The sequence below is a fragment of the Blastococcus sp. SYSU DS0533 genome (genome assembly GCF_054050775.1).
The window spans coordinates 55,946-113,616 of sequence record NZ_JBJGZZ010000011.1 but is presented as its reverse complement, the minus strand read 5'-3'; the positions used below and the strand labels follow the sequence as shown (position 1 = coordinate 113,616).

Below are 57,671 nucleotides of genomic sequence, written 5' to 3'. Positions count from 1 at the left end.
TCATCACGACGCTGGACAGCAGGGGCGCCAGGCCGCCGGGCACGTACAGCCCCACGCGCCGGACGGGGAGCCAGCGCTCGGTGACCGTCCCGCCGGCCACGACCTCCGTGGTGACGTCGGTGCGCCGCTGGTCGGCGTGCACCGTGCGCACCCGGGCGATGGACTCCTCGAGGGCGGCGCGCAGCGTCGGGTCGCACTCGGCGAGGGCCCGGGTCAGCGCCTCCTGCGGGACGGCGAAGTCCTCGGCGTCCACCCCGTCGAGGCGGGCGGTGATCTCGCGCACCGCCCGGGCGCCGCGCAGCCGCACGTCTTCGCAGAGCGGGCGCACCGTGGCGAGCACCGAGTCGATGTCGGTGGCCGCTCGCGGCAGCAGCCCGGCGAGCTCCCGGACGCCGGGCAGGGCGTTTCCACGCAGGTCGATGCGTGCCAGCACGGGGGCCTCCGGGGTCGGATCGGGTGGTGCGACGCGGATCCCAGGGTATCCAGCGCCCTCCGGCGTCCCTGGGGCGCCCGCACGGGCCGGCGGCCCGCGGCCCGTACGCTTGCCTCGATGGGCGAGCTGATCCCGCTGTTCCCGCTGGGACGGCCCCTGTTCCCCGGGGTCGTGCTACCGCTGCAGATCTTCGAGCCCCGCTACCGCCGCCTCATGCGCGATCTCCTGGACCTGCCCGAGCAGGGCGACCGCCGGTACTTCGGGGTGGTCGCGATCCGGCAGGGCTGGGAGGTGGAGCGGGTGGCCCCGGCGGCGGCGCTCTACGACATCGGCTGCACCGCGCGGCTGCAGCGGGTGCAGCCGCAGGCCGACGGCGGGTTCCGCATCGTCACCGTGGGCGGCGAGCGGTTCCGGCTGCTGGACGTCGTCGTCGGCGAGGATCCGCCCTACCTGCAGGCCGAGGTCGAGTGGCTGGCCGAGGAGGAGGCCGCGGAGGAGGCCGCCGGCGACGCCGAGGCGGTGACCGATGGCAGCGGCGCCGGCCTGGCACCGCCCGCCGACGCGGTGGCCAGCTCGGTCGCCCGCGCGTCCCTGGACCTCCTGGCCCGCGGGGTGGGCGACCTGTTCACCCAGTACGTCGCCGAGGTGTCGGCGCTGGGCGCCGGCGCCCAGGGGGACGGCGTGGAGGCGGCGGTGCGGCTCGCCGCGGCCGCCGACGACCCGTCCGCGCTCTCCTGGCTGGTCGCCTCTTCGGCGCTGCTGACCACCGAGGACCGGCAGGCGCTGCTGGCCGAGTCCGCGACCCGCCGGCGCCTGGCCGCGGAGTCCCGGCTGCTGCGCCGCGAGCTGACGCTGCTGCAGACGCTGGGCGCGGTGCCGGCACCGCTGCAGCAGTTCGCCAGCCCCATGACGGTGAACTGAGCGAGGACCGCGTCAGTAGCGCCCGAGGCCGTCGTCGGCGGCCACCAGCGCGCAGCCCAGGTAGACCAGCAGGGCGGCGAAGGGTGCGGCGGCCAGACCGGGCAGCGAACTGAGCACCAGCCCCGTGGTGACCTGCGCGCCCACCTCGGCCAGCTGCGCCTCCGACGGCCCCGGCGCGAGCAGCTCCCCGACCTGCCAGGCGAGCACACCGGCCGCCGAGGCCCCGACCGCGAGCGCGACGAGCATCCCCACCCCCCGGCCGCGGCGGACCCGCCACGCCGCCGCCCCGGCCAGCAGTCCCAGCCCGAGGAGCAGGAGCACCAGCACGGCGTCGTCGGCCACCCGGACCTCCACCGCCGGCGGGCCGATTGCCACCGGGCCGGTCTCGGTGAGCTGGAACTCGGCGCGCGGCGCCAGCAGCCACCAGAGCACCCCGGTGGGCAGCCCGGCGAGCACCAGCCCCGCCAGCAGGGGCCGGGCCGCGCGGAGGTCCTCGCGGACCTCCGCCCTCCCCCGCCAGTACGCGTGCACGGGCACCCCTGGAGCGGGCTGGACGGGCAGCGGTGAGGTGGTCACCTGACCAGTGAACAACGATCGATCGACCGAGACGGCAGGAGACCCCTCTACAGCAGCGCCACGCTCGTCGGCCCCAGCAGTGCCTTGATGTCCCCCATCAGCGCCGTGCTCGGCCGCACCCGCAACCCCTGGTCGAGCCGGAGCACCGTCTCGCGGCTGCCGTTGACCAGCTTCAGCTGGACCTCCGTCGTGCCGGGGTGGCTGCCCAGCACCTCGCGGAGGCGCTCGACGACCGGCGGGGTGCAGCGGGCGGCCGCCATCGAGACCAGCACCGGCCCGCGCGGCCCCTCGGTGAGCTCGGGGATGGTCACCTCGGAGCCGAACAGCGAGGGCTGGTCGTCCCGGCGGCTGATCCGGCCCTTGACCACGATGATCTGGTCGCGGACGACCTTCTCCGACACCTCGGCCCAGGTCTTGGGGAAGAACAGCACCTCGATGCCGGACTCGAGGTCCTCCAGCGTGGCGATCGCCCACGGCGCGCCCTGCTTGTTGGTGCGCGGGGAGACCGAGGTGAGGATGCCGGCGATGGTGACGTTCGCGCCGTCCTCGACCCCGCCGGCGTTGATCTCGGCGATCGGGGTGTCGGCGTTGGCCGCCAGCACGTGCTCCACCCCGTGCAGCGGGTGGTCGGAGACGTAGAGGCCGAGCATGTCGCGCTCGAACATCAGCCGCTCGCTCTTGGACCAGTCGGCGGTCGGGATCGTGATGTCCAGCGCGCTGCCGAACGGGTCCTCGGCGGCCCCGTCCCCGTCCAGGCCGTCGCCGAAGCTGCCGAACAGGTCGAACTGCCCCTCGGCCTCCTTGCGCTTGAGCCCCATGGCGGAGTCGACGGCCTGCGCGTGGATCGCGACGATGCCCTGGCGCGAGTGGCCCAGCGAGTCGAACGCCCCGGCCTTGGCCAGGGATTCGATCACCTTCTTGTTGCAGGCCACCGTGTCGATCTTGCGCATGAAGTCGGCGAAGTCCTTGAACGCGCCCTTCTCCTCGCGCGCCCGGACGATCGACTCCACGACGTTGGTGCCGACGTTGCGCACCGAGGCGAGGCCGAACCGGATGTCCTGGCCGACGGCGGTGAAGTCCCAGGAGGACTCGTTGACGTCCGGCGGGAGCACCTTGATGCCCATCCGCCGGCACTCGGCCAGGTAGATCGGCCGGCGGTCCTTGTCGTCGCCGACGCTGGTGAGCAGCCCGGCCATGTACTCGGCGGGGTAGTTGGCTTTGAGGTAGGCCGTCCAGTAGGAGACCAGGCCGTAGGCGGCGGAGTGGGCCTTGTTGAACGCGTAGTCGGCGAACGGGACGAGGATGTCCCAGAGCGTCTTGATCGCCGCGGCGGAGTAGCCGCGCTCCTTCATGCCGGCCTCGAAGCCGACGAACTCTGCGTCCAGGACCGACTTCTTCTTCTTGCCCATCGCGCGGCGCAGCAGGTCGGCCTTGCCGAGCGAGTACCCGGCGACCTTCTGCGCGATCGCCATGACCTGCTCCTGGTACACGATCAGGCCGTAGGTGCCGCCGAGGATCTCCTCGAGCGGCTCGGCCAGCTCGGGGTGGATCGGCGTGATCTCCTGCTGCCCGTTCTTGCGCAGCGCGTAGTTGGTGTGCGAGTTGGCGCCCATCGGGCCCGGCCGGTAGAGCGCGCCGACGGCGGAGATGTCCTCGAAGTTGTCCGGCCGCATGAGCCGCAGCAGCGACCGCATCGGGCCGCCGTCGAACTGGAAGACGCCGAGCGTGTCGCCACGGGACAGCAGCTCGTAGGTCTTCGCGTCGGTGAGGTCCTTGCTGATCTCGTCGAGGTCGACCGGTTCCTTGCCGTTGATCACGATGTTGCGCAGCGCATCGTCGATGACCGTGAGGTTGCGCAGGCCCAGGAAGTCCATCTTGAGCAGGCCGAGCGTCTCGCAGGTCGGGTAGTCGAACTGCGTGATGACGGCGCCGTCGGCCTCGCGCCGCATGATCGGGATGCTGTCGATCAGCGGGTAGCGGCCGATGATGACGCCGGCCGCGTGCACGCCCCACTGCCGCTTGAGGCCCTCGAGCTTGCGGGCCTGGTCGACGACCTCGGCCGCGCCGGGGTCGGACTCGTAGCGGGCGCGGAACTCCGCGGCCTCCTTGTAGCGCGGGTGGGCCGGGTCGAAGACGCCCGAGAGCGGGATGCCCTTGCCCATCACGTCCGGCGGCATGAGCTTGGTCAGCTCGTCGCCCACCGAGTACGGCCGGTCGAGCACCCGGGCCGCGTCCTTGATCGCGGCCTTGGCCTTGATCGTCCCGTAGGTGACGATCTGGCTGACCCGCTCCTCGCCGTACTTCTTCGAGACGTACTGGATGACCTCGCCGCGGCGGCGGTCGTCGAAGTCGATGTCGACGTCGGGCATCGAGACCCGCTCGGGGTTGAGGAACCGCTCGAAGATCAGGCCGTGCTGCAGGGGATCGAGGTCGGTGATGCCCATGGCGTAGGCGGCCAGCGAACCGGCAGCGGAGCCTCGGCCGGGCCCGACGCGGATGCCGTTGTCCTTGGCCCAGTTGATGAAGTCGGCGACCACGAGGAAGTACCCCGGGAAGCCCATCTGGGTGATGATCCCGACCTCGTAGTCGGCCTGCTTGCGCACGTGGTCGGGGATGCCGCCGGGGTAGCGCTTGTGCAGGCCCCGCTCGACCTCCTTGACGAACCAGGAGGTCTCGTCCTCCCCCGGCGGCAGCGGGAAGCGGGGCATCAGGTCGGCGCCCTCGGTGAACGACACCTCGCACTGCTCGGCGACCAGCAGGGTGTTGTCGCAGGCCTCGCGGAGGTCGCCGGTGAACAGCGCGCGCATCTCGGCGGCCGACTTCAGGTAGTAGCCGTCACCGTTGAACTTGAAGCGGTTGGGCTCGTTGAGCCGCGACCCGGTCTGGATGCAGAGCAGGGCGTCGTGCGCCTCGGCGTCCTCCTTGTGCGTGTAGTGGAGGTCGTTGGTGGCCAGCAGCGGGATGCCGAGGTCCTTGGCGATGGCCAGCAACGCCGGGCGGGTCTTCTTCTCGATGGACAGCCCGTGGTCCATCAGCTCCGCGTAGAAGTTCTCGCGCCCGAAGATGTCTTGGAAGTCCGCGGCCGCCTGGCGCGCCCTGTCCTCCTTGCCGGCGCGCAGCCACATGTTCACCTCGCCCGAGGGGCAGCCGGTGGTGGCGATCAGGCCCTTGCCGTAGCGCTCCAGCAGGTCGCGGTCGAAGCGCGGCTTGCGGTACTGCCCCTCGAGGCTGGCCAGCGAGGAGATGCGGAAGAGGTTGTGCATCCCCTCGGTGGTGCGGGCCAGCAGCGTCATGTGGGTGTAGGCCGCCTTGCCGCGGTTGGTGCCGCCGTCGCCCTCCTCGTCGATGAGGTTGTCGCCGAAGTCGAACGGCGCGCGATCGAAGCGGGACCCGGGCGTGTAATAGCCCTCCATGCCGATGATCGGCTTCACGCCGGCCGCGTTGGCCTGCTTGTAGAAGTCGTAGGCGCCGAAGACGTTGCCGTGGTCGGTCATCGCCAGCGCCGGCATCCCCTGCTCGGCTGCGGCCTTGGTCACCTCGGGCAGCTTCGCCGCGCCGTCGAGCATCGAGTACTCGGTGTGCACGTGCAGGTGCACGAACGAATCGGACGGGCTGCTCACAGCGGGTCTGGCTCCTCACGGGTCGTGCGTGCCCGGCCGGCGTCACGCGGCGGGCGACCGGCGGGGAAGACCGGCGGTGCATGCGGGGGGCGGCAGGCACCGGCGGGCCGGTGGGTCGATCCTCGCACTGGATGAGTTCTACGCCGAGGGTCCGACACGACTGATCTGCTCACACCGGACCGCTCCGTCACAGGGCCCGCTCAGGGCAGCGGTCGTCGCATCGTGATGTGCGCGATACCGGCCTCCTCGTACACCTCCCCGACGGCCGCGTACCCCTCCCGCTCGTAGAAGCGGCGGGCCGGCAGCTGGGCGTGCAGCACCACCTCGCGCGCCCCACGGGCGGCCGCCTGCCGGTGCAGCTCCGCGAGCACCGCGGCGCCGTGGCCGCGGCCCCGGACCTCGGCCTCGGCGGCCATCCGGCCGATCCGCGCCGTGTCGCCGTCGACGAGCAGCCGCCCGGTCGCCACCACGCGGCCCGCGTCGTCGCGGCTGAGCACGTGCACGGCGGTCGCGTCGGCGTCGTCCTGCTCGATCTCCGCAGGGACGCCCTGCTCCTCGACGAACACGCGGGTGCGCAGGGCGAGGACCTCGGCGCGGTCGGCGAGGGCGGCGACCTGCGCGGTGGGGCTCGGCACGGCACCCATTCTGGCGCGCGCCGCGCAGAGCCGGTCAGCGCCCCGGCGGACCGTCCGCCTCGTGCACCGACACCGGGAGCGCGCTGGCGGGCACCAGGAGGAACCGCAGGTCGATGAGCGCGTGCAGGAGCACCGGCAGCAGCAGCGAGCCGGTGTCCACGTAGACCAGAGCCATCACACCGCCCAGGACCCCGGTCAGGACGATCCCCGCGCGGCCTTGGTAGGCGTGCGCGAGCCCGAAGGCGACGGCGGCGACGACCACGAGCAGCCACGCGGGGGGCCCGCCGGTCACGGCGGCGGCGGCGGCGAGGAAGAACCCGCGGTACAGCCACTCCTCGCACACCCCGGCGGTGACCCCGACCAGCGTGAACAGCCGCCGCTCCCCCTGGGTGCGCGGCAGCAGCGCCAGCGTCGACTGCCCCGGCGGCTCGGCGTGCCGCCCTGCCCCGGGGCGCCGGCTCGGCCGGGCCGCCTCCAGCAGGGCGCCCGCCCGCAACTGGCGGGTGGAGGCGACGACGAGCAGCAGCACCACCACGACGACCACCGCGGTCACCGGCCCGGGCCGCTCCCGCGGCCAGACGAGCCCGACAGCCGCGGCGTCGACACCGGGCGAGGCGAGCCAGACGACGAAGGCGACCGCTGCCAGACCCCACTCGAGCACCAGCAGCCGGCGGTAGAACGAGCGGCGTGCCCCGGCGTCGCTGCGCAGCCGCCCCTCGAACCGGCGGTGCAGCACGTGGCCGACGACGGGCTCGCCCACCACCAGGTAGGCCGCGACGACCACCGCGGCGAGGGCCGCCGGGCCGAAGGCGTCGAGGGCGACCGGCAGGGTCGTCACCGCCGCTGCGGTCAGGCCTCGGCGCGCAGCACGGCCAGCGCGCCCGCGAGGTCGGTCGGGTACTCGCTGGTGAACTCGACCCACCGCCCGTCGGCCGGGTGCGGGAAGCCCAGCCGCACCGCGTGCAGCCACTGCCGCGACACCCCGAGGCGGGCGGCCAGCGTCGGGTCGGCGCCGTAGGTCGTGTCGCCCACGCACGGGTGGCGCAGGGCGGAGAAGTGCACCCGGATCTGGTGGGTGCGGCCGGTCTCCAGCCTGATGTCGACCAGGCTGGCGGCGGCGAACGCCTCGGTCACCTCGTAGTGGGTCACCGACGGCCGGCCGCCGCTGACGACGGCGAACTTCCAGTCGTGCCGCGGGTGCCGGTCGATGGGCGCGTCGATGGTGCCGCGCGAGGGGTCGGGGTGGCCCTGCACGAGCGCGTGGTAGCCCTTCTCGACCGTGCGCTCCTTGAAGGCCGCCTTGAGCGCGGTGTAGGCCCGTTCGCTCTTGGCGACCACCATGACGCCGGTCGTGGCGGCGTCCAGACGGTGCACCACGCCCTGCCGCTCGGCGGCGCCGGACGTGGAGATGCGGTACCCGGCGGCGGCCAGGCCCCCGATCACGGTGGGACCGTCCCAGCCGGGGCTGGGGTGTGCGGCGACCCCGACCGGCTTGTCGACGACCACCAGGTCGTCGTCGTCGTGCAGGACGGTCATGCCCTCGACCGGCTGCGGCGGCGGGGGCTCGCCGGGCGGCGGCGGCAGCTCGACCTCCAGCCAGCTGCCCCCGGTCAGCCGGTCGCCCTTGCCGCGCACCCGGCCGTCCACGACGACCTGGCCGGCGTCGGCCAACTCGGCCGCCGCCGTGCGGGTGAGGCCGAAGAGCCGGGAGAGGGCCTGGTCCACCCGCTGGCCCTCCAGGCCGTCGGGCACCGGGAGGGCCCGGTGCAGGCCGGGAGTGCTGGTCACGGCGTCCATTGTGCGGGTCGCGCCGGACGAGGTGGGGCAACGGCCCGGGTCCGCGAGCGGCGGAGGGCGGCCGGGTCCCGCTACTGGGCGGCGCCGGGCCGCTCGCCCGCGCCGCTGCGGCTGCCGTCGAACTCGATGCCCCGCAGCGCCAGGAGAACGCCGAGGACGCCCCCGCAGACGATCGCCGAGTCCGCGACGTTGAAGACGGGGAACACGCTCCCGTCGGGCCCGAAGACCGAGAGGAAGTCGACGACGCCGCCGCGCAGGAAACCGGGGTCGCGGAACACCCGGTCGATCAGGTTGCCCACGGCCCCGCCGAGGACCAGCCCCAGCGCCACGGCCCAGCCGGTCGAGCGCAGGTGCCGGGCGGTGCGCACGATGACGACCGAGACGGCGGCCGCGATCAGGCTGAACAGCACCGTCGCACCCTCCGCGAAGGAGAAGGCGGCTCCGGTGTTGCGCAGGTTGGTGAGGTAGAGGGCACCACCGAGGAGGCGGATGTCCTCCCCGGGCTCGATGGTCGCGACCACCACCAGCTTGGTGACCAGGTCCAGCACCAGGACGGTGGCGGCCAGGGACAGCAGCAGCCGGGTGCGCGGCCGGCCGGGCGGTGCGGCGGCGGAGGAGCCGCCGTCAGCACCGTCGGCCGGGTCGACGTGCTCGGACAGCTCGGGCTCCTCGGGTCGACGTGGTGGCGCGGCAGCCGCGCCACCGTCGCCGACGACGATAGCCGTGGGCCGTCCGCGCCCGTCCCTACGACCCGACCGCGGTGGCCCCGCCCGTCCGCACGTGCCCGTCGTCGGCCCGCGAGCCGGTCTGCGACTCCTCCATCTGCTCCATCCGGTCCTGGTTGGCCAGCCGGGTCAGCTCGGCGCCGGCCTCGGCGTCCCGCGTCAGGTTCTCGCCGGACTCGGGGTCGAAGACGTGGACCTTGCGGCTGTCCAGCCAGAACTCCGCCTCTCGGCCCTCGCGGATCCGGCTGGTCGCGTCGATGGAGACGATCGCCTGGGTGCGCAGCTCCTCGCTGTCGAGCTCCTTGGACAGGTCGCGCAGCTGCGCCTTGATCGAGTCGGGGGCGTCGTAGGGGATGTAGGCGTACTGGGAGTCGCCCAGCCACTCGGTGACGTCCACCCGCGCCCGGAAGGTGGAGCCGACCGGCCGCTTGGCCTCGTCGACCAGCGTGGCGTCCTCGAAGTACTCGGGCCGGATGCCCACCAGGAGCAGGTCGCGTCCGGCGACCGCCGCGGCCCGCTTCTCGTCCAGCTCGATGTCGCCGAACGGCGTCTTGAGCCGGTTGCCCTCCGGCGTCGCCGGCAGGAAGTTCATCGGCGGGGAGCCGATGAACCCGGCGACGAAGAGGTTGACCGGCTGCTCGTACAGCTCGCGCGGCGAGGCGACCTGCTGGATCTTGCCCTTGCGCAGCACGCAGACCCGGTCGCCCAGGGTCATGGCCTCGGTCTGGTCGTGGGTGACGTAGACGGTGGTGATGCCCAGCCGGCGCTGGAGGCGGGAGATCTCGGTGCGCATCTGCCCGCGCAGCTTGGCATCGAGGTTGGACAGCGGCTCGTCGAAGAGGAACGCCTCGGCGTCGCGGACGATGGCGCGCCCCATGGCGACGCGCTGGCGCTGGCCACCGGAGAGGTTGGCCGGCTTGCGCTCCAGGTGCTCCTTGAGCTCGAGCACTTCGGCGGCCTCGTTCACCTTCCGGCGGACCTCGTCGTCGGGGGTCTTGGACAGCCGCAGCGGGAACGCGATGTTCTCGTACACCGTCATGTGCGGGTACAGCGCGTAGTTCTGGAAGACCATCGACAGGTTGCGGTCGCGGGGCGCCAGGTCGTTGACCCGCTTGCCACCGATGAGCATGTCGCCGCTGGTGATGTCCTCCAGGCCGACGATCATCCGCAGCAGCGTCGACTTCCCGCAGCCGGAGGGGCCGACCAGGATCATGAACTCCCCGTCGGCGATGTCCAGGCTGACGTCGTTCACCGCCGGGAAGCCGTCGCCGTACTGCTTGACGATGTTCTTCATCTCGATGGAGGCCATCAGGATTCGTCCCCTCGCTGGGTCGATGTGCTGCAGCTGCGGTGGGTCACGGCGATCAGCCCTTGACCGCGCCGTTGGTGAGGCCGGCGACGATGCGCCGCTGGAAGAGCAGGACGAGGACCACCACGGGGATGGTGACGATCACCGCGGCCGCCGAGATGGCGCCGGTCGGTTCCTCGAACTGCGAGGCACCCGTGAACAGACCGAGCGCCGCGGGCACCGGGCGGGCCGCCTCCGTGGAGGTCAGCGAGATGCCGTAGATGAAGTCGTTCCAGGCGATGAAGAAGGCGATGATCGCCGTGGTGAAGACCCCGGGTGCGGCGAGCGGGACGATCACCTTCCGGAACGCCTGCCAGGTGGTGGCGCCGTCGACCTGCGCCGCCTGCTCCATCTCCCAGGGGATCTCCCGGAAGAATGCCGACATCGTCCAGATCGAGATCGGCAGGGTCAGCGACAGGTACGGGATGATCAGCCCCGGCCAGGTGTCGTACAGGCCGATGTTGCGCCAGAGGTTGAACAGCGGCGTGACGATCGAGATGACCGGGAAGATCGCCACGGCCAGGGCCGTGGACAGGATCAGCTTCTTGCCCGGGAAGTCCAGCCGGGCGATCGCGTAGGCGGCGAACATCGCCAGCAGGCAGGAGATCGCCGTGGCGATCAGGCAGATGCCGAAGGAGTTGCGCAGCGCCGGCAGGAACAGGTCGCTCGCACCGCCGGTGAGTATCAGCTCGTAGTTCTGCCAGGTCACCTCGCTCGGCAGGAAGCTCTCGTTGGCCAGGTCGCTGGGCGCCTTGAGCGACACGGAGACGATCCAGGCGATCGGGAAGAGGCAGTAGACGACGATGATCGCCGCGCCGACGCCCCAGAGAACCTTGTTCCGCGTGGACATGGGCTACTCCCCCCGCGCCTGGGCCAGGTCGACCTTGAAGAGCTTGATGAAGCTGAAGGCGATGAGCACGACGGCGAGGAACAGCAGCACCGAGACCGCCGACCCCAGACCGATCTCCAGACGGGCGATCGTCTGCCGGTAGGCCAGGAACGACACCGACTCGGTGCCGTTCGCCCCCGCCGTCATGATGAAGATGCTGTCGAACACCCGGAACGCGTCCAGGGTCCGGAAGAGCAGGGCGACCATGATCGCCGCCTTCATGTTCGGGATGGTCACCCGCCACAGGCGCTGCCACCTCGTGGCGCCGTCGACCTTCGCGGCCTCCTGCAGCACCTCGGGCACCTGTGCCAGGCCGGCGAGCAGCAGCAGCGAGATGAACGGCGTGGTCTTCCAGATCTCGGCGAGGCAGATGACCAGCAGTGCCGTCCAGCGGTCGCCGAACCAGTCGGTGTTCTCCGAGACGCCGGGCAGCCAGGCGAACCACGAGTTCACGAACCCGGACTGGATGTCGAAGGCGAACTGCCAGGCGAACGCCGAGACCACGGTGATGACCGCGTACGGGATGAGGATCGCCGCCCGCAGGACCGGCCGCAGCGACCGCAGCGCCTTCACCATCACCAGCGCCAGCCCGAAGCCGAGCACGAGTTCCACGGCCACGGTGACGACGGTGATGAAGGCGGTGACGCCGATCGACTGCCACCAGAGCGGGTCGGTGAGGATCACCCAGTAGTTGGTGAGCCCGGTGAAGGAGCGGTTCTCCGGGTCGGTGAGCCGGTAGTCGAACAGCGACTCGTAGGTGGCCTGCAGGATCGGGTAGGCGGTGACGAGGAGCATCACCGCGAACGCGGGCCCGGCCAGCAGCCAGCCCAGCTTCCGCTCGCTGCGCGCGCGGTCGCTGGCCCGGGCCTTGGGCGCCGAGACCGGTTCGTCCTTCTTGGTCGGCGGCAGCGTCGTGGTACTCACAGCAGGTCCTCCTTCGCCAGGACTGCCTTGATGAGCTCGGTCGCCGCCTCGCCGGTCTGGCCGGGGTCCACGCCCGACGGCGGGTGGTAGCTGCGCTGGATGCCGACCGAGATCTCGTTGTAGTACGGGGTCTGCGGCCGGGGCGCGGCCAGCTCGAGGGACTCCCGGATCACCGGGGCCATCGGGAAGGCTTCGAGCACCTCGGGGTCGTCGTAGACGGCGGTGGACGACGCCGGGTTGCCGTTGGTCACGAAGTAGTACGCCTGGTTCTCGTCCGAGACGATGCACTCCGCCGCCTCGTACGCCAGCTCGGGGCTCTCGCTGAAGGCGCTGACCCCGAGGTTGATGCCGCCGTACGGCGGGGCGGCCGGCGTGTCCTCGTCCACCCGCGGGTAGATCGCCGCGCGGTAGTCCTCCGGGACCGATGGGTCGAGGGTCCCGGCCTCGGCCGCGTCCAGCGCGCGGGGGTAGACGAACGGGTAGTTGACCTGGAAGCCGCCGGACTCGCCCTCGAAGCCGGTGGCGGTGGCGTCCTCGTTCGCCGTCGAGAAGGCAGCGCCCGCCGCCTCGGACTCGGCGACCATCTTCATCACCTCTGCGGCCCGGACGCCGGCCTCGGAGGTGAGCCCGAGCTCGATCTGGGCCGGGTCCTCCGGCGAGGACTCGGTGATGATCGAGCCACCCGCCGACTCGATCAGCGCGTTGTACCAGACCGTCAGGGACTCGGCCCGGGTTCCCTGGGCGCCGACCAGCGTGCCGGTCTCCTCGGCCGCCTGCACGATCTGCTCCCAGGTCACGGGCTGGGACATGTCCAGACCCGCCTCGTCGGCCACCGACTGCCGGTACCAGAGCACCTGGGTGTTGGCCCAGAACGGCACCGCGACCAGCTGGTCGTCCCAGGTCGAGCCCTCGATGGCGCTCTCGACGACCCCCTCGGTCACCCGCTCGGCGACGTCATCGGGCACCGGGGCCAGGAAGCCGGCCTGGGCGAACTCCGGGATGAACGGCGGGTCGAGGCTCATCAGGTCGATCGATTCGTCGTTGGCCGCGAGGCGCCGGATCAGCTGCTCGCGCTGCGACGCCGCGTCGCGGGGCAGCAGGGCCGTCTCGATCGTGTAACGGCCGCCGGCCTCCTCGGTGCACCGGTCGGCGATCTCGGCCTGCCCGCCGGCGTCCGGGTTGATGTACCACGTCAGCGTCGAAGCGCCACCGCCCCCGCCGCCGCAGGCCGCGAGGCCGGAGGCGAGGAGCGCGCCGGCGGCTGCACCCGCGAGTCGGCGCCGAGGCCGGGCCCGGCCGTGGACGGGAGCCCTGGTCTGAGCTCTGGCCGGGTGGCTGTCGGGGATCGCTGACACGCGCATCGCCTCCGTTGGCGTCCGGTGCAGCCCGATGATCTCGGGGGTGCAGGAAGCGTCGTACCGTCGCCAGGGGCTGTCAAACCGAACGAGACGCACACGTGACGACCGGCCGACCGGCCCGTCACCTGCGGTTCATCCCCGGCCGGCGATGACGGAGGGGGTGGTGAGCTCCCGCGGCGTGCCCGGCAGCACGGTGGAGAAGTAGGAGCGCGCGGCCTTCGTCGTCCCGACGTCGCGCCCGGCCTTCTCCGACAGGAACCAGCGGTGCTCGAGCACCTCGTGGAAGACCTCGGCCGGCTCGAGCCGGCCGCGCAGGTCCTCGGGGATGGCGTCCAGCACGGGTTGGTAGACCTCGGCGAGCCAGCGGTGGCCGGCGATCGTCTCGGGCACCGGCTGCCCCGACTTCTGCTCCAGGTAGGCGCGGAACGCCCGGACGTCGTTGAGCAGCCGCTGCGCCTGCCGCTCCCGGACCTCCAGCCCGGTGAGGCGGAACAGCTCGCGGCGGTTGTGCCCCGGTTCGGCGACCCGGGTCTCCACGCGCAACCGGGTGCCCTCGTCGGTGGTGAGCAGCTCGACCTCCCCGACGTCGAAGCCGAGCTCGTTGAGCCGCTGCAGGCGCTCGGCGACGCGGTAGCGCTGCTCGTCGGTGCGGAACACCTCCTCGCGCGTGACCTCCTCCCACAGCGACTCGTACCGCCGCGGCAGGCCCTCGGCCACCTCGATGGGGTCGACGTCCTCGGGCAGCAGCCCCCCGAACTGCAGGTCCAGCAGCTCCGCGCCGACCCGCTCGCAGGCGAGGTCGACGTCGTAGCGGCGCTGGCCGGGCGAGAGCCGCGGGTGCCGCTCGACGGTCTCGGCGTCGACCAGGTAGGCGGCGAAGGTGCCGGCGTCCAGGCGGAAGAGGGTGTTGGACAGCGAGCAGTCGCCCCAGAAGATGCCGGCCAGGTGCAGCCGGACGAGCAGCACGACCATCGTGTCGAGCAGCTGGTCGGCCGACTTCCCACCGCGCGGCCCGGAGAACAGCCAGCGGTAGGACATCGAGTACTCGAGGTAGCGGGTGACCAGGATCGCCGCCTGGTCGTCGGGCCGGTCGACGCAGATGCCGAGCACCGAGACCGCGGGCAGGCCCTCGTTCTCGAACTGGGCCAGCAGGGCGTACTCGTGCCGGGCCAGCCGCTCGTCGATCTCCTTCAGCGCGTAGACCCGGTCCTCGACGGCGACGAAGCGCACGACGTGCCGGGAGATGCCGCGCGAGGGGACGTCGAGCAGGAGGTCGTCGTCCCACTCCTCCAGCGGCTTGTCCCACGGCAACGAGAGCAACCCGGTCGCGTCGGTGGCCGGTGGTCGGAAGAGGTACCGCATGGCGCGCTCCCGGAGGGAAGACAGGTGCTGACCGTCACGATCCCACGCCGCGGTCCCGGTGACGTGCTGGAACGGCCACCCTCCAGGGACCCGCGGCGAGCTCGCGAGCCGTGGGGGGAAGGGTGGTCCTTCATCAGTCGGTCTCGTCCGGCCGGCCGTCCTCGCCGCGCCACGTGGCCAGCCGGCCGGCGCGGCTCACCGCCCGCAGCCGCCGCTCGGCCTCCGGCCGCGACGCGCGCGCCGACACCAGGAGCGCCTGGTCGCCGCGCATGAGCCGGGTCGTCTCGTCCGGCACGAACGCCCGGCCTCCCCGCACGATGAGCACGACGGCGGCATCCTCGGGCAGCCGCAGCTCGGGCAGGTAGACGCCGTGCAGGCGGGAGCCCTCGGGCACGCGCATCTGCATGAGCTCGGCGTCCAGCTCCTCCAGCGGCGCGGCCTCCACCTGGATCTCCCGCGGCGCGATCGGCGCACCGATCCGCAGCCGCCGCGCTACCCAGGGCAGCGACCAGCCCTGGACGAGCGTGAACACCACGACCAGCACGAACACGGTGTCGAAGATCCGCTCGGCACCCGGTACCCCGGCCGTGACGGGGAACGTGGCGAGGACGATGGGCACCGCGCCGCGCAGCCCGGCCCAGGACACGAACGCCTGCTGCGACCACGGCCACCGGAACCACACCAGCGACAGCACGACCGACAGCGGCCGGGCCACCAGCAGCAGCGCACCGCCGACGACGAGGGCCGGGACCAGCGCGTCGAGCAGGCGGGGCGGCGAGACCAGCAGCCCCAGCAGCACGAACAGCCCGATCTGCGCCAGCGACGCCATGCCCTCGGCGAAGCCGATGCTGGCCGTCCGGTGCGGCAGCGCGACGTTGCCGAGCACGACGCCGCAGAGGTACACCGCGACGATGCCCGAGGTCCACGCCAGCGTGGCGGTCGCGAAGGCGAGCACGCAGAGCGACAGCGTCGCGAGGGGGTAGAACCCGGCCAGCGGGAGCGCCACCCGCCGGAGCAGCTCCGCGCCGAGCAGCCCGATGACCACGCCGACGACGGCGCCGCCGACGAGCTGGCCGACCACCTGCAGCACGACCAGCCACCAGGCGCTGGCGGCCGCGTCGGTGAGCACGGCGGCCAGCGTCGTCACCAGCAGGATCGCCGGGGCGTCGTTGAGGCCGCTCTCCGCCTCCAGGGCGGCGGCGAGCCGGCGCGGCAGCGGCAGCCGCCGCAGCGCCGCGAACACCGCCGCGGCGTCGGTCGAGCCGATGACCGCGGCCAGCAGCAGCGCGAACCCCCAGGACGCGTCGAGCAGCCACACCGTGACCCCGGCCGTGACCGCCACGCTCACCGCGACCCCCACCGTGGCCAGCGTCAGCCCCGGCCCGATCGCCCGCCGGACGTCGGCCCACCGGGTGGTCAGCCCACCCTCGGCGAGGATGACGACGAGCGCGGCGACGCCGAGGGTCTGGGTGAGCTCGGCGTCGTCGAACTGGATCCCCAGACCGCTCTCGCCCAGGACCACGCCGATCGCCAGGTAGAGCAGCAGGCTGGGCAGCCCGAGCCGGTCGGCCAGGCGCAGGGCCACGGCCGCGAGGAGCACGACGCCGGCTCCGAGGGCGAGCGCGACGGTGACCGTCGTGTTCACCCTGCCCGCCCCATGGGGGCAGTCTCCCGTACCGCCGCGCGGGGTCCCGCCGGCGCCCGGGGGACGGCGGGTCGGCCGGGCCCGGGGACGCACCGCCGGACCGGTTTGCCGGTTCGGGGAGAATGGGTGCCGTGAGTGCTCCCACCGGTCCCTTCGCCGCGCTGCCCCCGCAGGTCGACCTCCCCGCCCTCGAGCACACCATCCTCGAGCGCTGGGAGAGCGAGAAGGTCTTCGACCGGTCGCTGGAGGCCTCGCAGGGCCGCCCGCAGTGGAACGTCTACGAGGGCCCGCCCACCGCCAACGGCCGCCCCGGCACCCACCACATCGAGGCCCGGGCGTTCAAGGACGTCTTCCCCCGGTTCAAGACCATGCAGGGCTGGCACGTGCCCCGGCGCGCCGGCTGGGACTGCCACGGCCTGCCGGTCGAGATCGCCGTCGAGCAACAGCTGGGCTTCGCCGGCAAGCCGGACATCGAGCGCTACGGCATCGCCGAGTTCAACGCCCGGTGCCGCGAGTCGGTGGAGAAGCACGTCGCCGACTTCGCCGACCTCACCCGCCGGATGGGCTACTGGGTCGACTTCTCCCAGGCCTACTGGACGATGAACCCCAGCTACATCGAGAGCGTCTGGTGGTCGCTCAAGCAGATCCACGGGAAGGGCCTGCTGGTCGAGGACCACCGGGTCGCCCCCTACTGCCCGCGCTGCGGCACCGGCCTCTCCGACCACGAGGTGGCCCAGGGGTACGAGACCATCACCGACCCGTCGGTGTACGTCCGCCTGCCGATCCTCGACGGCGAGTGGGCCGGCAAGGCCGACCTGCTGATCTGGACCACGACGCCGTGGACGCTGCCCAGCAACACCGCCGTCGCGGTGCACCCGGACGTCACCTACGTCGTCGCCCGCGCCGCCGGCACCGACGACGTCCCGGTGGTGGTGGCGGAGCCGCTGCTGGCCGCCGTCCTCGGTGACGACGCGGAGGTGCTGGCCGGCGCCCCGGGTCGCGACTGGGAGCGCACCCACTACCGGCGCCCCTTCGAGCTGGTCGAGTTCCCCGAGGGCGACGCCCACTTCGTCGTCCTGGCCGACTACGTGACCACCGACGACGGCACCGGCCTGGTGCACCAGTCCCCCGCCTTCGGCGCCGACGACCTCGCCGTCTGCCGCGGCTACGGCCTCCCGGTCGTCAACCCGATCGACGCCACGGGGCACTTCCTCGCCGAGGTGCCGCTGGTCGGCGGGCACTTCTTCAAGGCCGCCGACCCCGCCCTGGTCGAGGACCTGCAGGCGCGCGGCGTGCTGTTCCGGGAGATCCGGTACGAGCACAGCTACCCGCACTGCTGGCGCTGCCACACCCCGCTCATGTACTACGCGCAGCCGTCCTGGTACATCCGCACCAGCGCGATCAAGGGCCGGCTGCTCGCCGAGAACGAGAAGACCAACTGGTTCCCGGAGAACATCAAGACCGGCCGCTACGGCGACTGGCTGAACAACAACGTCGACTGGGCGCTGTCCCGCGACCGCTACTGGGGCACGCCCCTGCCGGTCTGGCGCAACGAGGCCGACCCGCAGCGGATGGTCGTCGTCGGCTCGCTGGCGGAGCTCTCGGAGCTGACCGGCCGCGACCTCTCCGACCTGGACCCGCACCGCCCGTTCATCGACGAGGTCACCTTCACGCGGCCCGGCGAGGCGGGCACCTACCGGCGGGTGCCGCAGGTCATCGACGCCTGGTACGACTCCGGCTCGATGCCCTTCGCGCAGTGGGGCGCGCCCTACCGCAACCAGGAGCAGTTCGAGGCCGCCTACCCGGCGCAGTTCATCTGCGAGGCGATCGACCAGACCCGCGGCTGGTTCTACTCGCTGATGGCCGTCGGCACCCTGGTGTTCGAGCAGAGCTCCTACGAGAACGTGCTCTGCCTGGGCCACATCCTCGCCGAGGACGGCCGCAAGATGAGCAAGCACCTGGGCAACATCCTCGAGCCGATCCCGCTGATGGACCGGCACGGCGCCGACGCCGTCCGCTGGTTCATGCTCGCCGGCGGCTCGCCGTGGTCGGCCCGCCGGGTCGGCCACGAGACGCTGTCCGAGGTCGTCCGCAAGGTCCTGCTCACCTACTGGAACACCGCCAGCTTCTTCACCCTGTACGCCGAGACCAACGGCTGGGACCCGGCGTCGGCCCCCGCGCCGGCCCGCGCCGACCGCCCGCTGCTGGACCGCTGGGCGCTGGCCGAGCTCGCCGCGGTCACCCGCGACGTCACCGCGGCGCTGGAGGAGTTCGACACCCAGGGCGCCGGCCGGCTGCTGGCGCAGTTCGTCGACGACCTGTCCAACTGGTACGTCCGCCGCTCGCGGCGCCGTTTCTGGGACGGCGACCCCTCGGCGCTGGGCACGCTGCACGAGGTGCTCGACGGCCTGACCCGGCTGATGGCGCCCTTCACGCCGTTCGTCACCGACGAGGTGTGGCACCGCGCGGTCGTGCCGGGCAGGAGCGGGGCGGGCGGGTCGGAGGTGCCGGACTCGGTGCACCTGGCCTCGTGGCCGGAGGTCGACGCCGACGCCCTCGACGACGCGCTGGTCGAGCAGATGGCGCTGGTCCGCCGGCTGGTGGAGCTGGGCCGGTCGGCCCGCACCGCGGCGAAGGTGCGCACCCGGCAGCCGCTGGCGCGCGCCGTGGTGGCGGCGCCGGCATGGGGCTCCCTCCCCCGCGACCTGGTCGCCGAGGTGGCCGACGAGCTCAACGTGGCCGAGGTGCTGGAGCTCGCCGCGGTCGGCGGTGACCTGGTCGACGTGAGCGTGAAGATCGACTTCCGCGCCGTCGGGCGGCGGCTCGGCAAGCAGGTGCAGGCGGTGGCGAAGGCCGTCGCCGCCGCCGACGCCCCGTCTCTGGTGGCCGCCTACCGGGCCGGCACGGCGGCCGTCGAGGTCGACGGCGCGGAGGTCGCGCTCGCCGACGGCGACCTCATCGTGACCGAGACCCCGCGCGAGGGTTGGACGGTGGCCAGCAGCGGCGGGCTCACCGTGGCGCTGGACCTCGCGCTCACCCCGGAGCTGGAGCGGGCCGGGCTGGTGCGCGAGGCGGTCCGCCTGGTGCAGGAGGCCCGCAAGGGCAGCGGCCTGGAGGTCAGCGACCGGATCGAGCTCTCGTGGACCGCCGGCGGCGCCATGGCGCAGGCGCTCACCGAGCACGCCGAGCAGCTCGCCGGTGAGGTCCTCGCCGTCGCCGTCCACGCCGGCACCCCCGGCGCCGGGGAGGGCGTCGAGGGTCCGGAGGGCTCGCGCTTCTGGGTGGCGAAGGCCTGAGACCGGGTCTTCCTACCGCCGGGCCCGGGCCCGGTCGGCGAGCTGCCGGTCGGGCCGGCACACCCCGCAGGGGGTGAAGCCGTCGGTGCGCGCCTCGTCCAGCGGCAGCGGGATGGGCTCGTGGCCGCGGAGGTGGACGCAGCCGGGCAGGTGGTAACGCGGGTGCTCGTCCACGACGAGCACCTCGTCGGTGAGGTCCACGATGATCAGCAGGTCGGTCACCTCGACCTCCTCGACCGGCGGATCCGGCAGCTCCGGCGGCGCGCCGGCCGCGCCGCTCCCGCCCACCGGGGCCCCGGCCGGCTGGGCCGGGACCCCGCGCTCCTCCGCCACCGGTTCGGCGTCCGCGGCCCGGGCCGGCGCCTCGGCGGCCGGCGGGGGCGAGGACGACGGGGTGTCCGCGGGTGGGACCGCGGTCGCACCGGTGGCGAGGTCCGGCCCGGTCGCCGCCGGGCCGGCGTCACCGGCCGGGACGTCGTCCGCCGGGGAGGTCGCCGGAGCAGCGGGCTGCGCGCCCGACGCCGTCGACCCGGCGCCGCCCGCCGGGGCTGACCCCACCGGCGCCTCGACGCGGGCGGCGATCTGCCGGCGCGCCACGACCAGGACCCCCGCGGCGACGACGCACGCCGCCACGCAGGCCCAGTACAGCGCGGTGCTGCCGGTGAGCAGGCCGCCCACGAAGAGCCCGAGGCCCAGGAGCACCAGCAGCGTGGCGATCACGATCACAGCAGGGACTGTAGGGCGCGGCCGGCCGGGGGCGCCCGGTGGACGCCCCTGGTGCGGCGGGTGTCAGCCGGGGGTCCGGGTGACCCGGAGCCCCGTCTCCGCGGAGAAGAGGTGCGCCTCGCCCGGGCGGATCGCGACGTGGACGACCTCCCCCTTCATGGGCGGGCGACGGGGGTCGGCCCGCAGCACGAGCTGCCGGCCCTCACCACCGGCCTCCCCGGCGGCCAGCCGTCCGTAGGCGAAGGCGTCCGAACCCAGTTCCTCGACGATCAGGACCTCGACCGGGATGCCCTCGCCGGCGGCGACGAACTCCACCGACTCCGGCCGGAACCCCAGGGTGGCGGTGGTGCCGCCCTCGCGGGCCAGCGCGGACAGCGCCTCGCGCGGCAGCGGGACGGTGTGCCCCACCACCTGCGCGCCCCCCTCGGTGAGCGACACCGGGAGGATGTTCATCGCCGGCGACCCGATGAACCCCGCGACGAACACGTTGGCCGGCTTGTCGTAGAGGTTCCGCGGGGTGTCGACCTGCTGGAGCACGCCCTCGCTGAGCACCGCGACCCGGTCGCCCATCGTCATCGCCTCGACCTGGTCGTGCGTGACGTACACGGTCGTCACCCCGAGCCGGCGCTGCAGGGCGGCGATCTCCGTGCGGGTCTGGACCCGCAGCTTGGCGTCGAGGTTGGACAGCGGCTCGTCCATCAGGAACACCTGGGGCTGGCGCACGATGGCCCGGCCCATGGCGACGCGCTGGCGCTGACCGCCGGAGAGCGCCTTGGGCTTGCGGTCCAGGTAGGGCTCGAGGTCGAGGATGCGGGCCGCCTCCTCGACGCGGGTCCGCCGCTCCTCCTTGGGCACCCCCGCGATCTTCAGGGCGAAGCCCATGTTCTCGGCGACGGTCATGTGCGGGTAGAGCGCGTAGTTCTGGAAGACCATCGCGATGTCGCGGTCCTTGGGCGGGAGGTGGGTGACGTCCCGGTCGCCGACCCGGATGGTGCCGTCGGTGACCTCCTCGAGGCCGGCCAGCATCCGCAGCGACGTCGACTTGCCGCAGCCGGACGGGCCGACCAGCACCAGGAACTCGCCGTCGGCGATGTCGAGGTCCAGCGCGTCCACCGATGGGCGGGTCGCCCCGGGGTAGACGAGCGTGGCGTGGTCGAACGTGATGGCGGCCATGGGTCCCTTCCTGCGCCGAGCGGTGCCGTCACTGTGGCACGCCCGGGCGCCCCACGACCACCATGACGCCGCCCGCGGCCACGGCCGTTTCACCCGGTGAGGACGGAAACCTCCCCCGATCGTGCGCCGAGGACGGGACACCGTGGGAGCGCTCCCATATGCTCCGCGGCGCAGCGGCACCCGGACGGCTCACTACCGCCCGGATGCTGCACAACCGTTACGGCAACGTTGCCACCAGGGATCTCCCGCGCGGCTACTGTCGCCGGACGGATGTGGCGGCCGCACCCGCGATCGGGTGCTGGGCACGGGTCACACGATGCGGCGACGGAGCCGCACGAGTCTGGAGGGGACCACATGAGCAAGCGTGCGAGGGGACGCGGCGCAGCGGCGCTGGCCGGCGGGCTGGGGCTGACGCTCCTGCTCACCGGGTGCGGCGCCGACGAGGTCGACGGCGGAGGCGGCGGCGCGGCGGCCGCGGACGCGGAGATCGACTGCGCGCCCTACGAGGAGTTCGGCGACCTGGAGGGCGAGACGGTCACCGTCTACACCTCGATCGTCGACCCCGAGGACCAGCCGCACATCGATTCCTACGTGCCGTTCGAGGAGTGCACCGGCGTCGACGTCCAGTACGAGGGCTCGCGCGAGTTCGAGGCCCAGCTCGTCGTCCGCACCCAGAGCGGCAACGCCCCCGACATCGCCTTCATCCCGCAGCCGGGCCTGCTGGCCAACCTCGTCCGCTCCGGCGACGTCGTGGCCGCGCCCGAGCAGACCGAGTCGAACGTCGACGAGTACTGGGACGAGAGCTGGAAGGAGTACGGCAGCGTCGACGGCGAGTTCTACGCCGCGCCGCTGGGTGCCAACGCCAAGTCCTTCGTCTGGTACTCGCCGGCCGCCTTCGAGGAGGCCGGCTACGAGGTCCCGCAGACCTGGGACGAGATGATCGCCCTGTCGGAGGAGATCGCCGCCACCGGCGCCAAGCCGTGGTGCGCGGGCATCGGTTCCGGTGACGCCACCGGCTGGCCGGCCACCGACTGGCTGGAGGACGTCGTCCTCCGCACGGCCGGCCCCGAGGTCTACGACCAGTGGGTCAACCACGAGATCCCGTTCAACGACCCGCAGATCGTCGAGGCGCTGAACACCGTCGGCGAGATCCTCAAGAACCCCGAGTTCGTCAACGGTGGCCTCGGCGAGGTGCAGTCGATCGCCTCGACCGAGTTCGGTGACGCCGGTCTGCCGATCCTCGACGGCAGCTGCTGGATGCACCGCCAGGCGTCCTTCTACCAGGCCAACTGGCCGGAGGGCACCGAGGTCGGCCCGGACGGCGACGTCTTCGCCTTCCCGCTGCCGCCCATCGACGGCGAGTCGGCCCCCGTCCTCGGTGGCGGCGAGTTCACCGCGGCGTTCAACGACGACCCGGCCACCCAGGCGTTCCAGACCTACCTCTCCTCCCCGGAGTGGGCCAACATCAAGGCCCAGGTCTCCGGCCCGGGCTGGGTCAGCGCCAACACCGGCCTGGACATCGAGAACCTCGAGTCCCCGGTGGACCAGCTCTCCGCCGAGCTGTTCCAGGACCCGGAGTCGGTGTTCCGGTTCGACGGTTCGGACCTGATGCCGGCCGAGATCGGGGCCGGTCGCCTGTGGACCGAGCTCACGAGCTGGATCGCGAACGACAAGCCGACCGAGGCCGTCCTCACCGACGTCGAGCAGGCGTGGCCCGCGTCCTGACCTCGCGGTCGTGACACCGGGCGCCCGGCAGCCACCTGGCTGACCGGGCGCCCACCAGCCAGGACGCCGGGGGACGGCGGCAGCCCAGCCGTCCCCCGGCGTCCACCGTCGGAAGGAGGTGGCCACCGGTGGAGTGGTTCCTGGAGGCGAACACCGCAGGTCACAAGATCGCCCTCATGGTGGTCGCGATCCTGCTGTTCGCCGTCGTGATGGGCGGGATCCTGTTCGCCGTCGACCGGCCCAAGCGGGTGCCCACCTGGGTCGTCGTGGCCGGCTTCCTCGGCCCCACGTTCGTCCTGCTGCTGGTCGGCCTGGTGTACCCCGCCCTGGCGACCATCCGCGGCTCGTTCTACGACCGGGACGGCTCGGAGTTCGTCGGCTTCGACAACTACGCGACGGTCTTCACCCAGGACAACTTCCAGACCGTCCTGCTCAACACCGTGCTGTGGGTCCTGCTGGTCCCGGTGATCACGACCGGCCTCGGGCTGGTCTACGCCTACCTGGTCGACCGCACCCGGTTCGAGTCGCTCGCCAAGGCGCTGATCTTCATGCCGATGGCCATCTCCATGGTCGCCGCTGGCGTCATCTGGAAGTTCGTCTACGAGTTCCGCCCCGACCAGCCGGGCGTGAACCAGATCGGCCTGCTCAACCAGCTGCTGGTCTCGATCGGCTTGGAGCCCCAGCAGTTCCTGCTGACGGCGCCGGCCAACACCCTCTTCCTCATCGTCGTGATGATCTGGATCCAGGCCGGCTTCGCCATGACGGTCCTCTCGGCGGCGATCAAGGCGATCCCGGACGACATCATCGAGGCGGCGCGGCTCGACGGGGTCAGCGGCCTGCAGATGTTCCGCTACGTCACCGTGCCGAGCATCCGCCCGGCGCTGGTGGTGGTGCTCACCACGATCGCCATCGTCACGCTCAAGGTCTTCGACGTCGTGCGCACCATGACCGGCGGCAACTTCGGGACCAGCGTCGTGGCCAACGAGTTCTACACGCAGGCCTTCCGCCAGTTCAACTTCGGCCTCGGCGCCGCGCTGGCGGTCCTGCTGTTCCTGCTGGTCGTCCCGATCATCGCCTACAACGTCCGCCAGCTGCGCCTGGCCGAGGAGATCCGATGACCACCACGACGCCCGTCATGGCCCCGGTGCCCGGGGAGGTGGACACCCGCGGCCGGACGCACACCCGGGCCGCACGGGCCAAGAAGCGGCTCACCTCCCCCGCCGCGTCGCTGATCGCCATCGTCATCGCCGTCCTGTGGACCGTGCCGATCCTCGGCCTGCTGATCACCTCGTTCCGCCCCGAGCTCGACATCCGCCGCTCGGGCTGGTGGACGGCGATCACCGATCCCCAGTTCACCCTGGACAACTACAACCAGGTGCTCTACGGCGGCACCGACTTCGCGTCGCTGTTCGTCAACTCGCTGGTCATCACCCTGCCGGCGGTGATCATCCCGATCACCCTGGCGCTGCTGGCGGCCTACGCCTTCGCCTGGGTGCCGTTCCGCGGGCGGAACATGCTGTTCGTCGCCGTCTTCTCGCTGCAGATCGTCCCGATCCAGGTGACCCTCATCCCGCTGCTCAGCCTCTACGTCGACGGCGGGCTGGCCGGCTCCTTCTGGACGATCTGGTTGTCGCACGCGATCTTCGCGCTGCCGCTGGCGATCTTCCTGCTGCACAACTTCATGAAGGAGATCCCGCCCTCGCTGGTCGAGGCCGCCCGCATGGACGGCGCCGGCCACGTGAAGATCTTCTTCCAGGTCCTGCTGCCGCTGCTCACCCCGGCCATCGCGGCGTTCGCCGTCTTCCAGTTCCTGTGGGTGTGGAACGACCTGCTGGTCGCGCTCACCTTCGCCGGTGGCGCCCAGAACGTCTCCCCGCTGACGGTGCGGCTGGCCGACATGGTGGGCACCCGCGGCTCGGACTGGTACCTGCTCGCGGCCGGCGCGTTCGTCTCCATCATCCTGCCGCTCATCGTCTTCCTGGCCCTGCAGCGGTTCTTCGTGCGCGGCCTGCTCGCCGGGAGCGTCAAGGGGTGAAGGACCTCGTTCCACCCATGCCTCGCGAGCTCGGGGCGGGCCCCTGGACGAGGCCGTTCCAGCACGTCACCCCCCCGGCCACCGCGCGCACCCGGACACGACGAAGGCCCCGGACCGAACGGTCCGGGGCCTTCGTCGTGCGTGGCGTCAGGCGCTGGCGTGCTGGTTCTGCCGGCCGGCGGCGGCGGGCTCGGCCGAGCCGCGGCTGTCCAGGTCCCGCAGGTGCGACTCGAGGTAGGACCGCAGCCGCGTGCGGTACTCCCGCTCGAAGGTGCGCAGCTCCTCGATCTTGCGCTCCAGACTGCTGCGCTTCTCCTCGAGGCCGCCCATGACCTCGACGTGGCGACGCTCGGCGTCCTGGTCGAGGGCGGCGGCCTTGGCACGGGCCTCCCGCTCCATCGTCTCGGCGCGCGTGCGGGCATCGCCGATCATGGAGTCGGCCCGGTGCTTGGCCTCGGCGACCATCTGCTCGCTCTTGGCGCGCGCCTCGGTCATCAGGCGCTCGCTGTTCGTCTTGGCGCCGCTGAGCATCTGCTCGGCCTGCGTCTTCGCCTCGTTGACGTAGCGATCGGCGGTCTCGGTGGCCAGCGCCAGCATGCGCGAGGCCCGGGCGCTGTCGTCCTCCCGGGGCTGCTGCACCGGCGGCGCCGGGGCCGGCTGCGGCGCCGGAGCGGGGGCCGGCGGCTCGGGCCGATCATCCGCACGCGCGCCGGCCCGGCCGACGCTGGAGCGCAGCTCGTTGTTCTCCTCGATCAGGCGGGCCAGCTCGGCCTCCACCACGTCGAGGAAGGCGTCGACCTCGTCCTCGTCGTAGCCCCGCTTGCCGATGGGCGGCTTCTTGAAGACGACGTTGTGCACGTCGGCAGGCGTGAGTGGCATCGAAGGTCACCTCAGGTCGGACGGCGGGAACAGGGACGTGCTGGGAGCGGCGGCGCGGAACCACCGTCCGACGGCTCTGACCCGGGGGGTATCAGCTGTCATGCAAGTGCGAGCGTGACGTTCCGGAGGACCACCACGGCGATCAGCAGCACCATAAACCCGAGGTCCAGTCGGATGGACCCCAGGTTCAGGGGCGGGATCACCTTGCGCACCGCCTTCAGCGGCGGGTCGGTGGTGGAGTAGACGATCTCGAGACCGGCCGCGACCGCACCCGAGGGCCGCCAGCTGCGCGCCAGCACCATCACCCAGTCGACGACGAACCGCGCGAAGAGCAGCACGAGGAAGACGAGCAGCACCGACGAGACGATCTGCCAGAAAAGAGACACAGGCCCCGCTCGATCAGGGCACCAGCCGGTGCCGACTCCACTGCGCGCCGCTCAGGACTTCTCGGAGAACCCGCCCTCGCGGATCTTCGCCTTGTCCTCAGCGGTGACGGCGACGTCCTGCGGGCTGAGCAGGAACACCTTCGCCGTGACGCGCTCGATACTACCGCGCAGTCCGAAGCTCAGGCCCGCAGCGAAGTCGACGAGCCGCTTGGCGTCGGCGTCGTCCATCTCGGTGAGGTTCATGATGACCGGCATGCCGTCGCGGAACCGCTCGCCGATGGTGCGCGCCTCGTTGTAGGTGCGCGGGTGCAGCGTGACGACCTGGTAGCTCTTGGCGGCGGGGGCGGGAGCCGCCTCGGGCTCGGGCTCGGGGGCCGCCACCGGCTCGCGGACGGCGAGGCCGGCCGCGCCCACAGGGCCGCTGGTGGCGCTCAGCGCGCGGGACCCGGTCGAGCCGCTCGGGCCGGGGGCGCCGGCGCCGGTCGGCGCAAGGCCGAGCGGGCGGGCCTGGACACGGCGCACCGACAGGGGCTCGGGGTCGCGGGCGGGGGGCACCGCGGGGGCGTCGTCGGCGTAGTCGTCCGCGTAGTCGTCGTCGGCGTAGCCGCGGTCGGCGTAGCCGCGGTCGGCGAAGTCCTCGTCGTAGCGGTCGTCGTCGTACCGGCCGTAGCGACGGTCGTGCTCGAGCTCGTCGGACGGGCGGGCGTCGTACCGGCCGTAGCCGCGGGGCACGTCGTCCTCGACGAGCCCCAGGTAGATCCCCATCTTCCGCATGGCTCCAGCCATCGGACCTCCCCCTCTGCTGGTGTCCTCAGCGTCGCGTCTGCCCGTCCGTCGGCACATCGTCCCCGCCCGCCCGTTCCTGGCGCGGCGGGTGCGACTGCTGTGACTCGCGTGGCTGGTGTTGCTCGAACTCACCGCAGGGTAGGGGGCGGTCGCCGAACAACGCTGTTCCGACACGCACAAGCGTGGCGCCCGCGGTGATCGCCTCCTCCAGGTCGCCGCTCATCCCCGCCGAGATCTCGAGCGCGCCGGGGTGGTCGGCGCGCAGGCGCTCGGCGATCCGGGCGAGCCGGGCGAAGGCGGGGCTCGGCTGCTCCCCGCGCGGCGCGACCGCCATGACACCCCGCAGCCGCAGTCCGGCGGCCGAGGCGACGGCGTCCGCGAGCGCGGGCACGTCCTGCGGGGAGGCCCCCCCGCGCGAGGCGACCTCCCCCTCGGGGCCGCCCAGGTCCACCTGGATCAGCACGTCGACGGGGCGGCCGGCTTCCTGGCCCGCCCGGTCCAGCGCCGCGGCCAGCGAGGGGCGGTCCAGGGAGTGGACGACGGCCCCGGTGCGGGCCACCGCGGCGGCCTTGTTCCGCTGCAGCTGGCCGACGAAGTGCCACCGGACGTCGACGGCGCCGAGCTCCCCGGCCTTGGCCAGGAGCTCCTGCACCCGGTTCTCACCGAAGTCGTGCTGCCCCAGCGCGGCGAGCGCCCGCACGTCGCCGGCAGGCCAGGTCTTGCTCACCGCCAGCAGCCGCACGGTCGCGGCATCGCGGCCGGCGGCGCGGGCGGCCCGGTCGATGCGGGCGCGCACCGCGCGCAGGTTCTCGGCGAGCGAGCTCACGGCCTGGTCCTCATCCGAGCCAGACCAGGCCTGCCTGGCGGCCGGTGACGCCGTCCCGGCGGTGGGAGAACAGGGTGGGGTCCTCGACGGTGCAGCGCGGGTCCAGCACGACCTCGGGGATGCCGGCGCGCCGCAGTATCTCCTCGACCCCGGCCCGCAGGTCGAGGCCCGCCGTGCCGGTCCGGGTGGGGACCGCGGCGGTGGGCGCGACCCGCGCCACCTCGCGCTGCATCTCCGCGGGCACCTCGTAGCAGGCCCCGCAGACCGCCGGGCCCAGCAGCGCGGTCACGTTCCGGGCCCGGGCGCCCAGGCTCGCCATGGCCGACAGGGCCGCCGGGAGCACGCCCTTGCGGAGCCCCTCCCGGCCGGCGTGGACGGCCGCGACGACGCCCGCCTCGTGGTCGGCGAGGAGGACGGGGACGCAGTCGGCCGCCAGCACCGCCAGGACCAACCCCCGGGTGGCGGTGACCAGCGCGTCGGTGGCGGGCACCGGCCCCTCCTGCGGCCCGTCGACGACGGCGACGCCCGTGCCGTGCACCTGGTCCATCCAGACCAGCCGGTCCTCCCCGACGACCAGCTCCCCGGCCACGCGGGCCCGGTTGGCGGCGACGTCCCCGGGGTCGTCCCCGACGTGGGAGCCCAGGTTGAAGGAGTCGTAAGGCGGACGGGAACGGCCGCCCCGCCGGTCGGTGACGACCCTGCGAGGTCGCACCGCCGACGGAGCGGCCGGATTCGTATCCATAGGGACGGGAGACTACTGCCATCGTCCTGGCTGGAAGGCCCCCTCGCAGGGCCCCGCGCCGAGCGTGCGAGGTGCGGGGGGCGAGGGGGTCCTCAACCCTTGAGGAACTCGGGGATGTCCAACTCCTCCTCGAAGTCCTCGTTCGACAGCGGCCGGCGGCCGTTGCCCGCGGACCCCTGGATGGGCGGCAGCGGGGGCACGGTGAGACCACCCCCGGTCCCCGTGCGGCCGCCCGAGGCCTGCGGGGCCTGCTGGGCGAGCCGCTCCCCCGTCACCGGCGGAGCCGCGGGGGCGGGCGCCGCGGCGGGCGCGGAGCCGGTCGACGGGGCCGCCACGGGCGGCGCGGGGGCCACCGGCGGGGCGGCCACCGGGCGGCGCGCGGCGAACGGCGAGGCGGTCCCCGTGGAGAGAGGGGCCTGCGGCGCACTGCTCACCGCCGCGCCGTCCTTGCGCGTGTCGGGCCGACCGCCGTCGAAGCCCGCGGCGATCACGGTGACCCGCACCTCGTCGCCGAGCGCGTCGTCGATCACCGCGCCGAAGATGATGTTCGCGTCGGGGTGCGCGGCGTCCGACACCAGCGAGGCGGCCTCGTTGATCTCGAACAAGCCGAGGTCCGACCCGCCCGAGATGGACAGCAGCACGCCGTGGGCGCCCTCCATCGAGGCCTCCAGCAACGGGCTGGCGATCGCCTGCTCGGCGGCCAGCAGCGCACGGTTGTCGCCGCGCGCGCTGCCGATGCCCATCAGCGCCGACCCCGCCCCGGACATGACCGACTTGACGTCGGCGAAGTCCAGGTTGATGAGGCCGGGCGTGGTGATCAGGTCGGTGATGCCCTGGACACCGGAGAGCAGCACCTGGTCGGCGGTGCGGAAGGCGTCCATCACGCTGACGTTCCGGTCGCCCAGCTGCAGCAGCCGGTCGTTCGGGATGACGATGAGCGTGTCGCACTCGTTGCGCAGCTCCTCGATGCCCGACTCGGCCTGCACCGCGCGCCGCTTGCCCTCGAAGGCGAACGGACGGGTGACGACACCGATGGTCAGGGCGCCGAGCTTGCGCGCGATGGACGCGACGACGGGCGCCCCACCGGTACCGGTGCCACCCCCCTCGCCCGCGGTCACGAAGACCATGTCGGCGCCCTTGAGCACCTCCTCGATCTCCTCGCGGTGGTCCTCGGCGGCCTGCCGGCCGACGTCGGGCTGCGCACCGGCGCCGAGCCCGCGCGTGAGCTCGCGGCCGACGTCGAGCTTGACGTCGGCGTCGCTCATCAGCAGGGCCTGCGCGTCGGTGTTGATCGCGATGAACTCGACCCCCTTGAGGCCGACTTCGATCATGCGGTTGACCGCGTTCACCCCGCCGCCGCCGATGCCGACGACCTTGATGACCGCTAGATAGTTGTGCGGAGGTGTCATGCGGCGCTCCCCAACTGGACCCTCATCCTCAAGTTCAGCCTTACAGTTATGTCAACCAGGTCGACGGGGTTGAAGTTAGGTGTGCGCCGAGAGGCGCTACAAGCACCCTCTCCGGGTCGGCGTGTCGGTGGACGGGGATCGCACCAGACTCCGACGACCCGTTGGTCACATCTGCACCACTGGCTGTGACGACTCGCGCCGGGAACGTCTCATCCCGTCATCCAGGCACGGCCGGCGGGCATCCGCAGAAAGATCCCTGCCTCAGGCGCGTGTCGGGCGTGTCGCGCACGACGGCGTGTCGCGCGGCCCCCCGTCCCAGGCCGGTGCGCACCCGCGCCGCCACCGAGCGCGACCGGTGGACGGCCGGGTCAGCGCAGGACGACGGCGCCGGGTGCGCTGACGTCGACGAGGTCGGCCGGCTCCAGCTCGCCGTCGTCGATCCGGTCGAGCAGCGCGACCAGCACCTGCGCCTTGGTCGCCGACTCCCCGGCGTCGCCCCAGACCACCGCCGTGCCGTCGGCCAGGGTGAGGGTGATCGACTGCGGATCGGGCGCGGCGACCTCCACGACGTCCTCCCGCAGCTGCCCGGGGAGCGCGCGGATCGCGGCGAGGCCGGCGGCGGTGGCCGGGTCGTCCGGTGCCGGGTCGGAGACGCTCAGCGGCACGACGCCGCGCGGGGCGTCACCGGTGACGGTGTCGAACAGCACGCCCTCGGCGTCGACCAGCGACCGCCGCCCGGGTGGGCCGACGACCGCCACCGGGACCCGCTCGGCGACCGTGATCACGATCCTGTCCGGCCAGCCGCGGGCCGCCTGCACGTCGCGCACCTGCGGCAGCCGGGCCACCCGGTCCTCGACCGCGGCGAGGTCCACCCGGAGCAGCGGCGCCCCCTCGGGCACCTGGGCGACCTCCTGCACGCGCTCGGCCGTCAGGGTCGCCGTGCCGTCCACCTGCACCGTGCGGACGGCGAGCCACGGGCCCAGCCAGAGCAGCCAGCCGATCGCCGCGACGACGGTCAGCGCTGCCGTGGCCTGGAGCGACCGGCGCTGCCGGGTGCGCCGCCGCGCCGGACGCCGGGCGGGTAGCGGGGTGACCCGCGCGCTCCGGCGGTCGGCGGACCGGCGCTCCCCCGGGCCGCGGCCGCGCCGGGTCCGATCGCGGGTGGTGCTGCCGGTGCGGTTCACCGCCCGGCGTCCGGCGCGTCGCCCTCCCCGCCCGGCTCGCCGGCGCGGAGGGCGTCGAGCACCTCCGGCCCCACCATGGAGACGTCGCCGGCCCCCATCGTCATGACCAGGTCGCCCGGGCGCGCGCGGGCGGCCAGCGCGGGCCCCGCCGCCGACCAGGACGGCTCGAAGTGCACCTGCTCGGCGGGCAGCGGGACGGCGTCGGCCACCATCGCGCCCGTCACGCCGGGGACGGGGTCCTCGCGTGCGCCGTAGACGTCCATCACCACGACCTCGTCGGCCAGGCCGAGCGCCGCGCCGAACCCCTCGGCGAACTCCTGGGTGCGGCTGTAGAGGTGCGGTTGGAAGGCGACGACGAGCCGCCCGTCCCCGGCCACCGCGCGGGCGGCACGCAGCTGCGCGGCGACCTCCGTCGGGTGGTGGGCGTAGTCGTCGTAGACCCGCACGCCCCCGGCGGTCCCCTTGAGCTCGAACCGCCGGTGCACCCCGCCGAACCGCGCCAGCCCGTCCACGAGGCCGCGCGCGGGCAGCCCCAGCTCCAGACCGGCCAGCAGCGCCGCGGCGCTGTTGCGCGCCATGTGCTCGCCCGGCACCCGGATCTGCACCCGGCCGAGCTCGGTGCCGTCCAGCACCGCGGTCCAGGAGGTGTGCTCCCGGCCCACCTCGAGGTCGAGCATGCGCAGGTCGGCGCCCTCGGCGGTGCCGTAGGTGCGCACCCGCGCCGGGCCGGGGACCCCCGCCAACCGGGCGGCGCCCGGGTCGTCGGCGCACAGCACGACGAAGCCGGCGGGGTCCACCGTCTGCAGGAACCGGTCGAAGGCAGCCTCGACCGCCGCGAGGTCGCCGTAGTTGTCGAGGTGGTCGGCCTCGACGTTGGTGACGATCGCGGCGAACGGCGAGAGCAGCAGGAACGAGCGGTCGCTCTCGTCGGCCTCGGCGACGAAGACGTCCCCCTCCCCCGCGTGCGCGTTGCTGCCCGACTCGTTCAGGTTGCCGCCGATGGCGAACGAGGCGTCGACACCGCACGCCTGGACGGCGACGGTGAGCATCGAGGTGGTCGAGGTCTTCCCGTGCGTGCCCGCCACGGCGATGCTCCGCCGGCCGGCCATGACCGCGGCCAGGGCGACCGCCCGGGGCAGCACGCGCAGCCCGCGCTCCCGGGCGGCGACGAGCTCGGGGTTGTCCGCCCGGATCGCCGTGGAGACCACCACGGTGGCGGCGTCCCCCACGTGGGCGCCGTCGTGGCCGACCTCGACCCGCGCGCCCAGGGCACGCAGGGCCAGCAGCGTGGGGCCGTCCCGGCGGTCGGAGCCGGACACCTGCACGCCGCGGGCCAGCAGGATGCGGGCGATGCCGCTCATGCCGGCACCACCGATCCCGATGAAGTGCACGGCCCCCAGCTCGGGCAGCGAGGGCACCGGACCGGTCCAGGCCGCGACGGAGTCGGCGCTCACGTGCTCGCCACCTCGCAGACGATGTCGGCCAGCCGCTCGTCGGCGTCCGGGACGCCGGCCGCGGCGGCGTGGCGGGCCAGCCCCGCCAGGGCGGCCGGGTCGGTGAGCAGCGGGAGCAGGGTCTTGGTGATCCAGGCGGGGTCCAGGTCGGCGTCCTCCACGAGGAGGCCACCGCCGGCCTCGATCACCGGCAGGGCGTTCCGCCGCTGCTCCCCGTTGCCGATGGGCAGCGGGACGAAGGCCGCCGGCAGGCCCACCGCGGAGAGCTCGGCGACGGTGACCGCTCCCGAGCGGCACAGCGCCAGGTCGGCCGCGGCGTAGGCGAGGTCCATCCGCTCCAGGTAGTCGACCAGGACGTAGGGCGGCTCGCCGGCTGCCCGCGCCGGCACGACGACGTCGGTGTTCTTCGGCCCCCGGGCGTGCAGCACCTGCACGCCCGCCGCGCTGAGGGCGCCGGCCGCACCGACGGCGGCGCGGTTGAGCGAGGCGGCGCCCTGGGACCCGCCGAACACCAGCAGCGTCGGACGGTCGGCATCCAGGCCGAACTCGGCGCGGGCCTCGGCCCGGCGCGCCGCCCGGTCGAGGGAGGAGATGGACCGGCGCAGCGGCATGCCGACGTGCTCGCCGCGGTGCAGCGGCGTGCCGGGCACGGTCACGGTGACACGGGCCGCGAGGCGGGCGCCGATGCGGTTGGCCAGCCCGGGCAGCGCGTTCTGCTCGTGCACGACGATCGGTATCCCCGCCCGCCCGATCCCCGCCCGCCGCGCGGCGAGGTAGGCCGGCAGCGCGACGTAGCCGCCGAAGCCGACGACGACGTCGGCGCGCAGCTCCTCGAGCAGCGCCCGCGTCTCCGCCACCGAGCGGCGCACCCGGCCCGGCACGCGCAGCAGGTCCGGCGTGGGCTTCCGCGGCAGCGGCACGGGCGGGATCAGGCGCAGGTCGTAGCCCCGCGCGGGCACCAGCCGGGTCTCCATACCGCGGGCCGTGCCCAGGCAGGTCAGCCGGAGCGCGGGGTCGCGCCGCCGGAGGGCGTCGGCGAGGGCGAGCATCGGCTCGATGTGCCCCCCGGTGCCGCCACCGGCGAGGACGACCGACCGGACGTCCCTCACCGCTGGCTCCCGGGGCGGCCGCGCGGGGCGACCGGCCGCTGGCGGGGGGTGCCGGTGCCCGCCTGCTCCCGGAGGGGCGCGCCCGTCCGGGAGGCGGGGCGGGGCCGCGCCGGCGCGCCGGCCCGCGCGGCCGGGGCGGGCGCCGGCGACCGGCGGGGCTCGGCGCCGCGGGCGTGCAGCAGCGTGCGGGCGCCGCCGACGACGGGGCGCTCGGGGGCGTCGGCCGCGGGGAACCGCCGGGGCCGGACCTGGTCCACCGCCACCGTCGGGGCCGGCGCGAGCAGCCGGGCCAGGCGGCCCCGCTCGGCCGTGCGCAGGGCTTCGATGGCAGCCGGCTCCGAGCGGGCGAACCGGGCCAGCAACCCGACGATGAAGAGCGTGAGGATCAGCGAGGTGCCCCCCGCCGAGATCAGCGGGAGGGTCACACCGGTCACCGGGAGCAGGCCCACCACGTACCCCATGTTCATGGTCGCCTGGCCGATGAGCCACACGGTGATCGCGACGCAGGCGAGCTGGACGAAGCGGTCGGCCGAGCGACGGGCGATGCGGAAGCCGGCGTAGGCCAGGACGCCGTAGAGGGTGACCACCACCAGGCAGCCGAGGAACCCCAGCTCCTCGCCGATGATCGCGAAGATGTAGTCGGACTCCGCCTCCGGCAGGATGTTCCACTTCATGGCGCTGTTGCCCAGGCCGACGCCCCAGAGGCCGCCGGTGGCCAGCGCGTACATGCCGCGGATCGCCTGGAAACCGGTGTGGTCGGGGTCGGCGAAGGGGTCGAGGAACGCGGTGATCCGCGCCATGCGGTAGGGCGCCGCCTGCACCATGACCACCATCGCGGCGATCGCGACGCCCGCGAAGGCGCCGAACCAGCGCATCGGCATGCCGCCGGCCCAGAGCAGGCCGACCAGCACCAGGCCCAGGCTCACCACCCCGCCGAAGTCCGGCTCGAGGATCAGCAACCCCGAGAGCAGCACGAAGACCGGGAGCACCGGTACGAGCAGCGACGTCGTCGTCAGGTAGCGCTCGCGCAGCGCGACGACGTGCGCGCCCCAGAGCGCGAACACGAGCTTGCCGGCCTCGGACGGCTGGAAGTCGGTGACGCCCAGCGGGATCCACTGCCGGGCGCCGTTGCGCTCCAGGCCGATGCCCGGGATGAGCACGAGCACCAGCAGGCCGACCACGACGAGCAGCGCGACCGGCGACCAGCGCCGGACGAGACCCACCGGCAGCCGCATCGCGACCACCATCGCGGCCAGCCCGATGCAGGCCAGCACCAGCTGCTTGACACCGGGGGCCCACGCCGGCTCGTCGGCCAGCGCCGCCTCGATGGCGGAGGCCGAGAAGACCATGACCAGCCCGATGAGCAGCAGCAGCCCGGCGGCGCCCAGCACCAGGTGGCAGCTGGTCAGCGGCCCGTCGAGCCAGGCGGGGCCCGTCCAGCGCCGCTGCGGGGTGCGCGGTGCCGCGGGGCGGCTGCGCCCGCGGGCGGCGCGCGCCTCGCGCAGCGGCCGTTCCGCGGTGGTCATCGCCCCGCCCCCAGCGCGCGCACCGCGTCGGCGAAGGCGCGGCCGCGGTGCGCGTAGTCACGGAAGACGTCCATGGAGGCGGCCGCCGGCGCCAGCAGCACGGTGTCGCCGGGCCGGGCCAGCCCGGCGGCGGCGGCGACGACCCGGGTGATCGTCGCCTCTGCTGTCACACCCGTCCCGTCCATCCCGCCATCGTCGCCGCTCGGGACCTCCACCACCGGCACCGACGGGGCGTGTCGCGCCAGCGAGCCGGCCACCACGGCGCGATCGCGCCCGAGCAGGACGACTCCGGCCAGCCGGGGCGCCACCGCGGCCACCAGCGGGTCGACGTCGGCGCCCTTGAGCAGCCCGCCGGCGATCCACACCACCCGCGGGTACGCCGCGAGCGACGCCCCGGCCGCGTGCGGGTTGGTGGCCTTGCTGTCGTCGACGTAGTCCACGCCGTCGACCGTGGCGACGAGGGCGTTGCGGTGGGCGCCACCGGAGAAGCCCGCCAGCCCCCGCGCCACCGCCTCCGCCGGCACCCCGACCGAACGCGCCAGGGCCGCGGCCGCCAGGGCGTTGACGACGTTGTGCGGGCCCGGGACCGTCAGCCGGTCGCGCTCGAGCAGCACCTCCCCCGCCGGGTCGTCGGCGAAGGCGCGGTCGACCAGGACGCCGTCGCGGACGCCCAGCTGGCCCGGGGCCGGCTCGCCGAGGGTGACCGTCACCGGCCGCGGGTGCCCTGCCACCAGGCCGGACGCGACGGCGTCACCCGCGTCGGCGACGGCGACGGGAGCGCGCTCGAGGATGCGGGCCTTCGCGTCGCGGTAGGCGGCGAAGGAGCCGTGCCAGTCGGTGTGGTCGTCGGCGACGTTGAGCACCGCGGCGGCGGCCGGGGCCAGCGAGGAGGACCAGTGCAGCTGGAAGCTGGAGAGCTCGACCGCGATCGCGTCGTAGGACGGGGCGCCGTCCTCGTCGCGGGCGGTGACCACCTCGACCAGGGGCCGGCCGACGTTGCCCGCGGCGACGGCCCGGCGGCCGGCCGCGAGCAGGATCGCTTCGAGCATGGTCACCGTCGTCGTCTTGCCGTTGGTCCCCGTGACGGCGAGCCACGGCGCCGGGGCGCCGTCGGGCCCGGCGCCGCGGAGCCGCCACGCCAGCTCGGGCTCGCCGACGACCTCCACCCCGCGCGCGGCGGCGTCCACGAGCAGCGGTGCGTCGGGGCGCCAGCCCGGGGAGGTGACGACGAGGTCCGCGCTGCCGGGGAGCTCGTCCACCGCACCCAGCCACTCCGCGCCCGCGCCGGTGAGCTCGTCGACCGTCCCGGGCCGGGCGGCGTCGGTCAGCAGCACCCGGGCCCCGGCGGCCATCAGCACCCGGGCGGCGGCCGCGCCGGAGACGCCGAGCCCGGCGACGAGGACGGTGCGCCCCGAGACGGGCGACGTGGACCCGGTCACAGGCCCACGAAGCCCAGCCAGTCGGCGTAGAACAGGCCGAGACCGAACGCGACCGCCATGCCGGTGACCAGCCAGAACCGCACGATCACGGTGTTCTCGGTCCAGCCGGCGAGCTCGAAGTGGTGGTGCAGCGGCGCCATGCGGAAGACCCGGCGGCGGGTGGCGCGGAAGAACGCCACCTGGATGATCACCGACAGCGTCACCGCGACGAACAGGCCGCCGAGGACGACCAGCAGCAGCTCGGTCCGGGTGACGATGGCCAGGCCGGAGAGAAGGCCGCCGAGCGCGAGCGAGCCGGTGTCGCCCATGAAGATGCGCGCCGGGCTGGTGTTCCACCACAGGAAGCCCAGGCACGCGCCCATCCCCGCCGCCGCGACGAGGGTGACGTCCAGCGGGTCGCGGACGGTGTAGCAGCCCTCGATCAGCTCGTTGGCGCAGTCGTGGGTGAACTGCCAGAAGGAGATGACGATGTAGGAGGCGAGCACCATCGCCGAGGCCCCGGCGGCCAGCCCGTCCAGCCCGTCGGTGAGGTTCACGGCGTTGGAGAACCCGGCGATGAACAGGTAGGCCAGGATGACGAACGCGATCGGCCCGAGGGCCAGCGGCGCGATGTCGCGGACGTAGGAGACGACGGTGGAGGCGGGCTCCACGCCGTCGTCGTTGGGGAAGTTGATCGCCAGGACGGCGAAGGTCACGCCGACGACCAGCTGGCCGACCAGCTTCGCCGTCTTGTTGAGGCCCAGGCTGCGCCGGTGCCGGATCTTCAGGTAGTCGTCCAGGAAGCCGACCGTGCCCATGCCGACCATCAGGAACAGCAGCAGCAGCCCCGTGGCGCTGAACCCCCACCCGGACTCACCGACGAACACCAGGTGCGCGGCGAGGTACCCGATCACGGTGGCGCCGACGATGACGGTGCCGCCCATGGTGGGCGTGCCCTTCTTCGAGAGGTGGCTCTCGGGGCCGTCGTCGCGGATCTCCTGGCCCAGGCCCTGCCGGCGGAACGCCCGGATGGCCAGCGGCGTCATCAGGATGGAGACGATCAGGCCGACCGCCGCCGCGATGAGGACGCTCCTCACTGCGCGGCACCACCCAGCAGGTCGGCCGCCAGGAGCTCCAGGCCGTGGGCCCGGCTGGCCTTCACGAGGACGACGTCACCAGGTCGCAGCACCTCCTGCAGCAACGCCAGGGCAGCGGCCCGGTCCGGCACGTGCACCGACTCCTCTCCTGCGCGCCGCCCCGCGGCGGACGCACCTCCGGCTATGCCTACCGCATCGGCGCCGACCGCAACGACCAGGTCGACCCCCGCGGCGACCGCGTCGCGGCCGAGCCGCTCGTGCTCGGCGCCCGCGTCCGGGCCGAGCTCGGCCATGCCCCCGAGGACGGCGATGCGCCGGGTCCCGGCGAGCCCGGCGAGGGCGGCGAGGGCGGCGCGCATCGACTCGGGGTTGGCGTTGTAGGCGTCGTTGACGACGGTCACCCCGTCGGCGCGCCGGTCGATCTCCATGCGCCAGCGGCTGCGCGGCTCCGCGCCGGACAGCGCCGCCGCCACGGCGGCCGGGGTCAGGCCGACCGCCAGCGCGGCGCCCGCCGCCGACAGCGCGTTGTCGACCTGGTGCGCGCCGACGACCCGCAGCGCCACGGGGTGGCGCTCGCCGCCGGCGACGAGCGTGAAGCGGGCGCGCGCGCTCCCGTCGAGCTCGACGTCGACGGCCCGGACCGCCGCCTGCTCACCGCGACCGGTGGTGAGCACCCGCGCGCGGGTGCGGGGAGCCATGCCCAGGACCCGCGCGTCGTCGGCGTTGAGGACCGCGGTGCCCTCGGCGGGCAGCGCCTCGACGAGCTCCCCCTTGGCCTGCGCGATGCCGTCGGCGCTGCCGAACTCACCCAGGTGGGCCGACCCCACGTTGAGGACCACGCCCACCTCGGGTCGGGCCACCCGGCACAGCCGGGCGATGTGGCCCGGTCCGCGGGCGCCCATCTCCAGGACGAGGAACCGGGTGCCGGCGTCGGCCGCGAGCACGGTCAGCGGCAGGCCGATGTCGTTGTTGTAGGACCCCGGGGGGCTGACCGTGGGCCCGGCCGTGGCGAGCACCTGGCCCAGGAGGTCCTTGGTCGACGTCTTGCCCGAGGAGCCGGTGATCGCCAGGCTGCGCACGCCGCCGGCGGTCAGCCGCGCGTGCACGCCGGCGGCCAGCCGGCCCAGCGCCACCACCGTGTCCTCGACGACGACGCACGGCAGCGCCGGGTCCGGGCGGGTGACCAGCGCGGCGACCGCACCGGCGCCCGCCGCCGCGCCGAGGAAGTCGTGGCCGTCGGCCCGCTCCCCCGCCACGGCGACGAAGAGGTCCCCGGCGGCGACGGCCCGCGAGTCCAGGGTCACCGTGCCCGTGACCGCGCCGTCCGGCGGCCCCTCGATCCGGCCCCCGGCGAGCTCGGCCACCTCGTCCAGCGAGAGGCGGATCATGCCGGCGTCCCCGACGCGGCGAGGACCTCGCGCAGCTGGGCGCGGTCGTCGAACGGGTGCACCGTGCCGGCGACCTCCTGGCCCGTCTCGTGCCCCTTGCCGGCCACGAGGAGTGTGTCGCCCGCACGGGCCAGCTCCACCGCGGCCGCCAGCGCGGCCCGGCGGTCGCCGATCTCCACGACCTCGGCGCGCCGGCCGGCCGGCACCTCCCGGGTACCGGCCAGCACCGCGGCCCGGATCGCCGCGGGGTCCTCCGAGCGCGGGTTGTCGTCGGTGACCACGAGGACGTCGCTGCCCTCGGCCGCCACCCGGCCCATCTCCGGGCGCTTGCCCGGGTCGCGGTCACCGCCGCACCCCAGGACCGCGATCAGCCGACCGGAGGTCGCCTCGCGCAGGGCGGCGAGGGCGGTCCGCACGGCGTCGGGGGTGTGCGCGTAGTCGACGACGGCGACGAACGGCTGCCCCGCGTCCACCGGCTCCATGCGCCCCGGGACCACGGTCGCGGCGAGCCCTGCGACCGCGTCCTCGACGGCGACGCCGACCGCGTCCAGCAGCGCCACGGCCAGCACGGCGTTGGCCACGTTGAACCGCCCGGGCAGCCGCAGGCGCGCCGGCCAGCTGCGGCCGCCGGGCCCGTGCAGGGTGAAGGTCGAGCCACCCCCGGGGGCCGTGGCCACGTCCGAGGCGGTCCAGTCGGCTGCCGCCCCGTCGCTGACGGCGACGGTGACCGGGCGCGGGCGGCCGGCCCGCTCGACCAGCCGGCGCCCGTACGGGTCGTCGACGTCGACGACCTCGGCCGCGGCACGGCCGTCGAAGAGCAGCGCCTTGGCCTGGAAGTAGTCCTCCATGTCGCGGTGGAAGTCCAGGTGGTCGCGGCCCAGGTTGGTGAAGCCGGCCGCGGCGAAGCGCACGCCGCCCACCCGGCCCTGCACCAGGGCGTGGCTGGAGACCTCCATGACCACGGCGTCCACCCCGGCGTCGGCCATGCCGGCCAGCAGCGCGTGCAGCGCCGGGGCCTCGGGCGTGGTGCGGATGCTCGGCAGCGCCGTGACGGTGCCGTCCGCGGCGCGGGTGCGTGCCTGCACCGTGCCGATCAGGCCGGTGGCCCGGCCGGCGGCGGCCAGCCCCGCCTCGACCAGGTAGCTCGTCGTCGTCTTGCCGTTGGTGCCGGTGATGCCGAGGACGGCGAGCCGCCGGCTGGGCTCGCCGTAGACCCGGTCGGCGACCGCGCCGAGCACCTGGCGCGGCGCCTCGACGACGCAGACCGGCAGCCCCGTCGCCAGCGCGTCCGCGCGGCCGGTCGGGTCGGTGAGCAGCGCGACGGCCCCGCGCGCCACGGCATCGGCGGCGAAGCGCACGCCGTGCGTGCGGGCGCCCGGCAGGGCGGCGTAGAGGAAGCCGGGGCCCACCTCGCCGGAGGCCAGGGTGACGCCGGAGACCGGGACGTCGGCGCCGGGGCCCTCGGGGAGGCCGATCAGGTCGGCCAGCTCGGCGAGCGGGAGCGGGCGGTTCCCCGTGGGCCGCGGGGCCGTCCCGGGGTCGGTCGGGGTCACGGGGCTCCAATCTACCGGCGGGGGATGTCGGCACGGCGTCACCGCGCCCGGGCGCCGCTGCAGGGCCCCGCCGCGGGTGTGCGAGCGGTGGGGCGCAGCGGGGTTCTGGCTCAGGGGGCGCCGGTGAGGCGGAACTCGGGGCGCGCGGTGCCGGAGGGCACGACGCCGTCGGCCATGAGCGCCGCCCGCATGACGTCGGCGAACACGGGCGCGGCGACCTGCCCGCCCTCCGCGGAGCTGGTGGGCCGCTCCAGGTCCACGGCGACGACGTACTGCGGGTCGTCGGCCGGCGCGAAGCCGACGAAGGTGGTCACGTAGCCGCCCCCGGCGTAGCAGTTGCACTCAGGATTGGCGCGCTGCGCGGTGCCGGTCTTGCCCGCCACCCGGAACCCCTCGATCTGGGCCAGCGGCGCGGTGCCGCCGGGGCCGACGACCGCCTCGAGCATGTAGGCCATCTGCTCGGCGGTGGACTCGCTGACGACACGCGTGCGGGCGGGCTCGAAGGTCTCCGCGGCGCGGCCGTCGGCGCCGGTCACGGACTGCACGATCCGGGGTTCCACCCGGACGCCCCCGTTGGCGATCGCCTGGTAGATCGAGGCCATCTGCAACGTGGTCACCGAGACGCCTTGGCCGATCGCCACGTTGGCTGCCCGCACCCCGCTCCACTCCGCGGAGTCCTGCAGGATGCCGCGGCTCTCGCCGGGGAGCTCGATCCCGGTCTTCTCGCCGACGCCGAAGGCGCGCAGGTACTCCTCCAATTTCTCGTCGCCCACCTCGCGGGCCAGCATGATCGTCCCCACGTTGCTGGACTTGGCGAGGATGCCGGTGACCGTCCAGTCGATCGGGTCGTGGTCGTGGGCGTCGGTGACCACCCGGTCGCCGGCCTCGATGTGCCCGTCGACCGTCATGACGCGGTCCGGGGTGGCGTGCCCCTCCTCGACGGCGGCCGCGAGGGTCACCGCCTTCATGACCGAACCGGGCTCGAACACGTCGCTCACCACGGGGTTGCCCAGCAGGTCCGGGTCGGTCGTGGAGTAGCTGCCGGGGTCGTAGCCGGGGCAGGACGCCATGGCTGCGACGCGCCCGGTCGCGACCTCCAGGACCACGGCCGAGGCCCGGGTGGTGGCGCCGTCACCGCACGCCTGGGCCAGCCGCTCCTCGGTGACGTACTGCAGGTCCTCGTCGAGGGTGAGGGTGACGTCGCGGCCGTCCACGGCCTCGGTCACCTCGTCGATGCCCGACGGGATGGGGTGCCCGCCGCTGCCGACCTCCACGGTCCGCTGGCCCGCGGTCCCCGAGAGCTCCTCCTCGAAGACCTGCTCGATGCCGGCGAGCCCGGTGCCCTCGCGCCCGACGAAGCCGACCACCTGTCCGCCCACGGCGCCCACCGGGTAGAGCCGCACCGGGTCGTCCCGGAGGTAGACGCCGGCGAGCTCGAGCGCCTCCACGGCGTCGGCCGTCTCGGGGGCCTGCTGGGTGGCCAGGACGACGTAGCGGCTGTCCTCGGAGAGCTTCTCGGTGAGCTCGGGCACGGGCACGTCGAGGAGGGTGGTCAGCGCCAGCGCGGTGCGCGCCGGGTCGCGGACGACCGTCGGGTCGGCGACCACCTTGGAGGCGTCGACCGTGTAGGCGAGCGGGTTGCCGTCGCGGTCGAGGATCTGGCCGCGGATCGCCGCCAGCGGGATGGTGCGCAGGCGGTCCTGCTCCGCCGCGCTGGCGTAGGCGGCGCCGTCGATGCCCTGCAGCACGACCAGCCGCCCGACGACCAGCACCAGCAGGGCGACCAGGACGATCAGGCCCCACCGGTTGCGGCGGCCGCGCTGCTCGACCGACAGGCCGGCCCCGGTGCTGCGGCGGGTGCCGGGGGCGCGGCGGGAGACGAACGGCCCGCCGCCGGACCGCCCCGCCGAGCTCGGGCGGGGGGTCCGGGCACCGGGACCGCGGACGCTGCTGGCCACGGGTCAGTTCCCGCCCTCGGGGGCGGGGCCGGCCCCGGACGGGGGCGCGGGTGCGGGCTCCGGCGCGGGCGGGGGCTCCGGCGCGGGCGCGGGCTCGGGCGTGCCGCGCATCGCCGTCGACCCGTCGCGCCCGAGCACCAGGTAGCCGGCGACGCCGGCCGGGACCAGCCCCGCGGCCTCGGCCGCCCGGGCCACGTCCGCGGGGGTGTCGCCGGCGACGACGAGCTGCTCCAGGCGCTGCACCTCCTGCGCGCGTGCGGCGTTCTCGGTTCGCATCTGGGTCGCCTTGAGGGAGTCGACCGCGATGGCGGTGTTGAGCACCAGCAGCCCGAGCGTGGTGAGCGCGAGCAGGCCCACCACCAGCAGGACGAACGGCGCCTTCCGCGACCGCTCGGCGTCGCGGGGCTGCCGGCGCGCCCGGGCGGCGGCACCGGTGGGCACGAGCCGCAGCTCGGGGCGGGGCGTGGCCCGGCCGGTGCCGCGCACCCCCGACGGCGAGGTGCGGGGCGCCGGGCCGGTGGCGCGGGTCGACCCGGTGCGGGCGGGCACGGTGCGGGACGGGCTGGTGCGCACGGCGGCGGCGCGGGTCATGCCGCCCGCCGGATGCGCTCGGCGGCCCGCACCCGGGCCGATGCCGCGCGGGGGTTGCCGGCCGTCTCCTCCGGCCCGGGCGCCTCGCCGCCGCGGGTGAGCAGCCGCAGCACCGGGCCGTGCTCGGGGAGCGGCACCGGGAGGTCCGGCGGGGTGCGGTCCACCGCTCCCGCGGCCAGGGTCTGCTTCACGATCCGGTCCTCCAAGGAGTGGAAGGTGATGACGGCGACGCGCCCGCCGACGGCGAGCGCCTCGATCGCGGCGGGGAGGGCGCGCTCCAGCGCCCCGAGCTCGTCGTTGACCTCGATGCGCAGCGCCTGGAAGGTCCGCTTCGCGGGGTGGCCACCGGTCCTCCGGGTGGCCGCGGGGATGGCCTCGCGCACGAGCTCGGCCAGCCGGGCGGTGCCGGTGAACGGCTCGCGGGCGCGTTCCCGGTCGATGGCGGCGGCGATGCGGGAGGCGAACCGCTCCTCGCCGTAGACCCGCAGCACCCGGGCCAGCTCGCGCGGCGGGTAGGTGTTGACGACGTCGGCGGCCGTCCGGGGCGCACCGGGGTCCATGCGCATGTCCAGCGGGGCGTCGGCGGAGTAGCTGAACCCGCGGTCGGGCCGGTCGAGCTGCAGGGAGGAGACGCCCAGGTCGAACAGCACGCCCTGGACCTCGTCGATCCCGAGGCGGTCGAGCACGTCGGGGAGCTCGTCGAAGACCGCGGGCACGACCGTCACCCGCCCGGCGTGGCCGGCGGCCTCGATCCGGCGGGTGGCCTCGGCCCGCGCCTCCGGGTCGCGGTCCAGGCCCACGACGCGCAGCCCGGGGTGCGCTTCGAGCATGGCGAGGGTGTGACCGGCCAGCCCGAGCGTGGCGTCGACCAGGACGGCGCCGTCGGCGGCGCAGGCGGGCCCGAGCAGGTCCACGACGCGGTCGAGCAGCACCGGCACGTGCACCGGGGGCTGCGCCGGCCCGGGGGCCGCGGCAGGTCCGGTGCTGCTCATCGTCTGCTGCCTCTCGGGTCGGCTGGCCTGCCCGCGATGGTGCCGCGCCGTGGCCGGCCGGAGGGGGACGGCGGCCGCGGGGCGCGCGGGATCGGGCGGGGTGGGGCGCAGGGGGTGGGTGGGACGCGCACAGCCCGGGTGGGGCGCGGTGGGGCCGGTGGAGCGGAGTGGGGCGGCGGGACCTGGGATCCACGGGGGTGTCCGGCCCCGCGGGTCCGCCTGGCGTCGGGGAAGAGCGCCAGGTGGGGCCCCGCGGGGCCGGTGGGTCACCCCCCGCCGGCGGGGGCCGGCAGGTGCCCGCCGGTCCGTGCGGTCCTCCGTCGTGGGACCGAGCCGCGGGGAAGGCGGCTGGGGCCCGGGCCGGTCGAGCCGCGGGGAAGACGGCTGGAACGGTGCGGCGCGGGGGCCGGTGGGAGCGGGTGGGGCGTTCCCGGGATCACGACAGCGTCGGCATCCCCTCGCTCTCCATGTCGGCGAAGGCGGCTTCCTGCTCGGCCACGTAGGCCTCCCAGGTCGCGGCGTCCCAGATCTCGAAGCGGGTGTCCACGCCGACCACGACCACGTCGCGGTCCAGGTGGGCGTACTCCCGCAGGCCGGCGGGGATGGTGATGCGGCCGGTCTTGTCCGGCTCCAGCTCGACCATCGACCCGAAGCTCATGCGGGCGCGCATGCGCGCCGCGGCGGTGTCGGACGGGGCCATGGCGGCCATCGCGGCGCTCTGCTCGGCGACCCGGGCCATGGTCAGGCCGTAGATGCAGCGCTCCTGGCCTTTCTTGATCACCATGCCGTCGGCCACCTGGTCGCGGAACCGGACGGGGAGGGCGAGCCGGCCCTTCTCGTCGAGGCGCAACTGGTAGCTGCCGACGAACACCGGATCACCCCCTGCATCGGTCCTCCCATGGCTCTGCAGCTCCCCCGGACGGGACCCTGCCTCCCCACCGGCCGACACAGTAACCCACTAGCCCCCACTGGCCACCACTTGAGGCCGTGTCGTGACCCACCGCCCCCACCCCGCGTCGCCGGCCCGCCGCCGTCGCGCCGGGTCCCGTGATCGCGGACCGGGACGGGGGCTCGCGGGGCACGTACGGTGGAGCGGTGACGGAGGCGACACGGTCCGCCGACGGGACGGCCGATGCGTCGGTCGACGTCGCCGCGGAGGGCGCACGCATCGCGGCCTCGATCGGCCGCGTCGTCCAGGGCAAGGACCACGTCGTCCGGCTGGCGCTGGTCGTGCTGCTGGCCGAAGGCCACCTGCTCATCGAGGACGTCCCCGGGGTCGGCAAGACGACGCTGGCCAAGGCGCTGGCCGGGTCGATCGACGCGAGCGTGCGGCGCATCCAGTTCACGCCCGACCTGCTGCCCAGCGACGTGACGGGCGTGGCCGTCTACGACCAGGAGACCCGGGCGTTCGAGTTCAAGCCCGGCGCGATCTTCGCCAACGTCGTGGTCGCCGACGAGATCAACCGGGCCTCCCCCAAGACGCAGTCGGCGCTGCTCGAGTGCATGGAGGAGCGCCAGGTCACCGTCGACGGCGTCAGCTACGAGCTGGCCCGGCCCTTCCTCGTCATGGCCACGCAGAACCCGCTGGAGATGGAGGGCACCTACCCGCTGCCCGAGGCCCAGCGGGACCGGTTCACCGCCCGGGTGTCGATGGGGTACCCCGACCCGGCCGCCGAGCTGGCCATGCTGGACGACCGCTCGACGGCCGACCCGCTCACCGCGCTGCGCCCGGTCGCCGACGCCGCCCTCGTCCGGTCGCTGGTGGCGGCGGTGGGCCGGGTGCACGTCGCCGAGGCCGTGCGCCGGTACGTCGTCGCGCTGGTCGAGGCCACCCGCCGCTCCCCCGACCTCCGGCTGGGCGCCTCGCCGCGCGCGGGCCTCCAGCTGCTGCGCGCCGCCCGTGCCTCCGCCGCCCTGGAGGGGCGCGACCACGTGCTCCCCGACGACGTCCAGGCACTGGCCGTGCCGGTGCTCGCCCACCGGCTGCTGCTCGCCGGCGAGGCGGTGGTCGCCCGGCGCACCGCCGAGCAGGTCGTGGCCGCGCTGGTGTCATCCGTCCCGGTCCTCCGCGGGCGCTGAGGGTGCGCGGCGGTCCCGCCCGGGCCGTGGGCTCGCTCACGTCCCGTGGCCGCTGCCTCCTCGCCGGCGGCGTCGCGCTCGGGCTGGTGGGGGCGGTGCTCGGTGAGCGGTCGCTCGTCCAGCTCGCCGCCTTCGTGCTCGTCCTGCCCCTGCTCGCCGGGGTCACCGTGGCGCGCGGGCGGTTCCGGGTCACCACCCGCCGCACCGTCGCCCCGCAGCGGGTGCCCCGCGGCACCCCGGCCGAGGTCGAGCTGCGGCTGCAGAACGTCGACGTGCGCCGCGGCGGGCTGTGGCTGCTGGCCGAGCAGCTGCCCGCGACGCTCGGCCGCCCGCACCGGTTCACCGTGACCGGTCTCGCCCCCGGCGCCACGACGACCGTCCGGTACCGGCTGGTCGGGCGGCACCGCGGCCGCTACCAGCTGGGGCCGCTGCGGCTGCGGGTGCTGGACCCCTTCGGGCTGGTCGAACGCACCGCCGTCGGGTCGGACACGGCGCCGCTGGTCGTCGTCCCCCGCGTCCGGCCGCTGGGCCGTGGCGGCCCCGGCGGTGGCAGCGGTGGCGGCGACGGCGCGCACCGCGCGTTCGCCGTCCACGGCGACGACGACGTCAGCATCCGCGAGTACCGGCGCGGCGACGACATGCGCAAGGTGCACTGGCGGGCCAGCGCGCGCACCGGTGACCTGAAGGTGCGCCTCGAGGAGACCCCCTGGCGCGCCCAGGGCACCCTGCTGGTGGACACCCGGGCGCGGGCGCACCTGGTCGCGCCCGCCTGGGACGAGGGCCGGCGGATCACGGGGCCGCCGGGCGACCCGACGCCGCCCGGCGACAGCTTCGAGTGGCTGGTCGAGGCGGCCGCGAGCATCGGGGTCGCCCTCGCCCGGCGGGGGACGCGGCTGCGGGTGGTGACCACCAGCGACGTGCCGGACGCGGGGCCCGCCGGTGCCGCGCTCGGTGCCGACGAGCTCCTGGACCGGCTGGCCGTCCTGGGACCCTCCCGGGCGCGCGACCTCTCCGCCGCCGTGCCCGTGGCGTGCCGCGCGGCGGGCGACGGACCCCTGGTCTGCCTGCTGGGCGCGGTGGGACCCGACGACGTCGCCGAGCTGGTGCGGCTCCGCCAGGGTCCGGTGCCCGGTCTCGCCGTGCTGCTGGACGTCGCGTCGTGGGGTGAGCCGGGGCGGGCCCGGCGCGGCGCCACCGGCGCCGCGGGCGACGCCCTGGCCGTCCAGCGCGACCAGGCCGTCGCCGTCCTCGCCGGGGCGGGCTGGCGGGTCGCCACCGCGGCGGCCGGGCAGGACGTCGGCGAGGTGTGGGCCGCGCTCACCGGGACGCCCGCGGGGACCGCGGTATGAGCCCCGCAGACGTCCGGACCGCGGTCTCCGCCGCCGCCGCAACCCTGCTGGGCGCCCTGGCGCTCTCCCCCGTCTTCACCACCCGGGCCTGGGTGCCACCGGTGGTGACCGTCGTCGTCGCCGTCCTCGCCGGCGGCCTGGCCCTGCGCGCGGCGGTGACCCGGTTCGCCGGCGACCGCGCCCCGTGGGTGCTGGCCGTGGCGGTGCCGCTCGGCCAGCTCGCCCTCGTGGTGTGCGTGCTCGCGGCGGTGTTCGTGCCGGACACCGCGCTGGCCGGGCTGCTGCCCACCCCGACGACGATCACCCGGCTCGGCGAGGTCTTCGGCGCCGGCACGGCCGAGATCCGCGAGCAGGCCACCCCCGCCCTCCCGCTGACCGGCCTGCTCGCGCTCACCACCCTGTTCGTCGGGCTGGTCGCCGTCGTGGTCGACTCGCTGGCGGTCGCCGGCCGGCAGGCGGCCGTGGCCGGGGCGGCCCTCCTCCCCCTGGTGTGCGTCCCGGTGGCCACGGTGACCGGCGGCATCGGCCTGGTGGCGCTGGTCGGGCCGGCCACCGGCTTCGCCGTCCTGCTGTGGGCCGACCAGCGCCGGGAGCTGCCGGGCCCCGCCGGTGGGGCAGGGACCGCCGTGCGGATCGGCGCGGTCGCGGTGGCGGCCGGCGCGCTCCTCGGCACCGCGGTGCCCATCCTCCCCGAGGGCTCGTTCGCCACCGGGCTCGGCGGCGGGACCGGATCGGCCACGGGCACCTCCCTGGACCCGGCCGCGGAGCTGCGCGGGCAGCTGACCCTGCCCGAGCCCGTCCCGCTGCTGCGCCTGGGCAGCTCGGTCGCGGACCCCGGCTACCTGCGCGCCGTCGCCCTCGACGAGTACGAGCCGGCCGAGGGCTGGTCGCTGAGCAACCTCGACGGCGAGACGTCGGTGGCCGACGACGGCTTCCTCGCCCCGCTGCCGGACGGCCAGCCGACGCGGCAGGTCTCCACCGAGGTGCAGGTCCTGGAGCACGACGACCGGTTCCTCCCGGTGCCCACCTCCCCGCTGTCGGTCCGCGTGGACGGCGAGGCGGCCGCCTGGCGCTTCGACGAGGCGACCGGGACGGTGTTCGGCCGGGGCGTGACGAGCGCGGGGCTGGCCTACGGGGTGACCGCGGTGGAGCCACGTCCCTCCGAGGAGCTGCTCTCGCGGGCCCAGCCCCTGCCGCCCGACGACCCGGTGCAGGAGCGGTTCGGGACGCTGCCGGAGCTGGACCCGGCGATCGCCGAGCTCACCGCCGAGCTGACGGCCGGCGCCGCGACGCCGTACGAGCGGGTGCTGCGGATCCAGGGGTACCTCAGCGACCGCGCCAACGGCTTCGTCTACAGCCTCTCCACCGCCCCCGGCACGAGCGGTGACGACCTGGTGGACTTCCTGCGGCTCAAGCGGGGCTACTGCGAGCAGTACGCCGGCGCCATGGCCGTCCTGGTGCGGCAGGCGGGGCTGCCGGCCCGGGTGGCGCTGGGGTACACCCCCGGGGACGTGGAGCCCGACGGCACCCGGGTGATCACCAGCGACGACGCGCACGCCTGGGTGGAGGTGTACTTCCAGGGCGTGGGCTGGGTGCCCTTCGACCCGACCCCGCTGGCCGTCGACCGGCAGGTCGACCTCCCCTGGTCACCGCGGGCCACGGCGGAGGAGCGGGTCGACGCCGGCCCGGCCGTGCCCGCGCCGACGGCGGCGCCGCAGCCTTCGGCGCCCCGGACGGACCGGCTGCCGGAGGCGGTGCCCCAGGCGGCCTCGCCTGCGGCGGCCGCGACCGACCGCGGTCCGCTGCTGGTCACCGCCGGCGTGCTGGCGCTCGTCGCCGTGGTCGTGGCCGGGCCGGCCGGGGTGCGCGCCCTGCAGCGCCGTCGCCGGCTGGCGGAGGCCGGCGCCGCCGGACCCTGGGCCGAGCTGCGCGCGTCGGCGACGGACCTGGGCGTGCACCTGCAGCCGTCGTGGACGCCGCGCCGCGTGGCCGAAGCCCTCGTCCGCACGCTGGACCGGGGCCCGGGCGGCCCGGCGGCGGACTCCGCGGGGGCGGCGGTGCGCCGGCTGGCCCGGGCGGAGGAGGCGGCCAGCTACGGGCGGCCGGGCAGCGAGCCCCCGGCGACCGAACTGCGCGTGGCGCTGCGGGCGGCCCGACGGGGACTGCTCGCGGCGCGCCCCCGGTCGGTGCGGCTGCGGGCGCTGCTGTGGCCCGCCTCCCTCGTGGTGGGCGTCCGGGCGTGGGCCGCGCAGTGGAGGCGGGACGAGTCCGGCCGCCGTCCGGGGCGGACGGCGGCCGGGAACTCGGCGCGCGAGGGCTACTGGTCGTAGCGGCGGCGGAAGCGCTCTTCCAGCCGGTTCTTCATCGGCTGCCGGCCCCGCCGGCCGCCGCGGCCGGCCGCGGTCGAGCCGCCCGGCCCGGCCGGGCCGGGCGCCTCGACAACACCGGTGGCCCCGCGGTAGTGCAGCACCCCGAGGGCGGCACCGCCGAAGGCGACCAGGAAGCCGAGGACCCCCAGCGGGACGGACTCGGCGACCGCGCCGGCGACCAGGACGGCGAGGCCGACCACGACCAGCAGCCCACCGAGCTGCAGTTTGCGGCGAGCCTTCTGACGGCGATCGCCGGTGCGGACCGAGGAAGCGAACTTCGGATCGTCATCGACGAGGGCGCGCTCGATCTGCTCCAGCAGACGCTGCTCGTGCTCGGAGAGCGGCACGTCGACCTCCAAATGGGCGGAGCCAGTTCCGTCGGAGGCTCCCGCCGACGGTGTCTCCGAGGATACGAGCCGATTGCACGCGGCGAAAGGCGACGCCGCGGCGACCCGCCGGGCGCGTCCGTCGATCACTCCTCCGGGTGCACCCCCTGGCGCATCCGCCCTGGTCAGCGACCCGGCCGTCCGGACGTGCCCGAGGAGCCCAGCAGCGTGGCCGGACGTACCGCGCCGGCACCGAAACGCCGGGCGGCCCGGTCGGCGGCCAGCTCGGCCTCCCGACGGCCGTGCTCGCGGGCACCGAGCTCCAGCTGCCGGGGGGCCGACCCCGCCTCCACGAGCCGCTCGGCCCGGACGCCGACCAGCCGGATGCGGGTCCGGTCCAGCCCCAGGGCGTCGTAGAGGGCGCGGGCCGTGTCGTAGAGCTCCTGCCCCACGTCGGTGGGCGCGCCCAGGGTGCGGCTGCGGGTGATCGTGGTGAAGTCGGCGAAGCGGACCTTGATGCTGACCGTGCGGGCCAGCCAGCCGGTCGAGCGCAGCCGTCCCGCCGTCCGCTCCGCCAGGCGCAGCAGCTCCCGGTGGATGACGCGGGGGTCGTCGACGTCGGTGCCGAAGGTCTCCTCCGCGCCGGTCGAGCGCTCGGGCTCGTCGGGGACCACCCGCCGCGGGTCGCGCCCCCACGCGAGCTCGTGCAGGTGGGCGCCGGCCGCGGCGCCGAGCGCCCGCTGGAGCGTCTTCGCCGGCACGTGGGCGAGGTCGCCGACGGTGCGCATCCCCAGCCGCAGGAGCGTCTCCTCCGTCTTCGGGCCCACCCCCCACAGCGCCCCCACCGGCAGCGGGTGGAGGAAGCCCATGACCTCCGCAGGGCGGACGACGAGCAGCCCGTCGGGCTTGGCGCGCGTGGAGGCCAGCTTCGCCACGAACTTGGTGCCGGCCACGCCGACCGAGCAGGTGATGCCCTGCTCGTCGAAGACCCGGGCGCGGAGGTACTCGCCGATCTCCGCGGCGTCGCCCAGCCGACGGCCGGCACCGGCGACGTCCAGGAATGCCTCGTCCGTGCTCAGCGGCTCGACCAACGGGGTGATCGACCGGAACAGCGCCATGACCGCCCGGGACACCTCGGCGTAGAGCGCCATGTCCCCCGGCAGGACCGTCGCCGTCGGGCACAGCCGCAGCGCCCGCGCGGTGGGCATGGCCGCGTGGACCCCGTAGCGGCGGGCCTCGTAGGTGGCCGAGGTGACCACGCCGCGGTTGCCCGCCCCGCCGACGATCACCGGGGTGCCGGCCAGCTCGGGCCGCCGGCGCACCTCGACGCTGGCGAAGAACGCGTCCATGTCGACGTGCAGCACGGTGCAGCCCTCCGCACGACCGCCGTCCCGCCCCACGCCACCCCTCCTGCACGTCGACCCCGGATCGAACAAGCGTTCGATCCGGGGTCGACGATAGCGGTGCGGGCGGCTGTCAGCCGACCGCGACCCGCTGCCGCTCGGCGTCCTCGCGGCTGGGCCACATCTTGGCGCCCAGCACGCCGCCCAGCGCGGCGGCGGTGATCCCGAGACCCAGGCCCAGGACGGCCCAGCTCGCGCTCGCGGTCGCCACGTCGGCCACCTGGCCCGCGGCGACGTCGGGCAGGTCGGCCTGCTCGATGCCGGTCACGTCGGTGACGACGCCGGCGAGCGAGCCCAGCAGAGCGCCACCGCCGAACAGGGTGAGGAACACGATGGATACCACCGTCAGCGCCCAGACCAGGATCCCGTGCAGCAGCCCGTCGCTGAACCCGCGCCAGATCGCGCTGGCGCCGGCGGTCAGCCCGCCCAGGAACAGTGCGATCAGCCCGTTGACCCCGCTGATCCAGTCGGCGTTGTTCCCGGTGGCCCCCGGGCCGACGTCCCACCAGCCCAGGGCCAGCGTGGCCAGCTGCAGCAGCAGGAACGTCGGGACGGCGACGATCAGACCGGCCCACACCGGACCCCAGCGGACCCGGTCGCGCCGGGGCGGGGCGGCGACGGCGGGACCAGCCACCGGCCCCGTCGCGGTCGCCCCCCCGGCCGGCCGGTCGACCGTCCCCTCGCGGACGACGTTGTCCTCGAACGTGGTGTCCGTACGCGTACGACTCTCGGTCACGAGTGGTCTCCTCCGGTCGTCGTGCAGTTGCCCCGCACGGGACGCAGGGTCGCGCCCCACGCCCTCGTGGGTGCCCGTTCCGGGCCACGCCGCCCACCCCGTCCGGCCAGCCGTGACCTGATCGTCACATTGCGGCCGGGGTCCACCCGGGGAGGCGGGAACCGCTGGCGGGCGCAGGTGTCAACGCGGCGCACGGGAGGTACTGCACCCGCCGGGGCCGCCGCACGGCGGCCCGGATCGACAGGAGCGGAGGAGCCCATGGCGCTCGACGACGAGATGACCAGCACGGACGGCGGGGCCGACGGCGGCGCCGACGGCGGCGCGCACGGCCCGGCCGACAGCAGCGCGGGCCCGGCCGACCACGGCGCGGCCGGCACGTCCGGCGGTCACGACGGCGGCGCGGACGGTGGCGCCGACAGCGGTGCGGACGGCGGTGCGGACGGTGGCGCCGACGGTGGCGCCGACGGCGGCGCCGACGGCGGCGCGGACGGTTCGGCCTGACCGAGGACCCGACCGCGCAGGGCCGGGCGGAGCTGCAGCCCCGCCCGGCCCTGCGGCGGTGCACGGACATGGCTCCCGAGCGGTTCGCCCAGGAGCACTGGGCGCGGCGCCCGCTCCTGACGCGCGCCGAGGACACCGGCAACTCCTTCACCGACCTGCTGGACCTGCCGGCCGTCGACGAGCTGCTCTCCCGACGTGGTCTGCGCACACCGTTCCTGCGCATCGCCAAGGACGGCGCGGTCGTCGACGCGAAGCGGTTCACGACCTCGGGCGGGGCCGGCGCCGAGATCGCCGACCAGGTCTCCTCCGACGCGGTGCTGCGCCTCTTCGCCGACGGGAGCACCGTCGTCCTCCAGGGCCTGCACCGGCTCTGGCCGCCGCTGATCGAGTTCGCCGACCAGCTGGCCGCCGACCTGGGCCACCCGACGCAGGTGAACGCGTACATCACGCCGCCGTCCTCGCAGGGGTTCAGCCCGCACTACGACGTCCACGACGTGTTCGTGCTGCAGGTGGCCGGTGAGAAGCACTGGACCATCCACGAGCCGGTGCTTCCCGACCCCCTGCGCACCCAGCCCTGGAGCGATCGCTCGGCCGAGGTCGCCGCGGCCGCCGAACGCGCGCCCGTGATCGACGCGGTGCTGCGCCCGGGCGACGCCCTCTACCTGCCGCGGGGGTTCCTGCACTCGGCCAAGGCGCTGGGCGAGATCAGCGCGCACCTGACCGTCGGCATCCACTCCGTGACCCGCTGGGCGGCCGCCGAGTCCGCGCTCGACCTGGTGCGGACGCTGGCGGCCGAGGACCGCGCGCTGCGCACCTCCCTCCCCCTGGGCCTCGACCTGAGCCGCCCCGACTCCCTGCGCGACGACGTCGCGGCGGTGATCGCCGGCCTGCAGGAGTGGCTGGGCCGCGTCGACCCGACCGAGGTCGCCGACCGGCTGCGCGAGCGCACCTGGGCGCAGGTGCGTCCCGAACCGGTCGCACCGCTGGCCCAGTCGACCGCGGCCGCGACCCTCGGACCGGACTCCGTGCTGCGCCTGCGCCGGCGGTTGCGGTGCTCGCTGAGGGACGGCGCCGACGGCCGGGTGACCCTCCTCGCCGGACGGCGCACCCACACCTTCCCGGGCGAGGTGCGCGCGGCGCTGACCGAGCTGCTCGGCGCGGGTGAGCTCAAGGTGGGCGACCTGCCCGGCCTCGACCCGGAGGACCGGCTGACGCTGGCCCGGCGGCTGGTCACCGAGTCGATCGCCACCGTGCCCGACGCGGAGCTGCCGGCCACCGGGGTGCCCCGGTGACCCGGTGGGGGGCGTGACCCCGGCCGGCCCGGCGGGTGAGGACGACTTCTGCCGCACCGACGTCCCCGCCCGCCCGCTGGGCCGGTTGGACGGGAACCGCTGCTCGGTGCAGGCCCTCGAGCGGGGCGACTCCGGGGTGGCGACGGCGGCCCCGGTGTCGCGGTGGCTGCTGATCGAGCAGCCGGGGCCGTGGGGGCGGCAGGCGCTGCTGCAGTCGCGGTTCGACGCGCGGGTGGCGCGGCTGCTCAGCGAGCGCGCGCAGCAGGAGGGCGTGCGCGTGCTCCTGGTCCGCCGACCGGGTGACCGGCTGGCCGACTCCGGCCGGCGCTGGGCCTACGCCGACGGCCGGCTCGGTCGGGAAGGCCTCTGGTGGTCCGTGCGGTCGGCCGACTCCGACCTGCTCTCCGCCCCGTGGGACGGGTCGGTGGGCGAGCCGGCACGCGGGCCGACCTACCTGGTCTGCACGCACGGCGGCCACGACGCCTGCTGCGCGTTGCGCGGTCGGCCGCTGGCCCGGGCCCTGCCCGCTCCCGGACCGATCGACGTGTGGGAGTGCAGCCACCTGGGCGGCGACCGCTTCGCGGCGAACATGCTGGTGCTCCCCCACGGCTTCTACTACGGGCAGGTTCCGGGGGACGGCGGACTGGTCGTCGCCGCGCACGACCGGGGCGAGGTGGCCCTGCCGTGGTTGCGCGGGCGGGCGGGGCTGGCCGCGCCGGTGCAGGCGGCCCAGCACTTCGCGCGGGAGGAGCTCGGCGTCCTCGGGGTCGACGACCTGTCCCCGGTCCGCGTCGTCCCGCAGGACGCGGCCGAGCCGGCCGCGGAGCAGTGGGCGGTCACGCTGGCCCACGCGGGGAGCACCGTCGTCGTCACCGTGGTGAGCCGACCCTCCCCCGAGGCGGTGCGGCTCACCTGCCAGGCCACCACCGCCGGCCGGGCGCGCACCTGGCACCACCGCTCGCTCTCGAGAAGCTGAGCGGTCAGGGGAGGGCGCGCCCCCGGGCAACGAGCAGCGGGATCGCCAGCTCCGTCGCGGTGAGCGACCCGTGGTAGGCGGCCAGCCGGCTGGGCCCGGGTTCGAGGCGGGGGCTGACCAGGGCCCAGCTTCCGCGGGCGAGCGCCACGACGTCGCCGATGCGGGCTGCCAGCGACTCCTCCACCGGCCCGAAGATTCCGCTGGCGACGGCTTCCTCGCGCCCCACCACCCACGCCCGGTCGCCCAGCACCCCGCGCCAGCGCGCGAGCACGTCGGCCTCCGCGCCGGGTTCGGTGTGCACGTAGCGGGCGCGCGGTTCGCCGGCGAGCAGCCGCACCCCGTCGGCGAGGTCGGGCTCGTCGTCCAGGTCCAGCCGGGTGGCGGCGGGCACGTCGAGCATCCCGTGGTCGGCTGTGACCAGCAGCGCGGCGTCGTCGGGCAGCCCCTCGACCAGCTGCTCGACGACCCGGTCGACCAGGGCGAGCTGCGCCCGCCAGCTCGGCGAGTCCACGCCCCGGACGTGCCCGGTCAGGTCGAGCTCGGCCATGTACCCGTACACCAGCGCCCGGGGGCCGGCGTCCAGCGCCGAGCGCATCAGCGCGACGAGGTCACCCGGGCCGACCGCCCCGGTGTAGCCGGCGCCGCGGTAGGCGGCCACGGTGAGGCCCGAACCCGCGTAGGCCCACGGGCCGACAGCGGTGACCGCGGCCCCGCCGGCGGCGACCCGCTCGAACACCGTGGGCTGCGCCTGCCAGTCGGCCGGGTCGGGGTCGTCGGCCCACTGGGTGTGGTTGAGGGTGCGCCCCTCCCCCGGTACGTCGGTGACGAAACCCAGGATGCCGTGGCTACCCGGGGGCAGGCCGGTGCCGATGGTGGTCAGGCTGACCGGGGTGGTGCTGGGGCAGGGGGCCTGGAGGACGCCGGCCGGGCTGGCGAGGGCGGCCAGCGTGGGGGCGGTACCGGCGTGCGCCCGGAGCAGGTCGGCGCCGAGGCCGTCCACGAGCAGGACCGCGACGCGGCGGGCGCCCTGCAGCGCGTCGGCCAGGCCCAGCGGGTCACCGGGCAGGTCACCCCGCGGGACGGGGGTGCCCAGGGCCGCCGCCACGCCGGGCAGCACGTCGGCGAGGGTCGCGACGCCGTAGGCCGGCCGGTGCAGGTCGGGCGGCAGCGCGCCGTCGCCCACCGCGGTCACGCGCGGGTCGCCAGCAGGTGGAGGCCCGCGGCCACCTCGCGGTACGGCGAGGTCTCGGCCAGCGCGAGCTCCAGGTCCCGAACGGCGGTCGGGTCGGCACCCGAGGCCGTGTCCAGCAGGTCGGCCACGACGGAGACCCCGCGCCAGGCGCCCGGGGCCAGGCCGGCGCCGGTGACGAGCGCCAGGAGGTCGTCGGGGGCGAACCGGCGGCGGGCCGGACGGCCGGCGGCGCCCTGGTCGCGCAGGTGCGCGAGGGCCTCGGTGGGGTGGCCAGCGATCGCGCGGGCGAGCACAGCGCCCGCCCGGTTGGCGACGGCGAGGCTCACCCGGCCGCCGGGGCAGAGCGCGCCGGCGATCTCGGCCAGGGTGACCGCGGGGTCGTCCACGACCTCGAGCACCGAGTGGCAGAGGGCCAGGTCGTAGCCGCCGTCGTCGGCGAGCACCTCGTGCAGCAGGTCGCCGTCGCCCTGGACGCCGCGCACCCGCCCGCCCACCCCGGCGGTCTCGGCGCGCCGGCGCAGGGTCGCGAGGGCGTCGGCGCTGGGGTCGACGACGGTGAGGCTGTGGCCGAGGCGGGCCAGGGGCACGGCGAACATGCCGCTGCCGCCGCCGACGTCGAGCACGCGGAGGGCGCTTCCCGCGCTGACCAGCGGGTCGAGCGCGGCCCACACCGCAGCGGTCCGGACGGGCAACTGCTCCGCGGTGGGCGAGGCGGGAACGGTCGGCACCCACGGGAGCCTAGCGGCGGACCGCGGTGCCCACCGCTTCCCCGCCGGTGGGCGCCGCGGGCTGCTGCACCTAGGCGTCGACCCTGTCGGCGGCCCGGCGGATCTCGGCCACGTCGATGCGGCGCATCTGCAGCATCGCCTGGGTCGCCCGCTGCGCGCGGTCCGGATCGGGGTCGTGGAGCAGGGTCATCAGCTCGATCGGGATCACCTGCCAGGAGACGCCGAACCGGTCCT

General features: G+C 74.8%; 50 protein-coding genes (2 of these 50 running past the window's edge). 11 read left to right on the top strand and 39 right to left on the bottom strand.

The window, feature by feature from the left end; translation table 11 throughout:
- Positions 1 to 433, bottom strand: the start of a protein-coding gene (gene hisD / locus ACI79W_RS14290) for a histidinol dehydrogenase (RefSeq protein WP_456562749.1). It extends 872 nt beyond the left edge of the window; 433 of the gene's 1,305 nt are visible here — the first part of the coding sequence; it begins with the start codon at positions 431 to 433; its stop codon lies beyond the left edge, outside the window.
- 117 nt (positions 434 to 550) lie between these two features.
- Between hisD and ACI79W_RS14285 the strand changes: the two genes are divergently transcribed.
- Entirely contained in the window at positions 551 to 1,354 is an 804-nt protein-coding gene (locus ACI79W_RS14285) for an LON peptidase substrate-binding domain-containing protein (protein WP_456562748.1), read from the top strand.
- A 12-nt stretch (positions 1,355 to 1,366) separates the two neighbouring features.
- On the opposite strand, the gene ACI79W_RS14280 is transcribed toward ACI79W_RS14285, so the two are convergent.
- From ACI79W_RS14280 to ACI79W_RS14225, 12 genes are all read right to left on the bottom strand, one after another.
- Positions 1,367 to 1,930 (bottom strand): hypothetical protein, encoded by a 564-nt coding sequence (locus ACI79W_RS14280; RefSeq protein ID WP_456562747.1) that lies wholly within the window; start codon positions 1,928 to 1,930, stop codon positions 1,367 to 1,369.
- A gap of 47 nt (positions 1,931 to 1,977) precedes the next feature.
- Positions 1,978 to 5,550 (bottom strand): DNA polymerase III subunit alpha, encoded by a 3,573-nt coding sequence (dnaE, locus tag ACI79W_RS14275; RefSeq protein ID WP_456562746.1) that lies wholly within the window; start codon positions 5,548 to 5,550, stop codon positions 1,978 to 1,980.
- A gap of 200 nt (positions 5,551 to 5,750) precedes the next feature.
- Positions 5,751 to 6,185, bottom strand: a complete 435-nt coding sequence (locus ACI79W_RS14270; RefSeq protein ID WP_456562745.1) for a GNAT family N-acetyltransferase — start codon at positions 6,183 to 6,185, stop codon at positions 5,751 to 5,753.
- A gap of 34 nt (positions 6,186 to 6,219) precedes the next feature.
- Positions 6,220 to 7,023, bottom strand: a complete 804-nt coding sequence (locus ACI79W_RS14265; RefSeq protein WP_456562744.1) for a CPBP family intramembrane glutamic endopeptidase — start codon at positions 7,021 to 7,023, stop codon at positions 6,220 to 6,222.
- An 11-nt stretch (positions 7,024 to 7,034) separates the two neighbouring features.
- Complete coding sequence (locus tag ACI79W_RS14260) at positions 7,035 to 7,982, bottom strand: RluA family pseudouridine synthase (RefSeq protein WP_456562743.1); 948 nt, start codon at positions 7,980 to 7,982, stop codon at positions 7,035 to 7,037.
- 71 nt (positions 7,983 to 8,053) lie between these two features.
- Positions 8,054 to 8,548: a signal peptidase II gene (gene lspA, locus ACI79W_RS14255; RefSeq protein ID WP_456562781.1), complete on the bottom strand. Its 495-nt coding sequence runs from the start codon at positions 8,546 to 8,548 to the stop codon at positions 8,054 to 8,056.
- 178 nt (positions 8,549 to 8,726) lie between these two features.
- Positions 8,727 to 10,016, bottom strand: a complete 1,290-nt coding sequence (locus ACI79W_RS14250) for an ABC transporter ATP-binding protein (protein WP_456562742.1) — start codon at positions 10,014 to 10,016, stop codon at positions 8,727 to 8,729.
- A 55-nt stretch (positions 10,017 to 10,071) separates the two neighbouring features.
- Positions 10,072 to 10,905 (bottom strand): carbohydrate ABC transporter permease, encoded by an 834-nt coding sequence (locus ACI79W_RS14245; protein WP_456562741.1) that lies wholly within the window; start codon positions 10,903 to 10,905, stop codon positions 10,072 to 10,074.
- A 3-nt stretch (positions 10,906 to 10,908) separates the two neighbouring features.
- Positions 10,909 to 11,868: a carbohydrate ABC transporter permease gene (locus ACI79W_RS14240; RefSeq protein ID WP_456562740.1), complete on the bottom strand. Its 960-nt coding sequence runs from the start codon at positions 11,866 to 11,868 to the stop codon at positions 10,909 to 10,911.
- Positions 11,865 to 13,223, bottom strand: coding sequence for an extracellular solute-binding protein (locus ACI79W_RS14235; RefSeq protein WP_456562739.1), 1,359 nt, complete (start codon positions 13,221 to 13,223; stop codon positions 11,865 to 11,867). The genes ACI79W_RS14240 and ACI79W_RS14235 overlap by 4 nt, the downstream gene beginning before the upstream one ends.
- Positions 13,224 to 13,358: 135 nt before the next feature.
- Positions 13,359 to 14,588 (bottom strand): DUF4032 domain-containing protein, encoded by a 1,230-nt coding sequence (locus ACI79W_RS14230; protein WP_456562738.1) that lies wholly within the window; start codon positions 14,586 to 14,588, stop codon positions 13,359 to 13,361.
- A 133-nt stretch (positions 14,589 to 14,721) separates the two neighbouring features.
- Positions 14,722 to 16,233 (bottom strand): potassium/proton antiporter, encoded by a 1,512-nt coding sequence (locus ACI79W_RS14225; RefSeq protein ID WP_456562737.1) that lies wholly within the window; start codon positions 16,231 to 16,233, stop codon positions 14,722 to 14,724.
- A gap of 122 nt (positions 16,234 to 16,355) precedes the next feature.
- Here ACI79W_RS14225 and ileS point away from each other — a divergent pair, with 122 nt between their 5' ends.
- On the top strand, positions 16,356 to 19,529 hold the full coding sequence (gene ileS / locus ACI79W_RS14220; RefSeq protein ID WP_456562736.1) for an isoleucine--tRNA ligase: 3,174 nt from the start codon (positions 16,356 to 16,358) through the stop codon (positions 19,527 to 19,529).
- A gap of 12 nt (positions 19,530 to 19,541) precedes the next feature.
- On the opposite strand, the gene ACI79W_RS14215 is transcribed toward ileS, so the two are convergent.
- On the bottom strand, positions 19,542 to 20,255 hold the full coding sequence (locus ACI79W_RS14215; RefSeq protein WP_456562735.1) for a hypothetical protein: 714 nt from the start codon (positions 20,253 to 20,255) through the stop codon (positions 19,542 to 19,544).
- A gap of 63 nt (positions 20,256 to 20,318) precedes the next feature.
- A complete protein-coding gene (locus ACI79W_RS14210; protein ID WP_456562734.1) occupies positions 20,319 to 21,428 on the bottom strand; it encodes an ABC transporter ATP-binding protein in 1,110 nt (369 codons plus the stop codon).
- A gap of 354 nt (positions 21,429 to 21,782) precedes the next feature.
- On the opposite strand from ACI79W_RS14210, the gene ACI79W_RS14205 reads away from it, so the two are divergent.
- From ACI79W_RS14205 to ACI79W_RS14195, 3 genes are all read left to right on the top strand, one after another.
- Positions 21,783 to 23,153, top strand: a complete 1,371-nt coding sequence (locus tag ACI79W_RS14205) for an ABC transporter substrate-binding protein (RefSeq protein ID WP_456562733.1) — start codon at positions 21,783 to 21,785, stop codon at positions 23,151 to 23,153.
- A gap of 128 nt (positions 23,154 to 23,281) precedes the next feature.
- Complete coding sequence (locus ACI79W_RS14200; protein ID WP_456562732.1) at positions 23,282 to 24,271, top strand: carbohydrate ABC transporter permease; 990 nt, start codon at positions 23,282 to 23,284, stop codon at positions 24,269 to 24,271.
- Complete coding sequence (locus tag ACI79W_RS14195; protein ID WP_456562731.1) at positions 24,268 to 25,188, top strand: carbohydrate ABC transporter permease; 921 nt, start codon at positions 24,268 to 24,270, stop codon at positions 25,186 to 25,188. Before ACI79W_RS14200 ends, ACI79W_RS14195 begins: the two co-directional genes overlap by 4 nt.
- Positions 25,189 to 25,335: 147 nt before the next feature.
- Here ACI79W_RS14195 and wag31 read toward each other — a convergent pair whose 3' ends face one another.
- The 18 genes from wag31 to mraZ form a co-directional block, all read right to left on the bottom strand.
- The gene (gene wag31, locus ACI79W_RS14190) at positions 25,336 to 26,067 is read right to left on the bottom strand and encodes a DivIVA-like cell division protein Wag31 (RefSeq protein ID WP_456562730.1); all 732 of its coding nucleotides are present in this window, start codon (positions 26,065 to 26,067) and stop codon (positions 25,336 to 25,338) included.
- Between the two features lie 98 nt (positions 26,068 to 26,165).
- Positions 26,166 to 26,453 carry a YggT family protein gene (locus tag ACI79W_RS14185; RefSeq protein WP_091934897.1) on the bottom strand — a complete coding sequence of 96 codons (288 nt, stop codon included), beginning with the start codon at positions 26,451 to 26,453 and terminating at the stop codon, positions 26,166 to 26,168.
- A 51-nt stretch (positions 26,454 to 26,504) separates the two neighbouring features.
- The gene (locus tag ACI79W_RS14180) at positions 26,505 to 27,239 is read right to left on the bottom strand and encodes a cell division protein SepF (RefSeq protein ID WP_456562729.1); all 735 of its coding nucleotides are present in this window, start codon (positions 27,237 to 27,239) and stop codon (positions 26,505 to 26,507) included.
- Between the two features lie 25 nt (positions 27,240 to 27,264).
- On the bottom strand, positions 27,265 to 28,065 hold the full coding sequence (locus ACI79W_RS14175; RefSeq protein WP_456562728.1) for a YggS family pyridoxal phosphate-dependent enzyme: 801 nt from the start codon (positions 28,063 to 28,065) through the stop codon (positions 27,265 to 27,267).
- Positions 28,066 to 28,075: 10 nt separating this feature from the next.
- A complete protein-coding gene (pgeF, locus tag ACI79W_RS14170; protein ID WP_456562727.1) occupies positions 28,076 to 28,807 on the bottom strand; it encodes a peptidoglycan editing factor PgeF in 732 nt (243 codons plus the stop codon).
- A gap of 92 nt (positions 28,808 to 28,899) precedes the next feature.
- A complete protein-coding gene (ftsZ, locus tag ACI79W_RS14165; protein ID WP_456562726.1) occupies positions 28,900 to 30,216 on the bottom strand; it encodes a cell division protein FtsZ in 1,317 nt (438 codons plus the stop codon).
- Between the two features lie 368 nt (positions 30,217 to 30,584).
- Positions 30,585 to 31,400 carry a cell division protein FtsQ/DivIB gene (locus tag ACI79W_RS14160; protein ID WP_456562725.1) on the bottom strand — a complete coding sequence of 272 codons (816 nt, stop codon included), beginning with the start codon at positions 31,398 to 31,400 and terminating at the stop codon, positions 30,585 to 30,587.
- A complete protein-coding gene (gene murC / locus ACI79W_RS14155) occupies positions 31,397 to 32,854 on the bottom strand; it encodes a UDP-N-acetylmuramate--L-alanine ligase (protein ID WP_456562724.1) in 1,458 nt (485 codons plus the stop codon). Before murC ends, ACI79W_RS14160 begins: the two co-directional genes overlap by 4 nt.
- Positions 32,851 to 33,963 carry an undecaprenyldiphospho-muramoylpentapeptide beta-N-acetylglucosaminyltransferase gene (murG, locus tag ACI79W_RS14150; RefSeq protein ID WP_456562723.1) on the bottom strand — a complete coding sequence of 371 codons (1,113 nt, stop codon included), beginning with the start codon at positions 33,961 to 33,963 and terminating at the stop codon, positions 32,851 to 32,853. The genes murC and murG overlap by 4 nt, the downstream gene beginning before the upstream one ends.
- Positions 33,960 to 35,489, bottom strand: a complete 1,530-nt coding sequence (gene ftsW, locus ACI79W_RS14145) for a putative lipid II flippase FtsW (RefSeq protein WP_456562722.1) — start codon at positions 35,487 to 35,489, stop codon at positions 33,960 to 33,962. The genes murG and ftsW overlap by 4 nt, the downstream gene beginning before the upstream one ends.
- Positions 35,486 to 36,928, bottom strand: a complete 1,443-nt coding sequence (gene murD, locus ACI79W_RS14140; RefSeq protein ID WP_456562721.1) for a UDP-N-acetylmuramoyl-L-alanine--D-glutamate ligase — start codon at positions 36,926 to 36,928, stop codon at positions 35,486 to 35,488. The genes ftsW and murD overlap by 4 nt, the downstream gene beginning before the upstream one ends.
- A complete protein-coding gene (gene mraY / locus ACI79W_RS14135) occupies positions 36,925 to 38,004 on the bottom strand; it encodes a phospho-N-acetylmuramoyl-pentapeptide-transferase (protein WP_456562720.1) in 1,080 nt (359 codons plus the stop codon). The genes murD and mraY overlap by 4 nt, the downstream gene beginning before the upstream one ends.
- Positions 38,001 to 39,392 carry a UDP-N-acetylmuramoyl-tripeptide--D-alanyl-D-alanine ligase gene (locus tag ACI79W_RS14130; RefSeq protein ID WP_456562719.1) on the bottom strand — a complete coding sequence of 464 codons (1,392 nt, stop codon included), beginning with the start codon at positions 39,390 to 39,392 and terminating at the stop codon, positions 38,001 to 38,003. The genes mraY and ACI79W_RS14130 overlap by 4 nt, the downstream gene beginning before the upstream one ends.
- A complete protein-coding gene (locus tag ACI79W_RS14125; RefSeq protein ID WP_456562718.1) occupies positions 39,389 to 40,945 on the bottom strand; it encodes a UDP-N-acetylmuramoyl-L-alanyl-D-glutamate--2,6-diaminopimelate ligase in 1,557 nt (518 codons plus the stop codon). The genes ACI79W_RS14130 and ACI79W_RS14125 overlap by 4 nt, the downstream gene beginning before the upstream one ends.
- A gap of 110 nt (positions 40,946 to 41,055) precedes the next feature.
- Entirely contained in the window at positions 41,056 to 42,903 is a 1,848-nt protein-coding gene (locus tag ACI79W_RS14120) for a peptidoglycan D,D-transpeptidase FtsI family protein (RefSeq protein WP_456562717.1), read from the bottom strand.
- 3 nt (positions 42,904 to 42,906) lie between these two features.
- On the bottom strand, positions 42,907 to 43,494 hold the full coding sequence (locus ACI79W_RS14115; RefSeq protein ID WP_456562716.1) for a hypothetical protein: 588 nt from the start codon (positions 43,492 to 43,494) through the stop codon (positions 42,907 to 42,909).
- Positions 43,491 to 44,486: a 16S rRNA (cytosine(1402)-N(4))-methyltransferase RsmH gene (rsmH, locus tag ACI79W_RS14110; protein WP_456562715.1), complete on the bottom strand. Its 996-nt coding sequence runs from the start codon at positions 44,484 to 44,486 to the stop codon at positions 43,491 to 43,493. Before rsmH ends, ACI79W_RS14115 begins: the two co-directional genes overlap by 4 nt.
- A gap of 436 nt (positions 44,487 to 44,922) precedes the next feature.
- Entirely contained in the window at positions 44,923 to 45,357 is a 435-nt protein-coding gene (mraZ, locus tag ACI79W_RS14105) for a division/cell wall cluster transcriptional repressor MraZ (RefSeq protein WP_456562714.1), read from the bottom strand.
- A gap of 224 nt (positions 45,358 to 45,581) precedes the next feature.
- Here mraZ and ACI79W_RS14100 point away from each other — a divergent pair, with 224 nt between their 5' ends.
- The 3 genes from ACI79W_RS14100 to ACI79W_RS14090 are packed head-to-tail and all read left to right on the top strand — an operon-like array spanning position 45,582 to position 50,244.
- Complete coding sequence (locus ACI79W_RS14100; protein WP_456562713.1) at positions 45,582 to 46,565, top strand: AAA family ATPase; 984 nt, start codon at positions 45,582 to 45,584, stop codon at positions 46,563 to 46,565.
- Positions 46,566 to 46,591: 26 nt separating this feature from the next.
- Positions 46,592 to 47,914 (top strand): DUF58 domain-containing protein, encoded by a 1,323-nt coding sequence (locus ACI79W_RS14095; protein ID WP_456562712.1) that lies wholly within the window; start codon positions 46,592 to 46,594, stop codon positions 47,912 to 47,914.
- Complete coding sequence (locus tag ACI79W_RS14090) at positions 47,911 to 50,244, top strand: transglutaminase family protein (RefSeq protein WP_456562711.1); 2,334 nt, start codon at positions 47,911 to 47,913, stop codon at positions 50,242 to 50,244. The genes ACI79W_RS14095 and ACI79W_RS14090 overlap by 4 nt, the downstream gene beginning before the upstream one ends.
- Here the strand turns inward: ACI79W_RS14090 and ACI79W_RS14085 are convergent.
- From ACI79W_RS14085 to ACI79W_RS14075, 3 genes are all read right to left on the bottom strand, one after another.
- Positions 50,232 to 50,630: a DUF3040 domain-containing protein gene (locus ACI79W_RS14085; protein WP_456562710.1), complete on the bottom strand. Its 399-nt coding sequence runs from the start codon at positions 50,628 to 50,630 to the stop codon at positions 50,232 to 50,234. The genes ACI79W_RS14090 and ACI79W_RS14085 overlap by 13 nt on opposite strands.
- A 164-nt stretch (positions 50,631 to 50,794) precedes the next feature.
- The gene (gene dinB, locus ACI79W_RS14080; protein ID WP_456562709.1) at positions 50,795 to 52,009 is read right to left on the bottom strand and encodes a DNA polymerase IV; all 1,215 of its coding nucleotides are present in this window, start codon (positions 52,007 to 52,009) and stop codon (positions 50,795 to 50,797) included.
- A 76-nt stretch (positions 52,010 to 52,085) separates the two neighbouring features.
- Positions 52,086 to 52,748 carry a permease gene (locus tag ACI79W_RS14075; RefSeq protein WP_456562708.1) on the bottom strand — a complete coding sequence of 221 codons (663 nt, stop codon included), beginning with the start codon at positions 52,746 to 52,748 and terminating at the stop codon, positions 52,086 to 52,088.
- Between the two features lie 258 nt (positions 52,749 to 53,006).
- On the opposite strand from ACI79W_RS14075, the gene ACI79W_RS14070 reads away from it, so the two are divergent.
- The 3 genes from ACI79W_RS14070 (at position 53,007) to ACI79W_RS14060 (ending at position 55,517) form a co-directional block, all read left to right on the top strand.
- The gene (locus ACI79W_RS14070; RefSeq protein WP_456562707.1) at positions 53,007 to 53,249 is read left to right on the top strand and encodes a BatC protein; all 243 of its coding nucleotides are present in this window, start codon (positions 53,007 to 53,009) and stop codon (positions 53,247 to 53,249) included.
- A gap of 68 nt (positions 53,250 to 53,317) precedes the next feature.
- A complete protein-coding gene (locus tag ACI79W_RS14065; protein ID WP_456562706.1) occupies positions 53,318 to 54,541 on the top strand; it encodes a cupin domain-containing protein in 1,224 nt (407 codons plus the stop codon).
- A 13-nt stretch (positions 54,542 to 54,554) separates the two neighbouring features.
- Positions 54,555 to 55,517 (top strand): sucrase ferredoxin, encoded by a 963-nt coding sequence (locus tag ACI79W_RS14060; RefSeq protein ID WP_456562705.1) that lies wholly within the window; start codon positions 54,555 to 54,557, stop codon positions 55,515 to 55,517.
- A 4-nt stretch (positions 55,518 to 55,521) separates the two neighbouring features.
- On the opposite strand, the gene ACI79W_RS14055 is transcribed toward ACI79W_RS14060, so the two are convergent.
- The 3 genes from ACI79W_RS14055 to ACI79W_RS14045 all read right to left on the bottom strand — a co-directional run.
- A complete protein-coding gene (locus tag ACI79W_RS14055; RefSeq protein ID WP_456562704.1) occupies positions 55,522 to 56,709 on the bottom strand; it encodes an alkaline phosphatase family protein in 1,188 nt (395 codons plus the stop codon).
- Positions 56,706 to 57,437: a class I SAM-dependent methyltransferase gene (locus ACI79W_RS14050; RefSeq protein ID WP_456562703.1), complete on the bottom strand. Its 732-nt coding sequence runs from the start codon at positions 57,435 to 57,437 to the stop codon at positions 56,706 to 56,708. The genes ACI79W_RS14055 and ACI79W_RS14050 overlap by 4 nt, the downstream gene beginning before the upstream one ends.
- 70 nt (positions 57,438 to 57,507) lie before the next feature.
- Positions 57,508 to 57,671 carry the end of a VOC family protein gene (locus ACI79W_RS14045; protein ID WP_456562702.1) on the bottom strand. Its footprint extends 322 nt past the window's final position, so the window shows 164 of its 486 coding nt (coding positions 323-486); its start codon lies beyond the right edge, outside the window; it ends in the stop codon at positions 57,508 to 57,510.

Excerpts from the sequence above, each read along its gene's own strand:
- ileS (WP_456562736.1), top strand. The coding sequence starts at position 16,356 with ATGGGTGCCGTGAGTGCTCCCACCGGTCCCTTCGCCGCGCTGCCCCCG.
- ftsZ (WP_456562726.1), bottom strand. The coding sequence starts at position 30,216 with ATGACACCTCCGCACAACTATCTAGCGGTCATCAAGGTCGTCGGCATC.
- ACI79W_RS14205 (WP_456562733.1), top strand. The coding sequence starts at position 21,783 with ATGAGCAAGCGTGCGAGGGGACGCGGCGCAGCGGCGCTGGCCGGCGGG.
- ACI79W_RS14285 (WP_456562748.1), top strand. The coding sequence starts at position 551 with ATGGGCGAGCTGATCCCGCTGTTCCCGCTGGGACGGCCCCTGTTCCCC.
- rsmH (WP_456562715.1), bottom strand. The coding sequence starts at position 44,486 with ATGAGCAGCACCGGACCTGCCGCGGCCCCCGGGCCGGCGCAGCCCCCG.
- ACI79W_RS14260 (WP_456562743.1), bottom strand. The coding sequence starts at position 7,982 with ATGGACGCCGTGACCAGCACTCCCGGCCTGCACCGGGCCCTCCCGGTG.
- ACI79W_RS14230 (WP_456562738.1), bottom strand. The coding sequence starts at position 14,588 with ATGCGGTACCTCTTCCGACCACCGGCCACCGACGCGACCGGGTTGCTC.
- ACI79W_RS14195 (WP_456562731.1), top strand. The coding sequence starts at position 24,268 with ATGACCACCACGACGCCCGTCATGGCCCCGGTGCCCGGGGAGGTGGAC.
- ACI79W_RS14130 (WP_456562719.1), bottom strand. The coding sequence starts at position 39,392 with ATGATCCGCCTCTCGCTGGACGAGGTGGCCGAGCTCGCCGGGGGCCGG.
- ACI79W_RS14210 (WP_456562734.1), bottom strand. The coding sequence starts at position 21,428 with ATGGCCGCCATCACGTTCGACCACGCCACGCTCGTCTACCCCGGGGCG.
- ACI79W_RS14250 (WP_456562742.1), bottom strand. The coding sequence starts at position 10,016 with ATGGCCTCCATCGAGATGAAGAACATCGTCAAGCAGTACGGCGACGGC.
- ACI79W_RS14090 (WP_456562711.1), top strand. The coding sequence starts at position 47,911 with ATGAGCCCCGCAGACGTCCGGACCGCGGTCTCCGCCGCCGCCGCAACC.
- pgeF (WP_456562727.1), bottom strand. The coding sequence starts at position 28,807 with ATGGATACGAATCCGGCCGCTCCGTCGGCGGTGCGACCTCGCAGGGTC.
- ACI79W_RS14115 (WP_456562716.1), bottom strand. The coding sequence starts at position 43,494 with ATGACCCGCGCCGCCGCCGTGCGCACCAGCCCGTCCCGCACCGTGCCC.
- wag31 (WP_456562730.1), bottom strand. The coding sequence starts at position 26,067 with ATGCCACTCACGCCTGCCGACGTGCACAACGTCGTCTTCAAGAAGCCG.
- ftsW (WP_456562722.1), bottom strand. The coding sequence starts at position 35,489 with ATGACCACCGCGGAACGGCCGCTGCGCGAGGCGCGCGCCGCCCGCGGG.
- ACI79W_RS14070 (WP_456562707.1), top strand. The coding sequence starts at position 53,007 with ATGGCGCTCGACGACGAGATGACCAGCACGGACGGCGGGGCCGACGGC.
- ACI79W_RS14245 (WP_456562741.1), bottom strand. The coding sequence starts at position 10,905 with ATGTCCACGCGGAACAAGGTTCTCTGGGGCGTCGGCGCGGCGATCATC.
- ACI79W_RS14065 (WP_456562706.1), top strand. The coding sequence starts at position 53,318 with ATGGCTCCCGAGCGGTTCGCCCAGGAGCACTGGGCGCGGCGCCCGCTC.
- ACI79W_RS14180 (WP_456562729.1), bottom strand. The coding sequence starts at position 27,239 with ATGGCTGGAGCCATGCGGAAGATGGGGATCTACCTGGGGCTCGTCGAG.